This is a genomic window from Pseudoalteromonas sp. R3 (assembly GCF_004014715.1).
In the GTDB taxonomy this organism is placed as follows: Bacteria; Pseudomonadota; Gammaproteobacteria; order Enterobacterales; family Alteromonadaceae; genus Pseudoalteromonas.
The window spans coordinates 2,364,533-2,422,203 of record NZ_CP034835.1 but is presented as its reverse complement, the minus strand read 5'-3'; the positions used below and the strand labels follow the sequence as shown (position 1 = coordinate 2,422,203).

44 protein-coding genes, 5 tRNA genes and 1 pseudogene (1 of these 50 cut by a window edge) are annotated in these 57,671 nt (G+C 46.5%); 22 read left to right on the top strand and 28 right to left on the bottom strand.

Features of this window, described 5'->3' with window-relative positions:
* Positions 1-281, top strand: the end of a protein-coding gene (locus ELR70_RS25085; RefSeq protein WP_206613304.1) for a Gldg family protein. It extends 982 nt beyond the left edge of the window; 281 of the gene's 1,263 nt are visible here — the last part of the coding sequence; its start codon lies beyond the left edge, outside the window; it ends in the stop codon at positions 279-281.
* Positions 282-1,196 carry a DUF4340 domain-containing protein gene (locus ELR70_RS15530; RefSeq protein WP_054017665.1) on the top strand — a complete coding sequence of 305 codons (915 nt, stop codon included), beginning with the start codon at positions 282-284 and terminating at the stop codon, positions 1,194-1,196. It begins immediately after the preceding gene.
* A gap of 69 nt (positions 1,197-1,265) precedes the next feature.
* On the opposite strand, the gene ELR70_RS15525 is transcribed toward ELR70_RS15530, so the two are convergent.
* Together ELR70_RS15525 and ELR70_RS15520 are read right to left on the bottom strand one after the other, a co-directional pair.
* Positions 1,266-4,439: a multidrug efflux RND transporter permease subunit gene (locus ELR70_RS15525; RefSeq protein ID WP_054017664.1), complete on the bottom strand. Its 3,174-nt coding sequence runs from the start codon at positions 4,437-4,439 to the stop codon at positions 1,266-1,268.
* Between the two features lie 4 nt (positions 4,440-4,443).
* Positions 4,444-5,619 carry an efflux RND transporter periplasmic adaptor subunit gene (locus ELR70_RS15520; RefSeq protein ID WP_054017663.1) on the bottom strand — a complete coding sequence of 392 codons (1,176 nt, stop codon included), beginning with the start codon at positions 5,617-5,619 and terminating at the stop codon, positions 4,444-4,446.
* Positions 5,620-6,080: 461 nt separating this feature from the next.
* On the opposite strand from ELR70_RS15520, the gene ELR70_RS15515 reads away from it, so the two are divergent.
* Positions 6,081-6,695 (top strand): TetR/AcrR family transcriptional regulator, encoded by a 615-nt coding sequence (locus ELR70_RS15515; protein WP_054017662.1) that lies wholly within the window; start codon positions 6,081-6,083, stop codon positions 6,693-6,695.
* Positions 6,696-6,710: 15 nt separating this feature from the next.
* On the opposite strand, the gene ELR70_RS15510 is transcribed toward ELR70_RS15515, so the two are convergent.
* From ELR70_RS15510 to ELR70_RS15500, 3 genes are all read right to left on the bottom strand, one after another.
* Entirely contained in the window at positions 6,711-8,555 is a 1,845-nt protein-coding gene (locus tag ELR70_RS15510) for an ABC transporter ATP-binding protein (protein ID WP_054017661.1), read from the bottom strand.
* Between the two features lie 213 nt (positions 8,556-8,768).
* On the bottom strand, positions 8,769-9,230 hold the full coding sequence (locus tag ELR70_RS15505; protein ID WP_054017660.1) for a DUF3010 family protein: 462 nt from the start codon (positions 9,228-9,230) through the stop codon (positions 8,769-8,771).
* A 75-nt stretch (positions 9,231-9,305) separates the two neighbouring features.
* A complete protein-coding gene (locus ELR70_RS15500; protein WP_054017659.1) occupies positions 9,306-10,310 on the bottom strand; it encodes an endonuclease/exonuclease/phosphatase family protein in 1,005 nt (334 codons plus the stop codon).
* Between the two features lie 235 nt (positions 10,311-10,545).
* On the opposite strand from ELR70_RS15500, the gene thrS reads away from it, so the two are divergent.
* The 4 genes from thrS to rplT all read left to right on the top strand — a co-directional run bounded on the left by thrS (position 10,546) and on the right by rplT (position 13,870).
* A complete protein-coding gene (gene thrS / locus ELR70_RS15495) occupies positions 10,546-12,456 on the top strand; it encodes a threonine--tRNA ligase (RefSeq protein WP_054017658.1) in 1,911 nt (636 codons plus the stop codon).
* Positions 12,457-12,526: 70 nt separating this feature from the next.
* On the top strand, positions 12,527-13,090 hold the full coding sequence (gene infC / locus ELR70_RS15490; RefSeq protein ID WP_082353403.1) for a translation initiation factor IF-3: 564 nt from the start codon (positions 12,527-12,529) through the stop codon (positions 13,088-13,090).
* A 204-nt stretch (positions 13,091-13,294) separates the two neighbouring features.
* Positions 13,295-13,495 (top strand): 50S ribosomal protein L35, encoded by a 201-nt coding sequence (gene rpmI / locus ELR70_RS15485; protein WP_010387195.1) that lies wholly within the window; start codon positions 13,295-13,297, stop codon positions 13,493-13,495.
* Positions 13,496-13,510: 15 nt separating this feature from the next.
* Entirely contained in the window at positions 13,511-13,870 is a 360-nt protein-coding gene (rplT, locus tag ELR70_RS15480; protein ID WP_010387194.1) for a 50S ribosomal protein L20, read from the top strand.
* 79 nt (positions 13,871-13,949) lie between these two features.
* On the opposite strand, the gene ELR70_RS15475 is transcribed toward rplT, so the two are convergent.
* Positions 13,950-14,780, bottom strand: coding sequence for an SDR family oxidoreductase (locus ELR70_RS15475; RefSeq protein ID WP_054017657.1), 831 nt, complete (start codon positions 14,778-14,780; stop codon positions 13,950-13,952).
* Between the two features lie 141 nt (positions 14,781-14,921).
* On the opposite strand from ELR70_RS15475, the gene ELR70_RS15470 reads away from it, so the two are divergent.
* The 4 genes from ELR70_RS15470 to ELR70_RS15455 all read left to right on the top strand — a co-directional run bounded on the left by ELR70_RS15470 (position 14,922) and on the right by ELR70_RS15455 (position 19,536).
* Positions 14,922-16,712, top strand: coding sequence for a M14 family metallopeptidase (locus ELR70_RS15470; protein WP_054017656.1), 1,791 nt, complete (start codon positions 14,922-14,924; stop codon positions 16,710-16,712).
* Positions 16,713-17,354 (top strand): MBL fold metallo-hydrolase, encoded by a 642-nt coding sequence (locus ELR70_RS15465; protein WP_054017655.1) that lies wholly within the window; start codon positions 16,713-16,715, stop codon positions 17,352-17,354.
* A gap of 54 nt (positions 17,355-17,408) precedes the next feature.
* Entirely contained in the window at positions 17,409-17,867 is a 459-nt protein-coding gene (locus ELR70_RS15460) for an Lrp/AsnC family transcriptional regulator (protein WP_046004338.1), read from the top strand.
* A gap of 112 nt (positions 17,868-17,979) precedes the next feature.
* Entirely contained in the window at positions 17,980-19,536 is a 1,557-nt protein-coding gene (locus ELR70_RS15455) for a SulP family inorganic anion transporter (protein ID WP_054017654.1), read from the top strand.
* A 50-nt stretch (positions 19,537-19,586) separates the two neighbouring features.
* Here ELR70_RS15455 and ELR70_RS15450 read toward each other — a convergent pair whose 3' ends face one another.
* From ELR70_RS15450 to ELR70_RS15430, 5 genes are all read right to left on the bottom strand, one after another.
* A complete protein-coding gene (locus ELR70_RS15450) occupies positions 19,587-22,001 on the bottom strand; it encodes an ABC transporter permease (protein WP_054017653.1) in 2,415 nt (804 codons plus the stop codon).
* Entirely contained in the window at positions 21,994-22,710 is a 717-nt protein-coding gene (locus ELR70_RS15445) for an ABC transporter ATP-binding protein (protein ID WP_054017652.1), read from the bottom strand. Before ELR70_RS15445 ends, ELR70_RS15450 begins: the two co-directional genes overlap by 8 nt.
* A gap of 12 nt (positions 22,711-22,722) precedes the next feature.
* A complete protein-coding gene (locus ELR70_RS15440; RefSeq protein ID WP_054017651.1) occupies positions 22,723-23,994 on the bottom strand; it encodes an HlyD family efflux transporter periplasmic adaptor subunit in 1,272 nt (423 codons plus the stop codon).
* Positions 23,995-24,191: 197 nt separating this feature from the next.
* On the bottom strand, positions 24,192-25,817 hold the full coding sequence (locus ELR70_RS15435) for a PD40 domain-containing protein (protein WP_164881454.1): 1,626 nt from the start codon (positions 25,815-25,817) through the stop codon (positions 24,192-24,194).
* Between the two features lie 161 nt (positions 25,818-25,978).
* Complete coding sequence (locus ELR70_RS15430; RefSeq protein ID WP_164881453.1) at positions 25,979-26,269, bottom strand: winged helix-turn-helix domain-containing protein; 291 nt, start codon at positions 26,267-26,269, stop codon at positions 25,979-25,981.
* A gap of 291 nt (positions 26,270-26,560) precedes the next feature.
* On the opposite strand from ELR70_RS15430, the gene ELR70_RS15425 reads away from it, so the two are divergent.
* The gene (locus tag ELR70_RS15425; protein WP_082353399.1) at positions 26,561-27,313 is read left to right on the top strand and encodes a type 1 glutamine amidotransferase domain-containing protein; all 753 of its coding nucleotides are present in this window, start codon (positions 26,561-26,563) and stop codon (positions 27,311-27,313) included.
* A 207-nt stretch (positions 27,314-27,520) separates the two neighbouring features.
* On the opposite strand, the gene ELR70_RS15420 is transcribed toward ELR70_RS15425, so the two are convergent.
* The 10 genes from ELR70_RS15420 to ELR70_RS15375 all read right to left on the bottom strand — a co-directional run bounded on the left by ELR70_RS15420 (position 27,521) and on the right by ELR70_RS15375 (position 36,039).
* A complete protein-coding gene (locus tag ELR70_RS15420; protein WP_054017648.1) occupies positions 27,521-27,982 on the bottom strand; it encodes a DUF2846 domain-containing protein in 462 nt (153 codons plus the stop codon).
* 249 nt (positions 27,983-28,231) lie between these two features.
* A complete protein-coding gene (locus ELR70_RS15415) occupies positions 28,232-30,448 on the bottom strand; it encodes an ATP-binding protein (RefSeq protein ID WP_054017647.1) in 2,217 nt (738 codons plus the stop codon).
* Positions 30,420-31,616 (bottom strand): extracellular solute-binding protein, encoded by a 1,197-nt coding sequence (locus ELR70_RS15410; RefSeq protein WP_054017646.1) that lies wholly within the window; start codon positions 31,614-31,616, stop codon positions 30,420-30,422. The genes ELR70_RS15415 and ELR70_RS15410 overlap by 29 nt, the downstream gene beginning before the upstream one ends.
* A 734-nt stretch (positions 31,617-32,350) precedes the next feature.
* A tRNA-OTHER gene (locus ELR70_RS15405) sits at positions 32,351-32,436 on the bottom strand.
* Between the two features lie 33 nt (positions 32,437-32,469).
* Positions 32,470-32,555, bottom strand: a tRNA-OTHER gene (locus ELR70_RS15400).
* Positions 32,556-33,302: 747 nt separating this feature from the next.
* A tRNA-Val gene (locus ELR70_RS15395) sits at positions 33,303-33,379 on the bottom strand.
* A 33-nt stretch (positions 33,380-33,412) separates the two neighbouring features.
* Positions 33,413-33,489, bottom strand: a tRNA-Val gene (locus tag ELR70_RS15390).
* Between the two features lie 33 nt (positions 33,490-33,522).
* Positions 33,523-33,599: transfer RNA gene (locus ELR70_RS15385), tRNA-Val, on the bottom strand.
* Between the two features lie 126 nt (positions 33,600-33,725).
* Positions 33,726-34,712, bottom strand: a complete 987-nt coding sequence (locus ELR70_RS15380) for a DUF3080 family protein (protein WP_054014996.1) — start codon at positions 34,710-34,712, stop codon at positions 33,726-33,728.
* A complete protein-coding gene (locus ELR70_RS15375; RefSeq protein WP_054014997.1) occupies positions 34,684-36,039 on the bottom strand; it encodes an MATE family efflux transporter in 1,356 nt (451 codons plus the stop codon). The genes ELR70_RS15380 and ELR70_RS15375 overlap by 29 nt, the downstream gene beginning before the upstream one ends.
* Before the next feature lie 138 nt (positions 36,040-36,177).
* On the opposite strand from ELR70_RS15375, the gene ELR70_RS15370 reads away from it, so the two are divergent.
* On the top strand, positions 36,178-36,819 hold the full coding sequence (locus ELR70_RS15370; RefSeq protein ID WP_054015278.1) for a riboflavin synthase: 642 nt from the start codon (positions 36,178-36,180) through the stop codon (positions 36,817-36,819).
* A gap of 227 nt (positions 36,820-37,046) precedes the next feature.
* Here ELR70_RS15370 and ELR70_RS15365 read toward each other — a convergent pair whose 3' ends face one another.
* Both ELR70_RS15365 and ELR70_RS15360 read right to left on the bottom strand, forming a co-directional pair.
* On the bottom strand, positions 37,047-37,250 hold the full coding sequence (locus ELR70_RS15365; protein WP_054014998.1) for a CPXCG motif-containing cysteine-rich protein: 204 nt from the start codon (positions 37,248-37,250) through the stop codon (positions 37,047-37,049).
* Positions 37,251-37,328: 78 nt separating this feature from the next.
* Positions 37,329-38,183: a fructosamine kinase family protein gene (locus tag ELR70_RS15360; protein ID WP_054014999.1), complete on the bottom strand. Its 855-nt coding sequence runs from the start codon at positions 38,181-38,183 to the stop codon at positions 37,329-37,331.
* A gap of 135 nt (positions 38,184-38,318) precedes the next feature.
* On the opposite strand from ELR70_RS15360, the gene ELR70_RS15355 reads away from it, so the two are divergent.
* Positions 38,319-39,011 (top strand): hypothetical protein, encoded by a 693-nt coding sequence (locus tag ELR70_RS15355; protein ID WP_054015000.1) that lies wholly within the window; start codon positions 38,319-38,321, stop codon positions 39,009-39,011.
* Between the two features lie 92 nt (positions 39,012-39,103).
* Here the strand turns inward: ELR70_RS15355 and ELR70_RS15350 are convergent, their stop codons facing one another.
* A complete protein-coding gene (locus ELR70_RS15350) occupies positions 39,104-39,463 on the bottom strand; it encodes a DUF3718 domain-containing protein (protein WP_054015001.1) in 360 nt (119 codons plus the stop codon).
* Positions 39,464-40,101: 638 nt separating this feature from the next.
* Between ELR70_RS15350 and ELR70_RS15345 the strand changes: the two are divergent.
* The 4 genes and pseudogenes from ELR70_RS15345 (at position 40,102) to ELR70_RS15330 (ending at position 44,798) form a co-directional block, all read left to right on the top strand.
* Positions 40,102-41,483 (top strand): annotated as a pseudogene (locus ELR70_RS15345) (amidohydrolase).
* A gap of 10 nt (positions 41,484-41,493) precedes the next feature.
* Positions 41,494-42,735, top strand: a complete 1,242-nt coding sequence (locus ELR70_RS15340; protein WP_054015003.1) for an amidohydrolase family protein — start codon at positions 41,494-41,496, stop codon at positions 42,733-42,735.
* Positions 42,736-42,898: 163 nt separating this feature from the next.
* The gene (locus ELR70_RS15335) at positions 42,899-43,969 is read left to right on the top strand and encodes a histidine kinase (protein WP_054015004.1); all 1,071 of its coding nucleotides are present in this window, start codon (positions 42,899-42,901) and stop codon (positions 43,967-43,969) included.
* A 4-nt stretch (positions 43,970-43,973) separates the two neighbouring features.
* The gene (locus ELR70_RS15330) at positions 43,974-44,798 is read left to right on the top strand and encodes a LytTR family DNA-binding domain-containing protein (RefSeq protein ID WP_054015005.1); all 825 of its coding nucleotides are present in this window, start codon (positions 43,974-43,976) and stop codon (positions 44,796-44,798) included.
* Positions 44,799-44,873: 75 nt separating this feature from the next.
* Here ELR70_RS15330 and pyk read toward each other — a convergent pair whose 3' ends face one another.
* On the bottom strand, positions 44,874-46,307 hold the full coding sequence (gene pyk / locus ELR70_RS15325; RefSeq protein WP_054015006.1) for a pyruvate kinase: 1,434 nt from the start codon (positions 46,305-46,307) through the stop codon (positions 44,874-44,876).
* A gap of 319 nt (positions 46,308-46,626) precedes the next feature.
* Between pyk and gndA the strand changes: the two genes are divergently transcribed.
* Positions 46,627-48,000, top strand: a complete 1,374-nt coding sequence (gene gndA, locus ELR70_RS15320) for an NADP-dependent phosphogluconate dehydrogenase (RefSeq protein WP_054015007.1) — start codon at positions 46,627-46,629, stop codon at positions 47,998-48,000.
* Between the two features lie 66 nt (positions 48,001-48,066).
* Here the strand turns inward: gndA and ansA are convergent, their stop codons facing one another.
* Positions 48,067-49,077, bottom strand: coding sequence for an asparaginase (ansA, locus tag ELR70_RS15315; RefSeq protein WP_054015008.1), 1,011 nt, complete (start codon positions 49,075-49,077; stop codon positions 48,067-48,069).
* An 89-nt stretch (positions 49,078-49,166) separates the two neighbouring features.
* A complete protein-coding gene (gene sppA / locus ELR70_RS15310; RefSeq protein ID WP_054015279.1) occupies positions 49,167-51,041 on the bottom strand; it encodes a signal peptide peptidase SppA in 1,875 nt (624 codons plus the stop codon).
* Positions 51,042-51,282: 241 nt separating this feature from the next.
* Here sppA and ELR70_RS15305 point away from each other — a divergent pair, with 241 nt between their 5' ends.
* The 3 genes from ELR70_RS15305 (at position 51,283) to ELR70_RS15295 (ending at position 54,719) form a co-directional block, all read left to right on the top strand.
* Positions 51,283-53,244: an NADPH-dependent 2,4-dienoyl-CoA reductase gene (locus ELR70_RS15305; RefSeq protein ID WP_054015009.1), complete on the top strand. Its 1,962-nt coding sequence runs from the start codon at positions 51,283-51,285 to the stop codon at positions 53,242-53,244.
* Between the two features lie 142 nt (positions 53,245-53,386).
* Positions 53,387-54,088: a DoxX family protein gene (locus tag ELR70_RS15300; protein WP_054015010.1), complete on the top strand. Its 702-nt coding sequence runs from the start codon at positions 53,387-53,389 to the stop codon at positions 54,086-54,088.
* Positions 54,089-54,170: 82 nt separating this feature from the next.
* Positions 54,171-54,719 carry an NAD(P)H nitroreductase gene (locus ELR70_RS15295; RefSeq protein WP_054015011.1) on the top strand — a complete coding sequence of 183 codons (549 nt, stop codon included), beginning with the start codon at positions 54,171-54,173 and terminating at the stop codon, positions 54,717-54,719.
* A gap of 248 nt (positions 54,720-54,967) precedes the next feature.
* Here ELR70_RS15295 and ELR70_RS15290 read toward each other — a convergent pair whose 3' ends face one another.
* The gene (locus ELR70_RS15290; RefSeq protein ID WP_054015012.1) at positions 54,968-57,535 is read right to left on the bottom strand and encodes a TonB-dependent receptor; all 2,568 of its coding nucleotides are present in this window, start codon (positions 57,533-57,535) and stop codon (positions 54,968-54,970) included.
* Between the last annotated feature and the right edge of the window lie 136 nt (positions 57,536-57,671).

The window sequence follows — 57,671 nt, the reverse complement described above, 5'->3', positions numbered from 1 at the left end:
TTGGCAGCACCAATCAGTCTGCCTCGCTTAATAACCTGGCGCTGTTACAAAATACCCTCGACTGGGCTTTGGAAGACGATGGTTTGCTGGGGATCCGGGCACGAGGTCATTTTAACCGGACATTACCGCCGCTTACTGAGAAAACTGCAATGCACATCGAATTGTTTAACTATGGTGCGGTTGCAAGTCTTATCCTGATCATTGCATTGGTGGCTAAAGTGCGTCGCACCAGACGCCTGGCGCGCCACCAGTCTGCTTTTACGCCAGAGGAGGCACGTTAAATGAAAGTGATAATGTGGTTGGGCATTGGCCTGTTGTTGCAAAGTGGCGTGGCAGCGTTGCTATGGTTGAATGATGGCAGCGACAGCGCCGTTACCAGCGCCTGGCAGGTTCAACAAAATGATATTACCCGGTTAGCGCTGAGCACTCAATCTGAGGAGGCTGAGCAAAGTGTTGCCTTGATCAAATCAGGCGATAACTGGACGCTAGAGTCACATCCGGAGCTTGCGGTTGATCAGAGCAAAGTCCAGCGTGTGCTAGCTCAGCTTAGTCGTTTGTCTATGCGTTTTCCTGAAACCACCAGCCAGGCAAGCCATACGCGCTTTAAAGTAGCGCAGGACGACTATGCACTCAAACTGGACCTGGGTGACGCAGGGCAGCTCTATGTTGGTAATACCCCGGCATTTAAGCAAGTATATGTTCGACCGGGAAAGAACGATGAGGTCTACCGGGTGGAGCTAAACCGCTATGATCTGAGCACGGAAATTGATAGCTGGCTGGAAGCTGACTTACTGTCTCTGGATGAGGTCAGTCAGATCCGTGTTGGCGACTTGCAGCTTATTAAACGAGAGGAAAGCTGGACGCTGCGCAAAGCGGGTGAAGAGCTGAGCGACTCATTGGATACCGACAGCCTGAAGGCGGCATTGAGGACGCTTGAGAATTTGCGTGTTGGCGCTGTGAGCCAGGCAAGTTTGGAGGTTGTGGCCCGCTTTGAAGCCGGTGACAACGACATCTTGTCTCGTTATGAGCTGGCCCGGGAGGATGACCAGTATTGGGTTCGCAAAGCGGGTATTGAAGGTTACTGGTTTAAATTGTCCCAAAGCGAATTTGCGGCACTGCAATCTTTAAGCGACCCTGAGCAACTGTTGGTTGCTGATAATCCTCAGCAAGGCGCTTTAGAGCAAACGTCAGACTAACCTTTTTGTCTGCATAAACAAAAGCGCCGGTGCTCTTTGAGTCACCGGCGCTTTTATGCTTTGTGCAGCTTAGGCTAAATCTTCTTTAGTATCTACGCGCTCAGCTTTATGTTGCTGCGCAATTTCTTCGCACAGCTCGTGTTTGGAGCGTTTCTCAGCCACACGTCTTGCGGTTAACCAGTAGAAGAATAGGGGCAGGAAGAATACGGCCAGGAAAGTGGCTGCAAGCATACCACCCATTACCCCGGTGCCGACACTATGACGTGCACCCGCACCTGCACCTGAGCTCAGTACCAGCGGTACTACGCCCAGAATAAAGGCCAGTGAAGTCATAATAATGGGGCGGAATCTCAACCTTGCCGCTTCCAGTGCGGCCGCAGCTGGGCTCCAGCCTTGCTGTGTCTTCATCAGCGCGTACTCAACGATCAGAATGGCATTTTTACTGGCCAGGCCAAGCAAAGTGACCAGACCAATCTGGAAGTAAACGTCGTTGGTTAGACCTGCAACCCAGATTGAGATAAGCGCACCAAAAGTACCAAAGGGTAGTGCCAGCAATACAGAAATAGGCAGTGACCAACGTTCATACAGCGCTGCCAGGATCAAAAATACCATCACAACGGCCAGCCCCAGTGCCAGACCGGTTGTGCCTGAGCTGCGCTTTTCCTGATACGCGGATGCTGTCCACTCAAAAGTCATATCCGGTGGCAAAACTTGCTTAGCGATTCGCTCAAACTCAGCAATGGCCTGGCCAGAGCTGTAACCGGGCGCGGCATTACCCATCAGCTTAACGGCCGACAAGTTATTGTACCTTTGCAGGGTTTCCGGACCCCGGCTGTATTCAATGTCAGTGAACGCCGAGATAGGGACCATTTCACCTCGGTTGTTTTTCACATAAATGCGGCCAACGTCTTCGGGTGACATACGGAACTCAGCTTCGGCTGACAATAGTACCTGCCACGCACGGCCAAACTTATTAAAGTCATTGACATAGTAATTACCCAGGTTAGCGGCAAGTGCGTTGAACGCCGAGTTGATGTTCACGCCCATCGCACGTGCCTGCTCTCTGTCCATATGAACTTTCAGCTGCGGTGCATCTGGTCGCCAAAGCGTCTGAATGCCGGCCAGAACTGGGCTCTTTTGCGCTTCGCCCATTAGCATCTGCATGCCTTGTTTGAGGCGCTCAGGGTCGGTACCTGCTTTATTTTGCAGGTATACCTCAAAGCCGCCGGTGGTACCCAGGCCAAAAATCGCTGGAGGGTTGAAGGCCAGTACCAGCGCTTCGTTGATCCCGGCGGTCTTCATAAACAGCTCACCAACCAGAGATTTAGTATCGATTTCGCGCTCATCCCAGTGTTTCTGGGTAATGAACAGGGTCGCCGCGCTGTTTTTGTAACCACCACCGATAAAGTCAAAACCGGTAAAGGCTACTACGTTTTCATTGGCCGGGTTAGACTGAGCAGCTGCAACCACTTCTTCAACAACTGCAGCGGTGCGTTCAAGTGATGAGCCATCAGGCAGGAACACTGCGGCAATATAAAAGCCTTGATCTTCATCCGGAACCAAAGACCCCGGCGTTTTTTGCCAGATGAAAACGGTTGCGCCAACCATGGAGGCCATGAGTACTAGTCCAAGCAGGCCACGACGGATCATAAAGCTCACGGAGCCGACATACCGGCCAGTGACGCGCTGGAACCAGTTATTGAACCACAAGAAGAAACCTGCAGTTTGTTTGTGCTCATGTTTGAGGATCATTACGCACAACGCGGGTGTCATAGTCAGTGCGACTACACCCGACAGGCTCACCGAAATCGAGATGGTGATGGCGAATTGTCGAAATAACTCACCGGTTAATCCACCCAAAAATGCGATAGGGACGAACACTGAACACAATACCAGTACAATTGCGACCACCGGGCCGCTAACTTCCTGCATTGCCTTAATAGCTGCTTCACGAGCATTCAGGTGTTGTTCGTGCATGATCCGCTCGACGTTTTCCAGCACCACGATAGCATCGTCGACCACGATACCAATAGACAACACCATGCCAAAGAGTGTCAGGGTATTGATGGAGTAACCAAGCATATACAGGCCGGCAAAAGTGCCCAATAATGAAACCGGGACTGCGAGAGTCGGAATTAATGTTGCGCGCCAGTTTTGCAAGAACAGGTATACCACTAAAAATACCAGCACCATGGCTTCAACCAGCGTGATTAGTACTTCGCGAATGGACACCTCTACAAAGCGGGTTGTGTCGTATGGAATACCGTGGTCAAGTCCGACCGGAAATTGCTGACGTAGCTCAGCAATCACAGATTCTACTTCGTTCGCTACATCCAGTGCATTGGCACCAGGTTGCAGGAAAACACCCAGTAATACCGCCTCTTTACCGTTAAAAGTACCGGCAAAGTTGTAATCTTTTGAGCCCAGCTCGACACGCGCAACATCTTTAAGGCGCAGGGTTGAGCCATCCGGGTTGGCGCGGATAATAATCGCCTCAAATTCTTCAGGCGTAGACAAACGACCTTTGGCAGTCACACTGTACACCAGCTCCTGCGGATGGCTGCTGGTTGGCGTGGCGCCGATGGTTCCTGCTGCATACTGTGAGTTTTGTTCACGGATGGCTGCGGTGATCTCTTCGACCGTCACACCCAGCTGACTCATTAAATCAGGGCGGATCCACACTCGCATGGCGTAATCTTTGGCACCAAAAATTTGTACGCTGGTGGTACCGGGAATACGCTTAATGCGGTCAAGAATATTCATAGTCACATAGTTCGACGTCCACAGACTGGAACGCGTACCGTCAGGCGAATAAAACGCATGAACCTGTAAGAAACTGGAGGAGCCTTTCGCCACCACGACGCCCTGGCGGCGAGTTTCTTCCGGCAAACGCGCTTCAACCTGTTTGACGCGATTGTTGACGTCGACCGCGGCCTGATCAATATCGGTGCCAATTTCGAAGGTGACAGTGATAGTGGTTGTGCCGGAGCTGGTACTGGTTGACTCCATATACATCATGCCTTCAACCCCAGTGATGGCATTTTCTATTGGTGCTGCAACCGTTTGTTCCAATACATCGGCAGACGCGCCCGGGTAAAAGGCGGTTACCTGAACCTGAGGAGGGGCAATCTCTGGATACTGTGCAATAGGCAGGGTGCGCATTGCTGCCAGACCTGCCAGTACAATGACAATGGAGATCACAAATGCAAATATCGGGCGATCGATAAAATACTTAGAGAACATACAATTATTCTCCTTCACCGCTCACTGAGACTGGCATTCCCGGGAAGAAGATCCGCGCCATGCCTTCAACGATCACGGGTTGGCCGGGTGTCAGGCCTTGTCGTATCACCCACATATTTTTACCATCTAAATTCACCCATTCACCCACTTCAACAGGGGCGGGCAAAGCAACGGTCATACCTTGTTCATTCTCGGTTGCGATATAGACAAACTTACCTGTGCCGTTATCCAACACCGCACGCTGTGGCAACACAATAGCATTGTTACGCACCGCGCCTGACAGACGAACGCGGACAAACTGACCCGGGCGCAGTTCACCGTCGGGGTTATTGATGCGTGCTTGGAGCTCACTGGTACCCGTAAAACGGTTGACTCGCACATCCGAGAAGTCAACTTTGCCGGAGTGTGCATAGACAGAGCCATCCTGCAGTACTATGGTGGCGTTGAACTCGTTGTTTTTGGGCAGGCTGAGGGTGCCATTTTCGACATCCTGGCGCATTGCCAATTGCTCTCGCTCAGAAAAGCCGAAGCGTGCGCGCATCATGCCGGTGTCGGTCAGTTCACTCAGGAGTACAGTCGGACCTGAGACATAGCTACCTTGGGAGACAAATTCCCGGCCCATGATACCCGAAACGGGTGCTTTAACCTGAGCATATTCCAGGTCCAGCTGCGCTTCACTGAGCGCTACTTTGGCTGAGTCCAGATTTGCGATGGCAATTTCGTACGCTGATACGGCATTATCGAAATCCCGCTTCGACACTGAGCGTTCGTCTTTCAGGCGCTCAAGCCGGTCTTTTTCACGCTTTGCCTGCGCTACATTGGCTTTGGCTGCGTTGAGTTCAGCTGCGGCTTTTTCAAGCTCCAGTTGCAATGGACGAAGCTCAATGGTAAATAAAGAGCGCCCGGCTTTAACATACTGACCTTCCTCAAAATTTCGGGACTCAATAAGCCCCGACACGCGGGCCCGGATCTCCACTTCTTTATCGCCAGCCAGTGTCGCTGGCAGCTCGATATTAAATGGCACACTTTGGGTTGTGACTTTGTTGATGCTTACCTGTGCGGGCGGCATAGAGGGGCCACCCTGGCCTTGTGGCGCCTCGGAGCAGGCGGAAATAATGAGTGCAGACAATACCGTTGTTGCCAGGTGTACTACACGACTGCTTTTGTTGGCTGGATACATGTATACTCCAAATCCTGATTAAAATTTTTTATTCCTGAAAAGAGACGAATTAAACTCTCATTTATTGGGTTTACTTTTGCATTTATTCGCTGACGTGTTCACAAACCAATCAAGTAAGTGTAGCACTGCTTTTATAATTGCGTGTGCCGATTTAATTACTGTAGATCCGGCCCTGAAACCAGTGAACAGACTGTCTTACGGCGCGCTGTCTACACCAAAACAGCGCAAACCGGGTCAGCATTAAAGCACCGGCTGCTGCTTATCCAACAGGATTTTCAGTCAGTTGTACTGTGCTGGGATGAGTCGACAATGTTGCAAGTATACGCAAGTGTATACCTAATTTTTTATTGGGTAAACGGTGTGGTGTACTTTTTTAAGAATTTAGTACACGAAAGCGTTTACTTTCACACTGGGCCTTTTTAAGTTAAACTGCTGTTAATTTCACACAGATGTTCGAGTCGATGACCCAGCTTACTGAAAAACAACAAGCAATATTAAGCGCAGCGGTAGAAGAGTTTGCTCAGCGGGGACTGCAGGCCACCACTATGGAGGCAATTTGCGGTGCAGCAGGGGTATCCAAACGTACATTGTACAAGCATTATGCAACAAAAGAAGCCTTGTTTGATGCGGTGGTTGTTTCGTTAATTGAAAGAATACAGCCGATTACCACCATTCAGTTTATCCCAAACTATGATTTTGAAATTCAGCTGCGTCACCTTGCCGACAGCGCTGTTTCTTTGTTAGCGGACGTAGACTATATCAAGTTGTCACGCATCGTTATGATCGAGTCCATGCGCTGTCAGGCCCAGGCTGACAGGCTTAATAGTAAGTTTAGCCAGTGCGAAGCTGCAATGAGCCTGTGGTTTGAAGAGGCTTACAGAGCTGGATGTCTGGGAACTTTCTCTGCGCCATTTGCTGCAGCGTTTTTTTGGGGGGCGTTGAAAAGGCTGACGTTTTGGGATCAGGCTATCCGCTGGCAGGCCCCCCTTTCGGAAGCAGATCTTGATGCTTTTGTGGATCAGGCCTGCCAGTTGTTTTGTGGGGGCATAAAATACGCAACGCAACAACCGACCTGAGCCACATGGCTGCGACTATTCAACACCAATAAAACCGCCCGTTTGATGTGTCCACAATTTCGCATAAATACCATCTTGTTTCAGTAGGGCATCGTGTGTGCCTTGTTCGACAATCTGACCCTGATCCATCACTATCAGCCGGTCCATTTGTGCAATGGTCGATAAGCGGTGTGCAATAGCAATCACGGTTTTACCTGTCATCAGACTGTCTAAACTATCCTGAATCGCCGCTTCAACTTCAGAGTCCAGTGCCGCGGTTGCCTCATCCAAAATCAGAATAGGGGCATTCTTTAGTAATACTCGTGCTATGGCAATACGCTGGCGTTGTCCGCCTGAAAGCTTAACACCGCGCTCACCCACCTGGGCATCCAGTCCGGTATTCCCCTGGCTGTCTTCAAGCCCTTCGATAAACTGACTCGCTTCGGCCTGATTAATGGCATCCAGCAGCTCGGCTTCACTGGCGTCGGGCCTGCCGTACAGTACATTATCACGGACACTACGGTGAAGCAGCGCAGTGTCTTGTGTGACCATGGCAATGCGTGCACGCAAACTTTCCTGGTTAACCTGAGCAATATTTTGCCCGTCAATTTCAATGCCGCCTTGCTGAACATCGTAAAAACGCAGTAACAGATTAACCAGGGTTGATTTACCTGCGCCAGAGCGGCCAACAATGCCGATTTTTTCGCCAGGGGAGATGGTCAGGTTGAGTCCCTGAATAACAGCTTGCTGATCGGCGTGTTTTTGCCGTTTGTAGGCAAAATGCAGGTCGGTAAATTTTATTTCGCCTTTGGTGACTTTTAATGCCGGCGCATTGGGCAGATCCTGCACGTCTAACGGCCTGGCTAAGGTATTTTTACCGTCAATGGCCGTGCCGATGTTTTCAAACAGGCTGGACACTTCCCACATGATCCACTGCGACATGCCGTTAAGGCGCAAAGCCAGAGCAATCGTGATTGCAATCGCACCACTGGTGATGGCGCTGAGTGACCAAAGGTAAAGTGAACCAGCCGCGACACTGAACACCAAAAGAAAGTTAAGCGTCTGGATGCTGACGTTTAACTGGGTTGCCAGTCGCATCTGGGCATAGACAGGTTGGATAAACAGGTCCATGCTTTCCCGGGCGTAGACTTCTTCGCGTTTATTATATGAGAACAGCTTCACGGTGGTGATATTCGTGTAGCTGTCGACCACGCGACCAGTCATCTGAGAGCGGGCATCGGCTTGTTTACTGGCAATCTGTTTGAGTCGGGGGACAAAATAAAACTGCATACCTATGTACAAGACCAGCCAAATCAGCAGTGGGATCATCAGTCTCATGTCATTGTCGCTCACCAGCGCAAGCATAGCGCCAAAGTACACAATAACGTAAACCAGTACATCGAGCAGCTTCATCACCGCTTCTCGGATGGCCAGGGCCGTTTGCATAACTTTGGTTGCAATGCGCCCGGCAAATTCATCCTGATAGAAAGAGATACTTTGTTTTAGCAGATAGCGATGCGCCAGCCAGCGAATGGCCATAGGGTAGTTACCCAGCAGGCTTTGATGCAGTATCGCACTGTGGAAAAATACCAGGCAGGGCAGACCGACTAAAGTGATCACGGCCATCACAGTGAGCTCCTGGCGCTTGACTTCAAACAACTCAGCGGGCGTGTAAGCCTGCATCCAGTCAACCAGTGTGCCCATAAAGCCAAACAACATCACCTCGAGCGCAGCCAGGGTGGCAGCCGACAGCGACATCAACAACAGAGGCCATTCCATGCCTTTGGTATAAAACCGGCAAAACGCCAGCAAGCCTTGTGGTGGTTGTGTCGCTGGTCGCGCTGGGAATGGGTCGGTGAATCGTTCGAAAAACTTAAGCATATTGCCTCCTGCATAATGACAGTGCCGGGCTGACCCTGTGTGTTGATGTGGTGTGTTCGTAGGTTTGCTCAGAAAAAGCGCACACGCCTTGCGTACTTATAACGCAGAATATGACTGAAAACCAAGTGACAATTTGGAAAAAGTGAAATAAGAGAAAGTGTTATCGGTGTGTCGCGGGATCAAAAAGCCCGGCCTACGTGCCGGGCAATAGGGTTATTCCGCCTGTTCGGCTTCGTCATGACCATAGGTTTTACGCATAATGTATACGTAGGCGTTATGAAACGCTTGTTCCTGGTACTTTTTTAACCCTGTATCGGCGAAATCGACTGGCACCGGATTACGCTTCAGCTGTTCTTTAACTTCAGTAGAAGACAATAATTTGACGTCTGTGCCTTCGATAAGCTGCATCGCTGTTTCCATTTTAAAGCCGGCCGCGCTGCCCGCGAACTTGCCTTTATGGGCACGTTGACGGATGGCAATAGAGTCAATTTTGTAATCTTCTACCAGCTTGGCAAAATCGAAGTGGAATTTGCGCATCGCGTCTGTGTCCTGGCCAATATTGCCGAGCGTAAAGCGCGTCTGGCGAATATCGCGAATATCAAAAACGTCTTCTTCTTTGCTCAGCAGGCACAGCAGGGCCTCGCTGCCGGTAATCTCTACACCGAGTGTTCTCATTGTTGGTTTCCCATTAACTGGTCAAATAAATCGTTACAGGTAAAGATCATATCACAGCTCGCCAACGCCGAGAACTTATTGCAACATCATTTCTATGGCAATGGCGGCATGATCAGAATAGCGAATGTCTTCTTCATCTCTTTTGGGGTCGAGGTGCGAGGCATAATTGTGATAGGTCAGGCGTCTGACCTTGCTGTGTTCATGGTTTGGGTTGAACTCTTTAGAGGCTAAAATATAATCAAGCGTGTTTCCCGTACCCTGATAATAATGTGTCGGCGGCTTCTGGCCAAAACTAAGTTGATTGTCGGCCAGACAAAAACTGTCGAACAGTCCGACGCTATTAACATCCTGATGTATGGCACTGGTTGGAAACTGCTGAGTCATAAAAGACAGCGCCGGGCTGGCAATATGGTCGTTGAAATCGCCCATCACGAGTGTTGCGGCGCCTTTTTCCCTTTGAGTCTTGAGTGCATCGTAGTAAACAATAGAGGCTTCCAAGGAGCGGGAGATCTGCGACTGCATAGTGCCCACTGTCTGGTGTAATAACGTGAGCAGGGGATCTTCAACAGAAGTATTGCCCAGCATATGAGCCATCGAATGGACGCGTTGAGATTTAAAATGCACCGCATAGACGGTTGTCAGGCCAAAACCGGGTAGCTCAAAACTGCATTTTATGGGCGTGCGATTGAACTTAAACTGGTGCTGGTTATTGAGGTACTCCAGGAGTTCAGGGCAAGGCTCCAGCGGAGTGAAGCTTTTAAAGGGGAACTTACTGGCAATGGCGACAATGGGGTTAAACAGCACATTGGGATAAACCAGGTCGGGTTTGGGCGTATCGACGGTGGCAAAATAGGGCAGCCCTAAATCTTCGCACAAGGTGGCCAGTGTTTCCGGGCTAAATACTTCCTGAAATACAATCACACTGGGGTCCATATGCTGGATTAAACCTGTGATAAACTGAGTTTTGGTCAGCCATTGTGTGTCATTGTAGGATTCATCTAGTTGATAAAAAGAATAGGGGGGCGCAGCAAAGTTCAGCAAATTGAAGGATGCAAACTTGTATGTGTGTTTCTGTGCCATGGTTTTCCTCGTCATTTTACCCAAATCCCTGCTTAATCTTAGTCTTTTCCTTGCAACTCGCCACGTGAGCGTTCACAATGGGCGCTGCGTTTGAAAGTCCCCAGACTCTGTCAGTATATCACTGTTCAATCAATGCTTATTCGTAAAAGCGTTGATGGGCGTCAAATTTAAAAGAATTAACTTAACTAATACATGTGATGCGTTGTAGGTGTCACCACTGTAAATAGGAATTATCATGCCAGTAATTACTCTCCCTGACGGCAGTCAGCGTATTTTTGAAAATCCGGTTACCACTTTAGAAGTTGCTCAGGACATCGGCCCAGGCCTTGCGAAGGCGACCATTGCCGGTCGTGTGAACGGCGTCCGAGTGGATGCATGCGACCTGATTGAACAGGACGCGCAGCTTGAGATCATCACCGCAAAAGATGAAGATGGCTTAGAGATCATTCGTCACTCGTGTGCGCACTTGATTGGCCACGCGGTTAAGCAGCTTTTCCCTGAAGCCAAAATGGCGATCGGTCCGACCATTGACAATGGTTTCTACTATGACATCGACATGGAGCACTCGCTGACTCAGGAAGACCTCGATGCCATCGAAAAGCGCATGCTTGAACTTGCTAAAACTAACTATGACGTTGTTAAAAAGAAAGTAAGCTGGCAAGAAGCACGCGATGCGTTCGAAGCGCGTGGCGAAACCTACAAAATGGAAATCCTGGATGAAAACATCGACAAAGATGACCGTCCAGGCCTTTACCACCACGAAGAATATGTGGACATGTGTCGTGGTCCGCACGTGCCAAACATGAAATTCTGCCAACACTTCAAAATTATGAAAGTGGCTGGCGCATACTGGCGTGGTAATGCAGAAAATAAAATGCTGCAGCGTATCTATGGTACTGCGTGGGCAGATAAGAAGCAGCTTAAGGCTTACCTGAAGCGCCTGGAAGAAGCTGAGAAACGCGATCACCGTAAAATCGGTAAAGCGCTGGATCTGTGGCACTGGCAGGAAGAAGCGCCGGGCATGGTTTTCTGGCATAACGACGGCTGGAGCATCTACCGTGAGCTTGAAGACTTCGTGCGCGAGAAGCTACGTGAATATGCTTACGAAGAAGTTAAAGGCCCGCTGATGATGGACCGTGGTCTGTGGGAAAAATCAGGCCACTGGGACAAGTACGCTGATGCTATGTTCACCACAGAGTCTGAGAAGCGTGAATATGCCATTAAGCCGATGAACTGTCCGGGTCACGTGCAAATCTTCAACCAGGGCCTGAAGTCGTACCGCGACTTACCACTACGTATGGCCGAATTTGGTTGTTGTCACCGTAACGAGCCTTCGGGTGCACTGCACGGTCTGATGCGTGTTCGTGGCTTTACTCAGGATGACGCACATATCTTCTGTACAGAAGAGCAGATCATGGATGAAGTATCAGCTTGTATTAATATGATCTATGATACATATTCAACATTCGGCTTTGAAAAGATTGTCGTAAAACTGTCTACACGCCCTGAAAAGCGTATCGGCGACGACGAAATGTGGGACAAAGCAGAAGAAGCGCTGGCTGATGCACTTAAAGCAAACGACATCGAGTTCGATTATCTGCCAGGCGAGGGCGCGTTTTATGGTCCTAAGATCGAGTTTACTTTGTACGACTGTCTTGAGCGTGCTTGGCAATGTGGCACAGTACAGCTAGACTTTGCTTTACCGGGCCGCTTAGGCGCGACATATGTAGCAGAAAACAATGAACGTAAAACACCAGTGATGATCCACCGTGCTGTGTTGGGTTCACTGGAACGTTTCATTGGTATTCTGACTGAAGAGTATGCGGGTTTATTCCCGACCTGGCTTGCGCCTAAGCAAGTGGTGATCATGAATATCACCGATAAACAGGCGGACTATGTGCAGGAAGTTGTACAAAAACTGAATAAACTTGGAATAAGAGCCGGTGCTGACTTGAGAAATGAAAAGATTGGCTTTAAAATCCGCGAGCATACTTTAAAACGTATCCCGTATCTCCTTGTTGTTGGAGACAAAGAAGTTGAACAACAAGAAGTTGCGGTAAGAACTCGCAAAGGTGAAGACCTGGGCAAGTTCTCTGTTGATGACTTTATTGCTAAGATCAGCGAAGAAATCAAAGACAGACGTTAAATTAACAAACCTGTGCGAAAAGTTTATCAACTAACATAAAACGCTTTTCGCACAATATATTTTTGACTTTTTGGAGGAACGTACCATTAGAGGCGGCAAAAAAGGGCAAACTACTGCTCAGAAAAATCGTATCAATGAAGAAATCACAGCGAAAGAAGTTCGCTTAATTGACGCTGAAGGCGAACAGGCAGGCGTAGTTTCAATTAGAGAAGCACGAACGCTTGCGGAAGAAGCCGGCCTGGACCTGGTTGAGATCAGTCCGAATGCAGAGCCACCAGTCTGTAAAGTAATGGACTATGGTAAGTTCCTTTTTGAAAAAGCAAAAATACAAAAAGAACAAAAGAAAAAGCAAAAACAGATCCAGGTTAAAGAAATCAAATTCCGTCCTGGCACGGACGAAGGCGATTATCAGGTCAAACTGCGTAACCTTCGCAAATTCCTTGAAGCGGGCGACAAAGCGAAAATCACTATTCGTTTCCGTGGCCGTGAAATGGCCCACCAGGAAATTGCCATTGAAATGCTAAATCGTTTGAAGGCTGACCTGGAAGAGGTGGCTCAGGTTGAGTCATTCCCTAACCGGGTTGAAGGCCGTCAAATGATTATGATGATGGCACCTATTGCGAAAAAGTCTTAATTAAGGCATAATACGCGCCGATTTAGCGATCGACAGAATTTAACTCAGGTTCCAAGTGCGTAAGCCACCTGAGTTAACCGGTACCTAAGTAAAGGTCACTTGTGGCTTTTCACCGGAATTAGGGTGCATACCAGGCCAAAAAAGTGATGTCTATCATCCGCCTGATTGCATAATGTTAACGCAATATCATTTGGAGTTATTGCAATGTCTTACAAACTAAAGACACACAGAGGTGCTGCTAAGCGCTTCAAAAAGACTGCTTCTGGCGGTTTCAAGCGTAAACAGTCGCATCTTCGTCACATTCTGACTAAGAAATCTTCTAAGCGTAAGCTTCACCTACGTAATAAGACTATGGTTCATAAGAATGACCTGGGTCTTATCAATCGTATGTTACCATTCGCTTAATAGAGGATATCAGAAATGGCAAGAGTTAAACGCGGTGTTATCGCACGTGCACGTCACAAAAAAGTATTAAAGCAAGCTAAAGGTTACTATGGAGCACGTTCACGTGTTTATCGCGTAGCTTTCCAGGCAGTAACTAAAGCAGGTCAATACGCTTACCGTGACCGTCGCGCTAAGAAACGTACTTTCCGTCAACTATGGATTGCACGTATCAACGCTGCTGCACGTCAAAACGGCCTTTCTTACAGCCGTTTCATCAATGGCCTTAAAAAGTCATCTGTTGAAATCGATCGTAAGATCCTAGCTGATATCGCAGTATACGACCAAGTAGCTTTCGCAGCACTAGTTGCTAAAGCAAAAGAAGGTCTTGCGGCTTAATTCTCTTAAGCTAAGCGATTGAAAGAAAAGGAGCCACTGGCTCCTTTTTTTGATCCAGTCACTACTGTATGCAGTGATATTATCTATTTTTTAGCAAAACCTTATCCAACCAGGCTGAGCTGAGCAGGCGTTTTAGGTATCCCATCAGATACGTCGGGAAGGTCACATAATATCTTGGCTTTGCGCGTTTAGCGGTGAGGGCATGCAAGAGTTTGTCATAAACGGCTTCTGGCCCCAGCGTAAATTTTTGCGGTGCAGACTGAGCGTTCAGGCGAGTTAGTTGTGCTTCGTATTCGGTTTTGTGCGCGCTGCTTGCAATCTCAATGTGCTGCTCAAAGGCGACGCGTGCATTACGGCGAAATTCAGATACGATAGGGCCGGGCTCTATCAGGCTTATTTGAACATTGGAGCCACTTAGCTCCATCCGCAGTGTATCTGTCAGCCCTTCCAGCGCAAACTTGCTGGCGTTATAGGCCCCCCGGTACGGCAGAGCTACCAAACCCAGCACCGATGAGTTTTGAATGATGCGGCTGTCACCGCCGTGGGCTCTCATATGTGCAACAGCCAGGCGTGTCAGTGTATGCCAGCCAAATAAATTTGTTTCGAACTGATTGCGCAGTACGTCAGTAGGCAGATCCTCGACTGCGCCAGGCTGACCGTATGCCCCATTATTAAATAGCGCGTCTAACTGACCATTGCACAGCGCTATGGCTTCATTGAATCCCTCTTTGATAGAAGAATCATCAGCCAAGTCTAAAAGGATACAAGGGATCCCGCGGTCTTTAAAGCGCTCTAAGTGTTGAGGATTGCGCACCGATGCAACGACACGAAATCCAGCACTATGAAGTGCCTGGGCGCAATAAAAGCCGATCCCCGTTGAGCATCCGGTAATTAAAATCGATTTTGTCATGTGTTTATCCATGTTTTTTCGCTGAGCCAAAAGTCAGCTCGCGATTAACTGTGAATTTTTGTAGAATCACCGCACATTGTAAGTTGTTAATTTAAATATTGATATAATCATCATATCGATAGATAGAAATAAAGATTGTTTATGAATTTAGGCATTGTTTTGCTAAGTGCAACAGTAAATCTGAATAGTCATTTACCACCGCTTCAAGACTGGCAAGGAAAGAGTGTTGGTCTTATGCAAGAGCAAGGACCTCTTACCACAGATTTCGAACTGAGCAAGGGCATAGAAAGTCCTGATTATGCAAAAACGATGGCATTTGTAGACCGTTTGGTTGCCGCAAATCCAACCCAGTTTAAGGCGGTAACTATCGGCCAGAGTGATGCTGGTCGAGACATAAAAATGCTGGTCGCCTCACAGGTTAATCAGTTCACTCCCGCGATGTTAAAAAATAATAATAAACCGACATTACTCATTCAGGCGGGGATCCATGCTGGTGAAATAGATGGCAAAGATGCCATGTTTATGTTGTTGAGAGATATTGCCACAGGTAAACGTCGCGATATTCTGAACAAAGTCAACATTCTGTTTATTCCGATCCTTAACGTGGATGGGCATGAAAGGCGTAGTGTCTACAACCGCATTAATCAGCGCGGGCCGAAGGAAATGGGTTACCGTACTAACGGGCTGAATTTAAACTTAAATCGTGACTATACCAAGCTAGACACGCCAGGCGTACGGGCTATCATGAATGTCATTAATCAGTATCAACCCGCCATGTACCTAGATTTACATGTTACGGATGGTGCCGATTATCAGTATGACATCACCTACGGGTTTAACCCGAGCTTTGCCAGTGAATCTCCTGCGGTTGCAAAGGTGTTGGAGCAACACTTTACACCTATGATTGATGAAAAGTTGCGTCAACAAGGTCACGAGCCGGGACCTTTGGTGTTTGTGATGGATAAGCGAGATTTCAAGAAAGGTCTTGCTGGCTGGGTAGCCAGCCCTCGTTTTTCTAATGGCTGGGCTGACATTAAGGCTTTACCCAGCATTTTACTAGAGAATCACTCCCTCAAACCTTACAAACAGCGTGTGCTGGGCACCTATGTATTTGTTGATGGCGTGATTGATGCGTTGACAGAACATCAGCAGGCATTGGCTAAAGCTGTTGAGACAGAGAAACACTTTGTGCCTGATGAGTTGGTCGTAGAGCGAGGTTATAGCGAAAAGCCGGACTTGATCACCTTTAAAGGTATTAGCTATAAACGCTTTGAAAGTGCTCTATCCGGTCAAATGGAGGCAAAATACCTGGGGGAGCCTGAGTTTTATGAGCAGTTACCCGTATACTGGCAGAAAGTAGAAAAGCGCAAAGTAAAAGTGCCAAGTGCATTTTATATCCCACCAGCGTATACAGGTACAGTCGAAAAGCTCAAACTGCACGGTATTGCTGTTGAGCAGTTGAATACAGATGTACTGGCAGACGAGCTGGTGCAATTTTCTATAAAGTCATACGAATTTGCTAAATCGCCATTTGAAGGCCGCTTTCGTGTCAGCGCCCAGTTTGAACAGCAAGCCGTATCATCGTCTCTAAGTCTGTCTGGGTGGTACAAAGTGTCTACACAGCAGGCCGGTGGAGAGTTGGCAACGCATTTATTGCACCCAGAAGCGCCAGATTCATTGTTTGCCTGGGGCGACTTTCCAGGCTTATTTCAGCGTACTGAGTACGTTGAAAATTATGCACTTGAACCCTTTGCTCGGAAAATGTTAAAAGACAATCCAGCAATGGCGCTGGCGTTTGATAAAAAAATCAGTGAGGATAAGGCCTTTGCAGGCGATCCAAAAGCGAGAATGGAGTGGCTCTACAAGCGTACACCTTATTATGACCAAGCATACCTCAAGTATCCGATCCTCATGTCCTTTAAGGAAAAGTAGATGCAGGTAATTACCATACCCGTAACACCATTTATGCAAAATTGCCGTATCATTTGTTGTCCAACCACAGGTAAGTGTGCAGTGGTTGACCCGGGAGGCGATGTTGATAAACTATTGTCTGTCATAGAGGAACGCACTCTCAATGTTGAAATGATTTTGCTTACCCATGGCCATCTGGATCATGTGGGTGCCAGTGAAACACTATCAAACGCATTGGGGGTTGAAATTGTCGGACCACAGCGCGATGATAAGTTTTGGTTTGACGCGTTACCTATGCAGGCGCAGATGTTTGGTTTTGCACCACAGGCGGCGTTTTTTCCTGTACGTTGGCTTGAGCACGGTGAATGTGTTGAACTTGGCCAGCTAAAACTAGAAGTTCGCCATTGCCCGGGGCACACACCGGGTCATGTCGTGTTTTATGAGCCGCAAAGTTCATCTGTTTTGGTTGGAGATGTTTTATTTAAAGGGTCTGTAGGTAGAACGGACTTCCCGAAAGGGGATGCCGCGCTATTAAAACAGTCAATAGAAACTCAGTTATTCACATTGCCAGAGGCGACGCGGGTAATGAGTGGCCACGGGGAAGACACTTCGATTGGCTATGAACAGCGCCATAATCCTTTTATGAGCGGACGGTTTGGCTGATAACAGAATCTATCAGCACTGTATTCATTTAACTAATTAAAAATTAAGAAAAATATGTCATTAAATCAGGTTGATCGTCAAATACTAGCGCTGCTACAGCAAGATGCAAGTTTATCTACGGCAGAGATTGCCGACAAGGTCGGATTGTCGCAGTCACCTTGCTGGCGCCGAATTGCCAAGCTGGAGCAGGATGGATACATCAAAGGTAAAGTTGCTTTGCTCGATGAGAAACAGCTTGGTTTTGATATGCTCGTTTATGCTCATGTAAAGTTATCAAATCATGGTCGTAATAACCTTTCTGAGTTTGAAAAACTGATCATGAGTTACGATGAAGTCACAGAGTGCTATACCATGGCAGGAACTATGGATTTTATGCTGCGCATTATTTCTCGAGGTATAGAGGGATATGAGCAGTTTGTCAGAGATAATCTGCTTAACCTTGAATATGTTCAGGAAGTACATTCAAACGTCACCATGACGTGTGTGAAGCGAACCACAGCCCTGCCAATCTGATTGTCATACATCAGACCTGAAACTCAACTATAATGTATCTCATTTGTTAAAAGCGCTGGATTTTGCTAGGATCCAGCGCTTTTCTGTCGTAGTAATAATCTTGGGGATTTAAATGTTTAATCTAATAGGCAAAGCGCCCAGCTCTGCTAAGAACGACATACTGTCAGGATTGACCGTCGCTCTGGCGTTGGTACCTGAAGCTGTCGCATTTGCGTTTGTCGCACATGTCGATCCATTAGTTGGCTTGTACGCTGCATTCATCGTGGGTTTAATCACCTCTATTTTTGGTGGTCGTCCGGGCATGATTTCTGGTGCAACCGGTGCGCTGGCGGTTGTTATGGTCAGCCTGGTGATTGAACACGGCGTCGAATACCTGTTTGCGACTGTGCTGCTTATGGGGGTACTGCAAATCCTAGCAGGTGTGTTTAAGCTTGGTAAATTTATTCGCATGGTACCGCACCCCGTAATGCTGGGTTTTGTGAATGGTCTGGCCATCGTTATCTTTTTGGCCCAGCTTGGTCAATTTAAGATTATGGATGAGTCTGGCACATTACAATGGATGCAAGGGCAACAGCTCTACATTATGGCTGGTCTGGTTGCGCTGACGATGGCAATCATCCACTTTCTGCCAAAACTAACAACCGCAGTGCCTTCAAGCCTGGCGGCAATATTGGTGGTGACAGGCCTGGTGATTGGCCTTGATTTGGATACACGAAACGTACTGGATTATCTCAAAGATATGAGCGGTAACGTGAATGCAACCATTGCCGGTGGTTTCCCTGAGTTTCATATTCCTCAGGTTCCCTGGACCTGGGAAACTTTTACGATTATTTTCCCGTATGCGCTTATCCTAGCGGCAATTGGTCTGATTGAGTCACTTTTAACACTGACCCTGATTGATGAGATCACGGAAACACGTGGCCATTCAAATAAAGAGTGTATAGGTCAGGGCGCTGCCAATATGACCTGTGGTGTGTTCGGTGCTATGGGCGGATGTGCGATGATTGGTCAGTCTATGATCAACATTAATTCAGGTGGTCGCAGTCGTCTTTCTGGTATTACTGCTGCTGTCTTATTGCTCGCCTTTATTCTGTTTGCGGCAAGTTTAATTGAAATGATCCCATTGGCTGCGTTAGTCGGTGTGATGTTTATGGTTGTACTGGGGACGTTTGAATGGTCAAGCTTCCGCCTGATGAAGCGCATACCAAAGAGTGATGCGTTTGTAATTGTTCTTGTTTCTGGCGTCACTGTAGTGACCGATCTGGCTATTGCAGTATGTGTTGGTGTGATTGTGTCGGCACTTGTGTTCGCCTGGGAACATGCAAAGCATATCTACACCAGCAACTACATTGATGAGCAAGGCTCAAAAGTCTATGAGCTACATGGTCCGCTGTTCTTCGGCTCCGTTAAAAACTTTGCTGAGTTGTTTGATGTGGCGAATGACCCTGCGGATGTGATCATCGAGTTTAAGCACAGCCGTGTTGCTGATCACAGTGCCATCGAAGCGATTGACGCATTGGCAGAAAAGTATACTAAAGCAGGCAAAAAGTTACACTTACGTCACCTAAGCCAGGATTGTCAGCAGTTGCTGGCAAAAGCGGCAGATCTGGTGGAAGTGAATGTGATAGAAGATCCAAAATATAAAGTTGCGTCAGATAAATTAGCGTAACCTGATTTAAAGAAGCCCCTTACGAGGGGCTTCTCATTTCTTTGGTCGGCCTAATCACGCTTCAGTGTCTCGACGGGACGACTTCGCACAGCATTAAAAGCCACCATCTGGACTGTGATTCCTGCCAGTGCCAAACAGACAAACGAGCAGATGGCAAATACATCAACGGGTAACTCAATTCGGTAGACATATTGATTGAGCCAATCGGTGAGCAGGATAAACGCTATGGGCAATGCGATAAGGGTTGCAAGCAGCACCAAAACACCAAAGCGTAATTGGAACAGCCCATAAATTTGCCAGTTTTGTGCGCCCATAATCTGGCGTATTGCTATTTCCTTCAGGCTTTGTAACAGGGTAAACGAAGCCACTGCGTACAACCCGGTAACAGACATGACCATTGCGATGAGTGTAAATAGCTTCAGCAATTGCAGGTGCTGTGCCTGGTTATGATATTGCGCGTCGAATAAGCTTGCCAGCCATTCATACTTAAATGCTTTGCTGCTGTCCAGTGCAAGCCAAGTCTGCTCCAGCTGCTGCAGCACATCTGGATTAAACCCAGCTTTCAGTCTGATTGCCATCCATCTAAGTGCCAGATCTTCGGGTTTTTCAGACAAAACATAAACCATAGGCGGAACATGCTGACTCGCATCAACGTAATGCGTATCTTCGACCACACCGATAATCTGATGACGATGCAATCCTTCGTTAACACTGCCGAGTGTCAGATAGCGACCTATTACGTTATTGGGGTCAACATTCAATCTGGCCGCCAATGTTGCATTGATTATAAGATTCCCGCGAGTATTCGCTGTATTCTGTTCATCTTCAAAGTATGGATCTCCGGGTGACTGGCGCGTAAAAACCCGACCACTCAGAAGCTTAATACCCATTGTCCTGAAGTAGTCATAACTAACCGGATTATTACCGACCCATATCTCATTATCGGGTGCTTCATGAGTTCGCACAATCGCTGATGTGCGCGTCGCTTTGGTAGGGATCGTGTGTGACATACTCAGGGAAACGACATCGTCATATCTTGATACCTGACGCTTGAAATCCTGATAAACGGTAGCACCGCGGTTGATGATGAGGACATTTTCTCTGTCATAGCCTTGCGCCATTGTACTAAGATGATCCATCTGTTGACTCACCACTATGCTGGCGATCAGCAACAGCGTGGCTATGGTAAATTGTATGGTCATGAGTATACGCCGAAAGAGTATCCCTCCTTTACCTGCATCTATCACTCCCTTCAGTACTAAAGCCGCGTTCATGCGGCTGAGAAATAGAGCAGGATAGCCTCCCGCAAGAAGTGTAACGCAAAGCAAGGTGAGTATCAGCGTAAGAATAAGTTCAAAGGAAAGGGAAAGCGAGATTTGCGCCCCCATCAATTGATTAAATGCATCCAAAAGCATCGCGGTTAAAGCGAGTGCCGCTCCCAGAGCCAACAGCGTTATGAATAAAGACTCAATCAGATAATGCAAGGCGAGCTGATTTGGACTTGCTCCCAGTGCTTTTTTTACTCCTACTTCTCTGGCACGTCGCAATGAAGCCGCGGTAGCTAAATTAGTGAAATTGATACAGGCCAAAACTAATAACATAAAAGATATCAGCACAAAGGTGTCTACCATTTCACGACTGCCCGGTGGGATCAGGCTGCGAGTCGCAGTTGCGTTTAGATAGACATCCAGTAAGGGTTCGAACATAACCCGGTACTGCTTGTAAGACGATAACCCTTCAACGCGTTGCTGATAATAGTCACTGACATTTGCTGTCAGTGACGGTATTGCAGTTGCTTGGGTGATTTTTGCAAATGTAATCGTCGCGTTGAAATTCCACAATGTTTGCCAGCGTTCATTTGGCAGCTGCTGAAAATAGTTCTGGATTGGCAAAATTATCTCGCGCGGAATGGTGGATGGGTCACCTGAGTACTTTATTACCGCGGATACCTGATAGGATTTACCGTTAATGTTAAGCTGTTCACCAATAACCTGAGTGTTGCGTGAAAAATACTTCAGCGCCTGTGCTTCATGCAATACCACTTTATCTGGTGCAAGGAGTGCCGTATGAACATCTCCCTCAATCAGGGTGTAGTCAAAAAATGAGAAAAAGTTCTCGTCGACGAATAGCGCACGTTCAGCAAATACACCAGACTCATTCCTGATAGATATCGTACTGACTGAAATGCGAGTTGCTTCCGTAACCTGAGCAAAGTTACTGGTAAGCTCTTCGGCAAGCCGCAGTGGTGTGAGTGTTTGAGGGCGGTTGTCATCTCTGATCAGATTAATTCGGTAAATATTATTTGCATCTGTGAAGTGTGAATTAAAGCTATGCTGATGTGCGACATACAGTTGTATCAACATAAAACAGGTTAGGCCGATGATTAAGCTGAGTAGCTGGATGAACGTAGTGCGTTTGCTGCGCAGCATATTACGCCATGTCATGGTGAATAGAAGGTTAATCACTTAATGCCTCCTGTTTACTCCATGTGCGGTGAGTAGCAACCGGACTGTCTTGGTGTATTTTGCCATCCATAAGTCGAATAACCCGAGTGCCGTATTGAACTTGTTCCTGCGCATGCGTCACCATTATGATGGTTGTTCCCATCATGTTGAGCTGGCGAAGTATCTCCATGACTTGTGTTGAGTTTTGGGAGTCCAGGTTACCTGTCGGTTCATCGGCCAGGATCAAATCTGGTTGAGTGACTATCGCACGTGCAATCGCAACCCGTTGTTGTTGCCCTCCTGAGAGCTTTGCTGGTAAGTGAGTGCGACGATGAGCAATATCCAGGCGATGAAGAGCCTCTTCAACCCGAGCGGCTCGTTGTGCTTTATTGAGCTGCTGATAGTGCAGTGGCAGTGCGATATTTTGCTCTACGTTGAGTTCGTCTATCAGATTAAAATTCTGAAAAATAAATCCAATGTGTTTTTTCCTCAATTGTGCCTTTGTTAATGAAGATGCAGTGGCAAGCTCAGTGTCATTAAACACAAAGCTGCCTTCATCGATGTCATCCAGCATGCCCAGAATATTGAGCAAAGATGACTTACCACAGCCTGACGGCCCCAAAATAGAGATAAATTCGCCTTGGCTGACCGACAAGGAGAGCTTGTCCAGGGCGACGGTTTCGATATGTTCCGCAATAAATGAGCGGCTGACATTATTTAGTTTGATCATGATTGTTCTACCTTATGGGATAAGAGAAAGGTGCTCTGCGTCGGCAAAGCGGTTGTATGAAGACGTGATCAGTCGCTCATTGACGCTGATCCCTGAGACGACCTCCACTTGAGTGGGGTTCCGGCGTCCAAGGGTGATTTTGCGCTTGTGTGCACTGCGCCCATCTTCACTCACTACAAACGCCCAGGCTCCAGCTGTGGACTGTATAAATGCACCATTATCAACGACCAGCTGAGCTGTCTCGGAGCTCAGGTTTAACTCCAGTGGCAAACTCTGTCCTAGTCTCAATGTGGGCAGTCCGTTGGGGTTTTGGACATGAAAGTCCACTTTAAATCGGCCATTTTCTATACCCGGGTAAATTCTGGCCATGGTGAGCGTAATTGTTGTTTGCCCGAGTTTCATCGCGGCGGTGTGCGCCATTGAGATCTGGTCTATATAGAATTCATCAATGTGGGCACTGATTTTGAATTTGTCTATCACATCGACTTGACCAAGTCGCTCACCAGGCGCTTTAGATTCACCAACCCGGGCGTTCATAAATGTCAGTTGCCCATCGCGAGGGGCACGGATAGTAAGCTTGTCCAGACTGGATTGCGATATCTTGAGGTTAGATTGTAAGGTAGCAATACTTTGAGAAAGCTGGGTGAGCTGTTGCTGTTGTAATAATGCTTCTTTTTGCTGGCTTTGTTTTACCGTTTCACGGTATGTCACTTGGTAATTAAGCTCATCTCTGAGTATCTCTACTGTTCGTTGTGGCACTAAGGCTTGTTCATATAGCTTTTGTTGACGCGCCAAATCTTTTTCCAGTTTGAGAATGGTAAAATCGAGCTCGATGATGTCACGTGCCAGCGCAAGTTGGTTTTGCTCAACGGCCAGACGCGTGTTGCGCATGTCGTTAATCTGCTCTGATACTTCTGCTTCGCGAGCCAACACCCTAAGCTGCAGATCTGTATTGCTGAGCTTGAGTAGTGCCTGACCTTGACGAACCTGCTCACCCTCCTGGACATATAATGCGTCTACACGTCCGCCATCAATGGCATCTATAAAGATGGTGTCTCGCGGCTCGACAACACCGCGTAACGGCAGGTAGTGGGTAAAGTTGGCGCGATGTGCGGTACTGAATTCAAGTGTGCTCTGACTGATGTCATAGGTTTTCCCTGACGTCTGAAAGTGGCTACTGAACACCTGAATACTTGTGGCTGATACCGCAGTGAAAGCAATGACAAGCGAAGTAATAACGACGCGTCGTCTACTCAATAATTTGGGTTGGATGGGTTTATCCATGTTGTCTCCTGATCCTGTGAATGAAAACGCAGGTCAGTATTGCTAAATCGAAAAGAGGATTCAGGAACAAACAGGGAAAAGGTATGATGGCTTACGGAAAAGTAATGACCACAACAAGTGGTCACAACTAAAAGCAATAAAATTAACAGCTTAGATTGAGGTGAGATACAGAGACTGTATCACCTTGAGAAAATGCTTTACTGTACATCAAGTGTTCTCATGACATCTGCTGTAGTACGTTGCAGGCGGGTATAGATTATCCCATGTGTCGAAAGGTGATAATCTGCATTATCAATCTGTTGTGGCCAGGTGATTTTATCCGTGGATGTCATAGGCAAGTGTGTATGACTTTGGTCGTCCTTCAGACAATGTAAGCCATTGATTCCACGTTGCAGAGTAAGCCGCCGGTTAGGCAGGTGCGTTGTACAATACAGTGGTAACGCAGAGGTCTCTTCACTTGATACTGTGTGCATGAATACCTGACCTGTTTTACGGTGTATCAGGTAAAAAGCGTCATCGTGTTTGCTGTAGATCCCACCCATAAACTCGGGGAAAATAAGTTCGGATTCATGCGTTGTCAGATCGAAACGTATCAGCTGCCAGCGATTGTTTCTGGTAGTGGAAAATAGCAATTGATTGTCAGAATGCCAACTGACGCCTCTGACCGCCATATCGGTGCCTAGCAGAGGGGTCGTTTCCTGTGTTGTGATATTTGTGAGGAGAAGCTGATTGTCAGCCAGACTGAGCAATTGACTTCCATCGGGAGAGAATGCGAGCTGGTAAAATCGATGAGGAGTTTTGCCTGAGGTCAATGGGACAGGCTCCGCCAGCGGCTGCGTGATATCACCCAGATACACTTGTGCGTGTGTTGAGCGCTTTGACACAAAGGCATAATGTGATGACGTGTTTGCTATTGTCGGCAGGTAGTCCATGACCGACGAGTTTGCCAGGGGTTGTGTTTGATTGTCTGTACTGCGCTGCAAATAGATATCTCGGTCCAGGAGGTAAGACACGAAGGTAAAGTCTGTGCCATTGTTTATTCTGACTGGATGTTTTACGCGCGCCGTATTGCTAACCACGGTTGCCAATTTATCGCCATGCACAGTACTTTGCCATAACTCATAAGCCGGATGTGGGGCAGGGTGGATCAAACTTTGACTGTCATGATGCCAGATGGCTGAGCGCATCAGATAGTCAAGTTGTGCGGTTTGGGTGAGCTTTGACGAGGATAGCTCGAGCGTGTAAATACGTGTCTTTGGACCAAATTCACTGTTTAGCATTACCAACGAGCGACCGTCCGGTGACAGGTCAAATGCATAATTGCCACGGCCATTTGTTATAGGTTGATTCAAGATCGACTTTTGTTCCTGGGCCAAATCAATCTGGAATACTTGATAGCCGAATTCTTCAGACGTGCGGTCATTAAAATAGAGTTTTTTCCCGTCTATTGAAAAAGCCAGAGCAGGCCTGCTTTCATTTCCACATGTACTGAGTTTCTGCCACTGTGATTGTGTGAGCAAATTCGCCACAGGAGCCAGATAAATGGCACATGTTTGCGGTGTATGCATAACAAAAGCGAGCTGTTCACCATCAGGTGACCAGCTTGGCCGACTGAACCGCGCAAGCGGGATTGATAGCTGCTGTTGGGCATGTGTGCTGACATTTTCGACGATAAGCGCATTCAACTGCTTCGTTTTTTTGACATAAGCAAGAGATTTGAGATCTGGCGACATGCTGGGGTATAGCTCCTCACCCTGCGCGCGCGTATACGGTTTGACTTGCTTGTTTATACTCAGCTCTGGCGAAGAATAAGGGTTGTACAAAAACACCCCTGCTATTAAAGAGGCTGCAGACAAGGCAACAACAGATAAAATGGGCCGTCGAATTCGGGCTCCGTTGGAAGGAGATTGGTGTTTAATTGTATTTGCACTTTGGGAACTTAGTGTTTGTATGGGTACCTGATCTGTTCCGTGAAATGCGGTGATCATGCGATACCCTTGCGCGGCACGGTCAAAATGAAATTGGGGGATTTGGGATCGTCGCCCAATGCTTTACGCACCTTGACCAGGGTACGGCTAATGGCGTTATCAGTTACCAATGTGCCTTGCCATACCGCATCCATTAACTCATCTTTGCTTATTACTCTCTGCTGATTGCACGCCAGGTAGTAGAGCAGATCGTACACTTTAGGTGCCAGCGTCACTGAGACGCCATCACGGATCAGTAATTGGTTATGGGTATCTATGATCAGGTTTTCAAATCTCAGGTATCTCAAAATAGGCTCCTGCCTGGTACTCAATGGTATTATTTTTATCTTTTGTACACGTCAACATATGAGTTGGATATGTCAGATAGTACGCTAGTTTATAGGTCGACGTAAATCCGGGCACTTTAACTCATCTCAATGATGTAGTTTTAAGTTGTTAAAATATATAGAAATAAAACCGTGGTCACAGTGAGGTCACTGTCCCGTCCTGATAATTCCTGAATAAATCAGCGTTGCTTCATGTGTCATTGAATATGAATCGATAAGGTGAGCAGAAATTAATTCCAAATAAGGACTTTTATGATGTGTACATTCTATCGTGTTCATTTTCAGATATTAGCTAAAAAGCTTGTTTTGTTGGCTCTGATTATGGCTGCTTCCATGCCTGTTTTATCTGCTGATGCGCGCAAAGGTAAAGTTTTGTTTGTTATCTCCGGGGATAAGCATGGCTTTTGGTTACCTGAAGTTGTGGGTCCATACCAGGTGCTATACGACGCCGGGTACGAGATTGAGCTTGCCAGCAGTACCGGCAAGCCAGGATACCCCAGAGGGCGACTGACAGAGGCACAAAGACGTTGGCTGGATAATTCGCTTCTAAAGCAGCAATTAAAAGAACCAAGTGGCATAGAGACACGCGATAGTCGTGACTATCTTGCGGTATACTACGCAGGTGGGGCTGGGCCAATGTTTGATTTGACGGCACATGCCTCAACAAAGAAGCTTACTGAGGCTATCTATAAAGCGGGTGGTATTATTGCTGCGGATTGCCACGGAACCGTCGCCTTGCTGAACTTACAGGATGAAAGTGGTCACCGGCTGATCTTAAACAAGCGTATTACCGGCAAAGCGAATAGCGAAGAAGGGTGGTTTGCTCGCACACATTATCCATTTTTGGTTGAAGATGAGGCAATCAGGCTTGGTGCGAATTTTATTGCTGCAAAAAAAGGTGAAGTGAATGTTGTGGTAGATGGTCAGTTTGTAACCGGACAGAATCCGGCGTCAGCAATACCTATGGCTAAGGCGTTATTGGCCGCATTAGGGCAATTGAAGTGATTGTCTCACTTTTAGGAAAGTACACTAAGGCAGTTAAAATTTACTCTTTCATCACTAGGGTCAGGACTGTCAGTTGTAACTAGTAAAAGCGGCGGATGAGGTAAAGTGAATGTGATGGAAGATACAAGACATAAAATTGCGTCAGACTAATTCACATAACTTTATATACAGAAGCCCCTTTGAGGGGCTTCTGTATATTTGGCTGTATTATTTCTTACTACACTTGCCCGGTTTTGCAAGTTTCAGGGGAGTGATATCCTCTTGCCCTTCTCCTTCGCTAACCTGTTTAAGGTTGGCACCACCGACAAAAACGCCTAGTTTGATATATTGTTCGATATAGTAATTCTTGCCTGATTCAGTATCAATGATTAGGTCATTTGGTGAAAACTCAGATTCAGTTGTAATCTTAGTGCCTTTTCCTGCTTCAACCTGCTTATAGAAGAATACATTAGGTGCAGATTCACCCACGCACTCGTCATTGACCCAAATGTCCTTTTTTAACGCTCCACCTATAGAAGAATCTCGGTAGATGTACAAACCAGCATAACCATCTTTCGGCGCTTCGTATTGTTTCGCTCGACTAGATGCTTCTTCTGACTCTAGCGGCACACTGGCACACCCGGAAAACAGTGAAACCAATACAGCTGTGAACGCAATTTTTTTATACATAGTAACTCCATTAAATGTACTAAATTAAAAAGTAAAATGCTGATTTATTGTGTTTTTCAGTATGTAGCAAATTACGAAACAAATTCTCGGTTATTTCTATTCTAGGGTCAATATAAATATTCCAATAACTCTCTGTCTTCGACTCCTGAGCCTGGCTGTAGTTTGTTAGCTGTAAACAGATGAAAATAGTACTTGCTACTGAGAACAAAAAGCTGAACCGAAGGAGGGCTGTTGAACGCTCAAATGGATTTACTTGTCTGTTAGTGTTTGGGTCGCAGAGCCTGTAGGGTCAGATGGTGCTTGTAACTGCCTGTCCATAACCCGGGCAATGGTATCGAACAGCGCCTGCATATCAATTGGTTTGGCGACGAAATCATCGAATCCAAGTGACAGATAGCGGCTAACATCCTCAGGGAGCACATTGGCTGTGATGGCAATGAGCGGTTTATGGTAGCCGGTATTCTTCACTTGCTGGCAAACTTCTATACCATCCATCACCGGCATCTGAATATCGACAAAGAAAAGGTCGGGTGGTGTCTCATTAAAACAATTCATCGCCAACTGACCATTGTTTGCCATGGTGAGGTTAGCGTGGGTTTTTTTCATCATCGCAGCAAATATTTGTTGATTAATCAGGTTATCCTCAGCCAGCAGGACATTGATACCGCGTAAGTCGGGTATTTGCGGCTGAGCTTTATTGGGTGAGTGTTGTGCTGTCAGCTTGGTACATACCAGCGGCAAACTAACTGTAAACTGGCTACCTTCACCCGTAACACTGCTGACAGCAACTTCCCCTTGCATCAGCTCCACTAGCTGTTTGACAATTGCCAGTCCCAACCCCGAACCGCCATATTTGCGCGTGGTTGAGCTATCAGCCTGCTGAAAGTGCTTAAACAGGCTGGCGACCTGAGTAGGCGTCATGCCAATGCCCGTATCACAGACCTCAATCAAAAGTTGCTCTTTGTCGCCCTGCACGTTCAGCTTAACCTGACCTTGTTCGGTAAACTTGATGGCATTTGACAACAAGTTGCGCAATATTTGTTTAAGCCGCAGGGGATCGGCAAGCCTGACTGATAGTTGTGGTTTTAGCTCCGTGGTTAGTTCTAGCTGGACTTGTTTATCACGTGCAAGGTGTTGATATTCCTGAATCACCTCCCTGCATAGCTTTAATATGTCTACTGCAAGTACTTCAAGGTTAAGCTTACCAGCCTCCATTTTTGAAAAGTCGAGTATGTCATTAACCAGAGCAAGTAGGGTCTGCGAGGAGGTATAGCCTTGCTCGACGAGCGAGTGCTCTTCTTGATCATGATGGTGCTGCCTTAGTAGCTGGAACACTCCCAGAATCGCGTTCATGGGCGTGCGGATCTCATGGCTCATAGTGGCTAGAAACTGCGCTTTAGCCAATTCAGATTGCTCTGCGCGTACCTTCTCTTGCTTAAGCTGCGTCACTTGGGTATTGACGGTACTCACTAGCTCATTCAGCGTCTTTTGTAGTGTTTTGAGCTCTTCGTATTCCAGATCCGCATTATTTTGTTGATAATTACCTGAAGTCAGCGATGTGCAGTATTTTTCAAGCTGTTTCATGGGGCTTGTTACCTTACGGCTCACGTAGGCCAGGTACCAAAAGAGGATGATTAATACACCCAGTGCAAGTAGTGCGCTTCTGATAATGGCGTAGAGGATCTCCCGAGTATATGCGCTGTGCTGGTGAGAAAGTGAGAGAGATAAGTTTAATCCGTCACTACTGCGTTCATAAATAGGATGTGTTGCGCTAAAGCCTCCTTCAAATTCCTGGCCTTCACGAAACCACATTTGTTGATCTGAAAAAACACTCAAAGATTCATAATCTGCCAACTCAATGGCAAGCTCTCTTACGTCAAGTTCGAAAAAGAGCACACTGGTATAGCGAAAGGGGTCTATTAAAGAAGGCAATGTTTGGCGCAGTGGTACGGCAATGAACAAGGTTCCCCCGTTTGTATCGGTAACTCCAAGCTCTTTATTGCTGATCAGTAGTTTACGTACCATCAACTCACGTGCATTTTCGTTGATCACTGAGTTGGCATGCTCAATCACAGAAGGCGTGGCCCAGTGTAGGGTATAAAGCGGGTAACCTTCGACTATGTAGGGCGAACCGTCGCTGATCATTACGCTTTTTACCAAGGGAGATGTGTAGACCAGATCGCGCATTTCTTTGAGCGCGTATTGCGTGTATAAAAGATTGAGCGGCAATTCTGCCAGGATCCGGTGATCACTGTAATGAGCAACCTGAAAAGTAAATTCGGCGAGTCTGTTCTTAATGTCTAAAGACAGACTCGTTACTCTTTGTGCAACCGTGTCTGCGGCGATTTTATTAGCTTGGGTCCAGGCACTGTAAGCAAAGTGAGCGAGGGCAATGGTCAGCAGGGCTAAAACCATTGTACCGACTTTAAGCTGTAATTCACTGACCAGGCTTTTTTTCTTGCTCATAGCTAATCGACTTCTCGACAATATGTTGCATAAAGTGGGCGGCCTGATGTTCATCAAGTACGCCAGCCAGATGGCGTGTTAAACCCTTTAACATCGCCTCCCAGACAAAGGCCATCTGTGCTTCGTTAGGCATAGGCTGAGCGTACTCTAAGGTAGAGATGAGCGCCTCTACTTGTGTAATACCTTGTATCTTAAGCATTTCAAGTGCGCGCCTGTCGACAGGTAGTGCATTAATGGAAGACCATAAATTAGTTTGTACAGGCAGAGATTGCAAAAACTCAGACAGTGTTCTGAGCTCGGCTCTTTTGCTCCCGGATAAGGCGTTGTCGGGAAACGCCATAACGTGAGATGAAAAGTACGAACGCATCGGTTCACCGCGTAGACGGGGTAATTGCGCAACACCCAATTTATCACTGAAATGTTCAGAGAAACGTTGGAACATCCAGGAGCCATTGATGGTGTAGGCAACTTCACCGGCTAAAAATTGATTTACGGTACAATCGTAGTCGCACTCTACATCCAGCCAGGCCTCTTCTTTTAGAGACTTATACCAGCGCAGGGCGTTAACCATAGCGGGTGTATCTAAGTGAGCGTTGCCATTTAAAATCACTGATGTTCCGAAAGTGCCTAAAAACGCTCGATACCAGTACATTTCGTAATAGTTCCAGTTGATTTTAAGCATCTGCTTCTGTTGTTGCTCGCGAAGCTGCTGCCAGTTTTGGGCAGGGTCGCTGACAAGTGCTCGGTTGTAATACAGCATCAGGTGGTTACCAAACACAATCGGTACACCTAGCGTAATGCCATTGGCTTTGATGTTCATGCGGACCTGGTCAATTAAGTGCGTTGAAAGCCAATCATCAGGTACTTCGGACAAGTTTAGCGCTGTCAGGCCCATATAGTCTGCTGGGACTATGATACCGTCGGGTAGGGCGTTATTACTGGCCCTCAACAGTAGCTCAGACTTTAAAGAGTTGTTCTCGAATTCAACGACCTTAACTTTAATACCGGTTTTCCTGGTGAACTCCTTAAACAGGGGGTTGAAGTCGTAGTTCTCAAGACCAATGGCAATAGTCAATGATTGAGGAAGTGGCTGCTTAGCTTGCGCCATACAGCTGCACAGGCCTGTTATCAACATGGACAAGAACGTGGTGGATAACCTGCCAAGCATGACCTTCCTTAGAGTGGGATTCGCTAACTAGTTATAGCAAAATATCAGGGCAGAGCAAACCTGTGCGATGTACTCTCACATAAACATGACTCGTACTAACGGTGAAATGCGCAATTTTACAGGCTGTTGAGGCGTAGATAATATGAGGTCTTTAAGAATTGTGATGGGAGGTTAATAACGGGTGCAGTTACGACCGAGTGGATTAGTGGTGCGAAACCGTGCTTTAGCGCGACTTTTGCGCAAGGTGAAATGAGCAAATTTATAGGCTGATGAATTGAAAATAGCGAGCGAAGGTTAGTAATGATAGAGAGTGGTGGTGCTCTAACCAACTGAGCTAGGGTATTACTGAGATATGAGATTTAACTTATAAAGTGATTTGGTACGACCGAGTGGATTCGAACCACCGACCATTGGACCGGGTCATAGAGAGTGGTGGTGCTCTAACCAACTGAGCTACTGACTTATTGAGATAAGGCTTTTAACTTATAAAATGATTTGGTACGACCGAGTGGATTTGAACCACCGACCACTGGACCGGGTCATAGAGAGTGGTGGTGCTCTAACCAACTGAGCTACTGACTTATTGATATAAGGCTTTTAACTTATAAAATGATTTGGTACGACCGAGTGGATCCGAAGTATTGACTATTGGACCGGGTCATAGAGAGTGGTGGTGCTCTAACCAAATGAGCTACTGACTTATTGAGATAAGGCTTTTAACTTATAAAATGATTTGGTACGACCGAGTGGATTCGAACCACCGACCACTGGACCGGGTCATAGAGAGTGGTAGTGCTCTAACCAATTGAGCTACGGTTGTACTGAGATTTGAGTTTTAACTTATTAAATAAGTTGGTACGACCGAGTGGATTTGAGCCACCGACCATTGGACCGGGTCATAGAGAGTGGTGGTGCTCTAACCAACTGAGCTACGGTCGTACTGAGATTTGAGTTTTAACTTATTAAATAAGTTGGTACGACCGAGTGGATTTGAGCCACCGACCATTGGACCGGGTCATAGAGAGTGGTGGTGCTCTAACCAACTGAGCTACTGACTTATTGAGATAAGGGATTTAACTTATAAAATGATTTGGTACGACCGAGTGGATTCGAACCACCGACCATTGGACCGGGTCATAGAGAGTGGTGGTGCTCTAACCAACTGAGCTAGGGTATTACTGAGATATGAGATTTAACTTATCAAATAAGTTGGTACGACCGAGTGGATTTGAGCCACCGACCATTGGACCGGGTCATAGAGAGTGGTGGTGCTCTAACCAACTGAGCTACTGACTTATTGAGATAAGGGATTTAACTTATAAAGTGATTTGGTACGACCGAGTGGATTTGAGCCACCGACCATTGGACCGGGTCATAGAGAGTGGTGGTGCTCTAACCAACTGAGCTAGGGTATTACTGAGATATGAGATTTAACTTATAAAGTGATTTGGTACGACCGAGTGGATTTGAGCCACCGACCATTGGACCGCGTCATAGAGAGTGGTGGTGCTCTAACCAACTGAGCTACTGACTTATTGAGATAAGGGATTTAACTTATAAAATGATTTGGTACGACCGAGTGGATTCGAACCACCGACCATTGGACCGGGTCATAGAGAGTGGTGGTGCTCTAACCAACTGAGCTACTGACTTATTGAGATAAGGGATTTAACTTATAAAATGATTTGGTACGACCGAGTGGATTCGAACCACCGACCCCCACCATGTCAAGGTGGTGCTCTAACCAACTGAGCTACGGTCGTACTGGAATATGCATTTTAACTTATCAAATAAGTTGGTACGACCGAGTGGATTCGAACCACCGACCCCCACCATGTCAAGGTGGTGCTCTAACCAACTGAGCTACGGTCGTACTGAGATTTGAGTTTTAACTTATTAAATAAGTTGGTACGACCGAGTGGATTCGAACCACCGACCCCCACCATGTCAAGGTGGTGCTCTAACCAACTGAGCTACGGTCGTACAATGTTGAACTGTTATGACTGTTTTGTTGCATTAAGTCACTTGCCAACGGCCGCTAATATATAGTGAGCGTTCAGTGGGATCAAGTAAATTTGCTAAATTAATGTTTGTTTGCACTTTTTTCGTTCATACCGGTGCAACTTTACACACTTTGTAAAAGCGCTGCCACCACTGTGCGTGCTGTCGACTTGACGTTTTCAGTTCATCCATCAGCACGTCGGCATGATTTGGGTAGGGAGGATAGGGTATCGCCGCCGAAATTTTTGTCACAGAGTCACTTAATTCCTGTAGCTGGTTAGTCAGTTGAGCCTGATAAGGTTGCAATGTTGAAATTGAAAACTTATTGAATACATTGTGCAATATTTCGGCTTTACGTTGGTTTTTCCCCTCAGGACATACGGCTGCTTGGAGCTCTACTTGTGATAACCATTGCGTTAACGCTCGGTTCCAGCTAATTTGTTTGCGTGCACTGGTGAGCAAAGTCTGAACATAGTGATTGTTGTTTAATTTCCTGAGGGCAGGCGTGACACGCTCCGGATCAATCTTTTCTGGCGTTGACAGGGAGATCGCGATTGATGCCAAAGTGGCCAGGCCTTCGTTGGCTTGAATTTCATTATCAGTACCGCGCTTATCGATTTCGGTAAATGTCAGCCTGGTAAATTGAGTCAGTTCAGCCTCTGCCGACAGCATAAAAGCGAAATACTGACTCAAAGCCGTGCGTTTGTTTGCAGCGGCTTGCGCTAGGATCTGTTTAACTTCAGGGTCGCTGGTTCTGCTGTCCTCTATACATTGATCGGCAAGCTGAATGAAGCGCAGTTGATATTTAAAGACCTCGCTGGGCACGGCTAACTTGCCAAGCTGGTTATTGTGCGTGGCAACGTCCTGTGCCAGCGCGCAGTGTCCCAGATCCGCAAGCTGCAAAACAGAAAGCTTAAAAGACGCTTGTGGCCTGGAGGCTTTGTATGGCACCAGAGGGTCAGGCTTTTCAACTTTTAAAGGCGACAAGCCCAGCACATGGGCCAGTCTGTCCGCATATTCCTGGTTGATATCGCTGGCCACAGGAGTGCAGGCAGTTAAGACTGCACTAAACAGGATCAGGACGTAACGTATCAAGGCGTTTCCTCACAAAATACAGAAGTAATATCGCAGCGCAGGTTAAGCCAACGATAATACCAACCCAAAACCCTCTTGCGCCCATAGCCGGTACGAGTAAATCCGTCTTTGCGAGCACAAAGCCAAGGCTGAACCCAATCAACCAGTAAGAGACAAACGTGACTATGGTGATAGGGCTGGTGTACTTTAAGCCTCGCAATACGCCATTGGCGGCAACCTGCAAAGCGTCTGGCAATTGATAAATACAGGCCAGCACGATTATCCCGGAAGCGAGTACTGCAACCTCGGTGTTTTGAGTATATACCCAGGCAATTTCGTTGCGGATCACAAAAGTGAAGGTGGCAACTATAATAGAGACCACGACGGCACATACAAAGCTGGTGTAGACCGAGTTCACCAGTCGCGAGTAGTGCCCTTCACCCGATAAGGTGCCAATGCGTATCGCAATTGCCATGGACAAGCTCAGCGGCAGCATAAACAGAATAGTCGTGACACTGGCTGCTATCTGGTGCCCGGACACCGCGATTGCCCCCAGGTCTGCAATAAACAGAGGAATGCAGGCGAACAAGGTCACTTCGAAGAAAGTAGCAAGGCAAATGGGCAGACCCAGTTTAACTATCTGGAATTGAGTAGCAGCATGAGGGCGTGCAAACCCCTTAATTAACCAACGACCGTCCAGATATTTGTTGTAAAAACTATAGATGAGCTGGGCGACGGCCATGACCCAAAACACCAGCGTCGTTGCCAGGCCACATCCCGCACTACCCAGGGCTGGCATGCCAAGTTTGCCGTAAATAAAGACATAGTTAGCAAAGACATTGACCGCGAGGCCGAGCAAACTAATGTACAAAGCAGCTTTGGTATTGCCAACGCCTTCAGTCACATTGCGATAGACCGAAAACAATAAAAAGGCAGGCAGGCCCCATTTTACAAAATCAATATATTGCTGTGCCAGTGTGGTGATGGCACTGGCGGCACCTATCCGTGCAAAGACCAAAGGCGTGAAAGCACTGGCGATAAAGCCCAAAGAAGAGAGTAGCAATGCCAGATAAATACCTTGCTGGAAATAGGTTTTGATACCGTCACGTTGTTTGGCGCCGTCGCAATATGCCACCATACTGGTGATCGCAAGTAAAATCCCCTGCAATGAAAAAATCATCGGATTCCAGGTGCCGGTTGCAATAGACAATGCGGCAAGGTCCTCAGCACTCACTTGTCCTGCCATCATAGTGTCGACAACGGACATGAGCACAAGGGTTATCTGGGCAAAGAAGACGGGGGTGGCAAGGCGCACCAGGCGCTTAGCTTCCCATAAAGCGAATTTCATACTGAGTCTGGGTTTCCTAAAACGTTAATCTTAAATAACTTCCTAAAAACTTACCACTTTTATCCGATGAAAGGGCTGTTTAATCTGTTAACTGTTTGCGATACACTGCGCGCCACTATTTTCGAAAATCTGAGCGTTATGTTTACCGGAATTGTACAGACTCAAGCAACGGTGGTCAGTGCCGTTTTACGTGAAGGGGTCATGAGGTTAGTGTTATCAGTTGATAGCCGGTACCTGGAAAAATTGACTCATGGTGCAAGCATTGCAATTAATGGTTGTTGCCTGACAGTTACTGACTTTGAAGTGAGAGGGGCTGATGTCGTTGGTCAGGTATCCTTTGATGTGATTGATGAAACGCTCAAGCTGACCAACCTCAGTGGTTTGCAGCAGGGCGCCCGGGTTAATTTTGAACGTTCTGTGACCTTTGGCACCGAGTTGGGTGGACACATTGTATCTGGGCATGTGCATTGCCAGGGGGCAGTTGAACAAATCATTCAGGATGCAGACAACTGCCGGATCAAGCTTACCATCCCCGAACAGTGGAAAAAATATATTCTCTATAAGGGGTTTATTTGCGTTAATGGTGCAAGCTTAACCGTTGGCAAACTTGAAGAAGAGGGCTTTTGGCTTCACCTTATTCCAGAAACTTTGACGCTGACCAATATAGGCGGGGCGCGTGTTGGCGATGCGTTGAACATTGAAGTTGATCAGCAAACATATACCACCGTTAACACGGTTGAGCACTATCTGCGTAAAAACAGAGGAAACTTCTCTTTGTAATATGTCCTCACCTGGTTAATGTGAAAGAGGCTGATGAGAACATGGCATCTGCTTTTTGTTATTGCAAGGTACCCATGTGCACATCTAAAAAGCAACACAGTAAGGTTCGATACCTAGCGGTACAGTTGCTCAAAGAGAATATGCGATTCACCGACACGTCAATATAATCAGAAGAGCAGGTTAAGCACTCACATTGATTGCTTTGAAGCAGGCACAGTCAGTGCCTGTTAAAACACTTGTTCGTCGTCTGAGTCTACCCTCAGTTCAAGCTTGTTGATCGCATAGTCGATATGCATGTTTAAGTGAATAGGGTTGCAACAGGCTGCGCAATCTTCGTAGTAGTCCTGATCGCCCTCGCTGGCGTCGATACTAACAAAGATGTGGTGGCCGCAATGCGGGCAACTAATACGTTGGTCATACAGCTGCTTCATGAGTTTACTCCAACGAGTTTTCCATTTTTAGCATTAATAACTATAGCAGCATTGTGGATTATTACAGTAAAGTTGCACTTATTTGTATAGGGTTTCTATGTGGCTGGCCGCTTGTTTCAGGTAATCCCCTGCAAACATATTGGCATGGCACAAAAGAGGGTAAAGTTGATAGACGCGTCTACTTTCTTCGTGTCCATCCAGGCGCGGGTATACACTGTCGTACCCCTCGTAAAACGCCGCAGGTAAGGGAGCAAAAAGCTCACTGGATGCAAGATCAACTTCTCTGTCGCCGTAATAACAGGAAGGACAAAACAAGCAGGGCTTTCCCTGAGAAAAAGCAATATTACCGCGCCAAAAATGGCCGTGTAACAAAGAAGGGGCGACCTGATGAGGGAGCATGGGTTTTATCTCCTCAACAAACTTGTCTATATCTACAAGCTTGATGCCTTTCTCAGCCAATAGTTGTAACTGCCAAGCTATTCGCTCTTCCGCGAAAAACACTTCCCACTTTTTGTGCCATTGGTTTGGTTGCGCCAGATCAAAAAAGTAGTTGTCTTCCTCGAGACCGTACATTTGCTGTTCGTGGCGCGCATGTAATTTCGCTAAAGTCGTACCACAGGTAAACCAATCTTCCATCTCTCCCGAGGTTTCCAACCACTCGAGCACTAAAAAGCAGAACTCAATGCTTGAGCCAATTGTAATCGTATCTGCTATTAAAAAATCACTGTCTCGAATAAGTGTGTCGTGGTTTTTAGCCTCACACTCAAAACGCTCGAGGGCTTGTATGTGGTCGACTTTGACTAAGTAGCAGTGATGATCATTCTCTATCTTGAATAATCGAGCTTGTGCGTTGCAGGGCAACTGCGTTTTACGGGTAAACTCGAAATGTTCATGAATTGCTTCACTGATATACTGATTTACGAGATTCCACATAGTACCTTCACAGTTTGATCACTACACATATCCTAAACTATGGTCGATTTTTGCTATAACACAAATACTTGTAGACAGATTTAAATTCACTACAATATGCGGCCGAACAAAATACTCAGATCACAAGAGGCAATAATGAGTAAAAGTCTAGTGACGAATATTCTGGCCGCCGCAGTCGTACTTATTGGCTGGTTGATGAAAGTCGATGTACTGTTAACTATGGGACTGTTTGCACTATCCGGTGCAGTGACAAACTGGCTTGCAATTCACATGTTATTTGAAAAGGTGCCTGGTTTGTATGGATCGGGAGTTATCACTATTAAATTCAGAGAATTCAAAACAGCAATCCGTAAACTCATACTCGAAGAGTTTTTTAATGACGATAAGCTTCGTAGCTTTGCTCAAAAGAACGAAATTCAATTGGATCTTAAGCCTGTGATCACCCAAACGGATTTATCCCCTGCGTTCAATAAGCTGGTACAGGTTATTGAGGCCTCACAGTTTGGCGCTATGCTCGCAATGGTTGGTGGTAAAGAAGCTATTGAACCGATGAAAGACAGCTTTACGGATAAAATGAAAGAAGCCTTATTTGAGATCAGTGAAGGTCCGGAATTTCAGCAGCAGTTGTCAGGAATGCTGACCAGCGGGCAGTCGGTCGAGGCAATAAAAGTAGCCATTGAACATGCCGTAGAAGAGCGTCTGGCTGAACTGACACCTGCTATGGTAAAGAGTATCGTTCAGGACATGATCCATACCCACCTTGGGTGGCTCGTGGTTTGGGGTGGAGTATTCGGAGGTCTGTTTGGTTTATTAGCAACTTTAATATGACAGAACGAGTATAAAAGCGCTGAAAAGACTAATACCAGCGCATTGAGGCATCTTTTAATCAGATGCCGCAATGCGCTGGTGGTCACTCGGACTTACTTAGAACCATACACGGCAATGGTTTTGTGCTGTTCAGACATCGCGATATCACGAATTGAGGTATCTGTGGTGGAGTCAATATTGAGCAGCTGTGCAGACTTGTGGAGGTTAAATTTTTTCGCAAACTGAGCTACACTCAGATCGTTACAGGTCAGTTTGTCTGTAACAACCTTACGACTTATGTGGTGTGCGTTCAGCTCATTGAGTAACGTCAGGCGGTGGTTTGCTCCAACGGCAATACACAGTTGGGTGGCAATACTGTTGTCAGTTCCAACAAATTCAACTCCTCCAGCGTTAGCTGATAAACTGGTTGCCAGAAGCAGTGGTGACAGGATTAGGGTCGCGGCAAATTTCATGATGTTCTCCAGATTTATGTCAAGCTCACAACAAGTATTGATGCGAATAATGCAAAATGCTGTAACGGGACAATATCCGAATGTAAGTAACTATGTCTGAATTAAAAAGGCCAAGTAACAAGCTGATTTTAATGGTATAGTTGTTCTCGGCGTAAATGGAGATGTGGCGTTTCCTGGAAAACTTTTTTTCGATTAACCATTTCTCTTTGTTTCATTATAGTGCTGTTTTCGTTTGATTGAACTTAGATTAATACCTGTGTCAAAGCTGTGTCTATGCTTCTCTGATTGTGTCTGTATTGCTGGATAATTTGGTTTTTTAATCCAGTGTCGTACAGTCAAGATATCTACAAGCCACGAACAGTATTGGCACAATTTCATGGTGCAGTTGGTGTTTACTCGTGTTGTTGAGCGAAACAAGACTGGGCAATAGTCTACGAACAGGCTAGGCAAGTGGTGATTGCTTTGATTGAACGAGTGAATCTAAAGTTCAGATAAATCTATATTACAGGGAGAAAACTCGAAATGTGCAGGTGGCCGAGCTATATTGTGAACTGTCGAAACTAAGTTGCAATTTTACGTCAATTGTTAGCCAATAGCCTGCGGGGTGATCAATCACGCAGAACAATAAGAGAAAAATGATGCAAAAATTCAAGCCAACGGCGATTGTACTTGCATTAAGTACAGTTCTTCTTGGGTGCCAAGACAAAGGCCCTCAAAAAGAAAAAGTCACCATTGATAAAAATCCATACCCAAGTACCTACCAGCCGCTGAGCAAGGGCTCTACACTTATCACCAATGCAACGGTTTTGACCGGAACGGGTGAACGTCTCGAAGCAACTGATGTTTTACTTAAAGATGGTAAAATCAGTCAGGTAGGTCAGGATCTGTCTGCTCAGGCAGACGTGACGATAGATGCGCAGGGTAAGTGGGTTACACCTGGGATCATTGACGTGCACTCGCATTTGGGCGCTTATCCTAGTCCTTCTGTTGAATCACACGCGGATGGTAATGAAATAACAAAACCAAATACCGCTCAGGTTTGGGTAGAACATTCAGTTTGGCCACAAGATCCTGGTTTTAATCGTGCCCGTGAAGGGGGATCACAACCTTACAGATCCTACCCGGTTCTGCAAACTTGTTTGGTGGTCGCAGTGTGACATTGAAAAATGTGCCTTCACCAACAATGCAGGGTATGAAATTTCCAGATGCGCCATATGGCCTGAAAATGGCTTGTGGTGAAAACCCGAAACGGGTATATGGTGGCAAGGGCGTTGCGCCTTATACGCGTATGGGTAATATGGCCGGCTACCGAGCTGCCTGGGCAGAAGCGAGTGAGTACAAGCAGGCATGGGAGCAATATGAAGCAGCTTATGCCGCAGGTCTGAATCCGGATGCGCCAAAGCGTGATATTCGTCTTGACACGCTTCGTGGTGTGCTCGACGGTGAAATCTTGATCCATAACCACTGCTATAAAGCAGAAGAAATGGCGATGATGATCGACTTGTCCAAAGAGTTTGGTTATCACTCTGGCACTTTCCATCACGGTATCGAGGCCTATAAAGTAGCTGATCTTCTGGCTGAGAACGGAAACTGTGCTGCATTGTGGCCGGACTGGTGGGGCTTTAAGATGGAAGCCTATGACATGGTACCGGAAAACGTAGCAATCGTGGATGCTGTAAAGAATTCTTGTGCGGTTGTGCATTCAGACTCAGACACGACCATCCAGCGTTTGAACCATGAAGCGGCTAAAATCATGAATACAGCAAACCAGGCTGGTTTCTCACTGAAAGAGCAAGATGCGATTAAGTGGATCACTTATAATGCAGCTAAATCACTGGGTATTGAGGAGATAACTGGCTCAGTAAAGCAAGGTAAGCAAGCAGACATAGTGATCTGGGATCGAAACCCGTTCAGTGTTTACTCTAAAGCTGAAACTGTTTATATCGATGGTGCCAAAGTATATGACCGCCACGATGAAAAGTATCAGGCTGTAAGTGATTTTATGCTGGGTCAGCGCTAAGGAGTAAATGATGAAAAAGTTTAATGTTTCTTTATTGACTGGCGCACTGATGGCCTCTTCGGCTGTGTTCGCCCAGACGACAGCCATTACCAATGCAACAGTTCATACAATGACTGAAGCTGGTGTGCTTGAAGGGGCAACGGTTGTTATCGAGAATGGCACTATCACGGCAATCAATCCAAGCAACGTATCAGCCGATAAGACAATCGATGCTCAGGGTAGAGTATTGACGCCTGGTTTCATTGGCTCGATGAACCAGCTGGGTTTAGTTGAAGTCAGCGCGGTTGCCGGCTCACGAGATGGTGACGACGACAAAGCTGGTATTGATTTTGATGCCAGCCCTGCATTTAACCCAAGGTCGTCACTTATTCCTTATGGTCGCAAAGGTGGTATTACGCAGAATGTTGTGATCCCACATGGCGGTAAAAGTATTTTTGAGGGACTTGCGTTTGTTGTTGACCTTTCGGGTGAGTTTAACAGTGTACTTAAAACCAACACTGCGTTAGTCATCGATATGGATGCCAGCGGCAGCGGTTCTCGTGCAATGAAGTACAAGACTCTGACTGAAAAGCTGGAAGCGCAGCAAGAAAAGCTAGCGAAAGGCAAAAAAGACGACAAGAAAGACGCTAAAAAGCCAAGTCGCGAAGAACAGGTACTGAGTGCAGTACTTAAAGGTGAAATCCCTGTTGTTATTGAAGTTGAAAGGGCGTCGGATATCCTTGAAGTCCTCAAGGTTAAGGAACAGTTCGATCTGAAACTGGTATTATGGGGCGTCAATGATGCTGTACTGGTCAAAGATGAAATCGCCAAAGCAAAGGTGCCGGTGGTGATCAGTGCTGTTTCAAACTTACCGACTAGCTTCAGCTCCTTGCATGCCGACCTTACTAATGCTGGTAAGCTTGAGCGCGCTGGTGTTAAGGTACTACTATCAGGATTTGCCTTCGAAGGGGCGCATAATTTGTATCAATTACGGTTTGATGCAGGTATTGCGGTTGCCCACGGCATGAGCTATGAAGGTGCATTGAAAGCGGTAACCAGCAACATTGCAGAGACGTTCGGCCTTGATGGCGGTAAGATTGCCTCTGGTCAGCGTGCTGATTTAGTATTATGGAGTGCTGATCCATTTGAGTTTAGTACAACCTTAGACAAACTCTGGATTAATGGAGAAGAGGTAACTACCGAATCTCGCCACGATAAACTCAGAGAGCGCTATACTAACGACTCCGATATGCCAAGAGCGTACACTAAGTAAGCGTTAAATAGAGAAAGGCCCGTCAGGGCCTTTTTTTATTATTTTGGCAACGTAATTTCGCTCATCAATTTGCGTTTAATCGTTAGAAAAGCAAGACCGCTGGCGCTGTTGAACAAGGCCGCCATAGGATATAATTTGGCTAAGTCTTAAGAGGTTATAGCGTTTGAAGTGGCAAGCTCTGGTCGATAATCGACAGCGATTTTTCTGGGTTTTACAAATTGCAGGCTGGATAGGCTATGCACTAGTAAACTATATCGGTTCAAAAGTATTCGAAATGCGCGATATTTACGTATTTGTGATCGTGTTGAATGCTTACGCCGGTTGTTTAATGACGGTGCCATTGCGCTATTTGTATCGCAAGGTATGGAATGCTAAACCTCTACTGCTCATTTTTGTCGTTTTTAGCGCTTCGTATCTTACAGGCACATTGTGGTCTGTTGTTCAAAAGTTCAACATGTGGGAAATATACCGACACGGTTATCGCCCTGAAGAATGGTATTATTATCTGCAGCAAGGGCTGGATTCAGTTTATATTATTCTATGCTGGAGTGGCCTCTATTTCGGTATTAAATACTATCAGTTGCTTCAAAGCGAGCGGCAGAAAGCACTCAAAGCAAATACGATGGCACATGAAGCACAGCTGAAGATGCTGCGTTATCAGCTCAACCCTCACTTTCTTTTCAACACCTTGAACGCAATTTCGACTTTGATTTTGGTTGAAGAAAACAAAGATGCGAATCAAATGGTGTCCAGGCTGAGTGATTTCTTACGTTACACGCTAAACACGGATCCAATCAAAAAGGTGCCACTGGAGCAAGAGTTACATGCACTGAAACTCTACCTGAATATTGAAAAAGTACGTTTTGATGAACGTCTGGAAGTTGAGTTTGATATTACTGAGGATGCTAAACAGGCTTTGGTTCCTAGTTTGATTTTGCAGCCTTTAATTGAAAACTCGATTAAATATGCTATTGCGCATATGGCTAACGGTGGCAAAATTGAGATTAGGGCTCAGGTCTTTGCCAATGAGCTATTGTTAGAGGTAGGGGATAACGGACCCGGTGCCTCAATCGAAAATGGCCAGCTAAGCAATGCACAAGGAGTTGGCATCGCGAACACCCAGGACCGACTAAGAACCTTGTACGAAAACAACTATTCATTTGTGCTTGCGCACAACACACCTTCAGGATTGAAGGTGAATATACGAGTTCCTTTTGAAAAGGCTGAGAAGTAAAGTAATGAGCAAAATCAGAACACTAATTGTAGATGATGAGTCCCTAGCCAGAAAAGGCCTGGCGGTGCGCTTAAAACAAATAGAAGAGATAGAGGTTATCGAGTTGTGTAGCTCAGGAGAGCAGGCGCTTGAGTTATGCGCAAATCAGCAGATAGATCTTGTCTTTTTAGACATTCAAATGCCAACCATGAATGGTTTTGAAGTAGCCAGGGCGCTTAGTGAAAGTGTGAAGCCGCTGCCTGCCATCGTGTTTGTCACTGCTTTTGATCATTATGCAGTAAAAGCCTTTGAAATTCATGCTTTAGATTACATCCTAAAGCCCGTAGATGACAACAGACTAAAACAGGCGGTTGAAAAAGTGCATAGCTATTTGAAAACACAACAAGACAATGCTCACAAGAAAAAGCTCGCCAGCTTCGTTGCCGGTATTACTGGTAATAATTGCGAAGAAATCCTGCGTAAACTGGCTACAGGCGACACCATTGAAGACAAGAAGTATCCAGAGTCAATTGCAGTAAAAGAGCAAGGAGAGATCATTCGTGTATCTGCTGCATCGATTCAGTGGATCGATGCAGCCGGAGATTACATGTGCTTACACTGTTCTGACGGTCAGACACACATTCTTCGCAAAACAATGAAAGAGCTTGAGCAAGAATTGGATCCTAAGCTGTTTGTGCGTGTGCATCGTTCTGCCATCGTTAATACTAAGCAAATAAGTAAGTTGGTTACACAAAGTAGCGGAGAGTACTTATTGGTATTGGAGAATGGTCAGGAGCTTAAAGTAAGCCGCAGTTACAGAGACAAAGTAAAAGCTGCTTTAGCAAGTTAATGCATTTTAAGCAGCTCTATTATTGAGTGCTGAAAGGTAAATCCGGGCAGAAATGCTACCCGGAAATATCATTTCTTAGACGGTGACAATCTTCATTGTATTGGTCGCACCAATAGTTTCCATAACGTCGCCGTGAGTCAGGATCACCGTATCGCCTTGTTCCAGCGCACCTGTTTCTACCAGTGTATTTAGCGCATCGCGAACGGTTGATTCTTCACTGCATTTAGTAGAGTCAAAATAAACCGGATAAACGCCTCGATAAAGCGCTGTCTGGCCTAATGTTCTGGCATGTCTTGATAATGAGTAAATTGGCAAGCCAGAACTAATTCTTGACATTAATTTCGCTGTATTCCCTGATTCTGTCAGTGCCACTATGGCTTTCACTGAAGTCAGATGGTTAGCCGCATACATTGCAGATAGAGCCAGAGTCTCCGAAGTGTCGGTAAACATACTGTCTAAGCGGTGTTTTGAAATATGGGTTTGTGGCTGCGATTCAGCACCGAGGCAAACGCGTGCCATTGTTGCAACGGTTTCTTCCGGATAATCGCCTGCTGCTGTCTCAGCAGACAACATTACAGCATCAGTTCCATCGAGTACGGCATTCGCAACGTCCATAACCTCTGCGCGGGTCGGCATCGGATTGTCTATCATAGACTCCATCATCTGTGTTGCTGTGATGACTGTTCTGTTTAAAGAGCGCGCTCGACTAATGATTTGTTTTTGTTTACCAACCAATGCGGCATCACCGATCTCAACACCCAAGTCACCACGAGCAACCATTACGGCATCAGAAGCCAATACAATATCGTCAATCGCTTCAACAGACTCAACGGCTTCTGCACGTTCAATTTTAGCGAGTAACTGTGCATCTGAACCTGCCTTTTCTGCAAGAGCGCGCACATAGCGCATGTCTTCACCACTGCGAGGGAAAGAAACCGCGATGTAATCAACGCCTATTTCTGTAGCGGTCAGTAAATCCTGCTTATCTTTTTCCGTGAATGCGGGAGCTGTTAATCCACCACCCAGTCGATTAATACCTTTGTTGTTCGACAGAACACCACCTACGGTGACAGTACAATGTACTTTATTGCCCACTACTGAGTCGACAGTTAGTTGAATAAGCCCGTCGTTTAACAATAGCAAATCGCCCGATTTAACATCATTTGGTAGCTCTTTGTAGTCGATACCGACCGACTCGATGGTACCTTCACCTTTTTCGAGTTCTGCGTCTAGCGTAAATTTAGCGCCAACAGCCAGTTCTACTTTGCCGTCTTTGAACGTTGATACGCGAATTTTTGGTCCTTGCAAATCTGCCAGAATTGATACGTGTTTATTTAGTTTTTTTGCTATGTCTCTGACCGCCTGAGCCCGGTCTTTGTGGTCTTGTGCAACTCCGTGGGAAAAGTTTAAGCGGACAACGTTTGCGCCTGCACGAATGATTTTTTCTAAGTTATTATCTCTGTCCGTAGCTGGCCCAAGTGTTGCTACAATTTTTGTGCGTCTAAGCATCAGGTTCTCCTGTTGGCTTGTCTCGGTGACTTTTCTGGTTAACTTGCTGGGTTTTAAGAAAGAAATATCTTATAGCCCTTTTTAACATGCAAATTAAATTATATCATCTATATGAACTGATTATGACACCGGTGTCAGGTGTCGTCAATCATGACTTTTTGTCAATGGCTAGCCGCACTTATTTGGTTTTGTCTGATTTTCAAACAGTTGTGTGGATCGGTTAGGTAAGTTGTGCACTGCTGTATATCCTACTCAGCTGGGGTATAATTAAGGTGCGTTACCGATATAGTATAGAATTTGTTACCGAGGAGGAAACTTAATGCAAGTTGCATTAGTTGGTTTGGGTGTGATGGGGAAAAACCTCGCGCTAAATTTAGTAGAACAGGGTATGACGCTAGTCGCCTATGATAAAAACCCGGATGCAGGTGCCGAGCTATTGAGTTGCGCACAGTCATTGGGTATTGCCGAGCGCCTTCACATAGTTTCCGATCTTGCTGACATGGTAAAACGGTTGGACACACCTAGATCTGTTTTGCTGTTAGTACCGGCTGGTGAGCTGGTGGATAAGGTGTGTCAGGATTTAATCGAAGCAGGCGTTGAAAAGGGCGACATCATTGTTGATTGTGGTAACAGCAACTACAAAGATGGTATTGCTCGTAAACTTAAATACCAAAATAAATTTGAGTTTGCCACGATGGGGATTTCCGGTGGTGCGGAAGGTGCTCGGCATGGTCCTGCCATGATGGCCAGCGGTTCAGAAGGCGGTTGGGAACGTTTGATCCCTTGGTTTGAAAAAGTGGCCGCCACACATAACGGCGAATCTTGCTTCGCGCGTGTTGGTCAGTCTGCTAGCGGTCATTTTGTAAAAATGGTTCACAACGGGATTGAGTATGCATTGATGCAATTGATTGCGGAGATGTATCAGTTGTTGCGGATCGGCACAGGTCGAACGCCAGCCCAAGTCGCTGAGGTATTTAAAGAGTGGTCTGAAGGACAGCTCAATAGTTATCTTCTGGCAATATCCAGCCATATCCTTAGCCTGGAGAGCGAAAAAAATGAACCGGTGGTCGACCTGATTGATAATAAAGTAGGTGCGAAGGGTACTGGTCTTTGGACAGCACAAAATGCGTTGGAGCTTGGAATTGCGGTGCCTTCTTTGGTTGCAGCTGTGCAGGCACGACACTTGACTAACACCATAGATACACCTGCAGCGAAAGAAATGACCTATGCTAATCGTGATACAAACAACGTTGAGTTGGATCTATGCGAGCTAAGAGACGCATTCTATTTCGCCAGCCTGCTGTGCTACCGCCAGGGCCTGGCACTTATCAAAGGTGCATCCAGGTCGCATCAGTGGAAAGTAGATTTAGATAAGACGCTTCAAACATGGCGTGCAGGTTGTATCATCCGAGCAGATTACCTGGATGACATTGCCAAAGGGGTTGAATACATTGATACCCTGGAAGGGCCTGCAAACGCCCTGCGCAAAGTGGCTGGGCAAGCTATTCAAAGTGGCCTTGCATTCCCTGTGCTCACTTCAACGCAAACCTACATTGCGACATTGAGCACACCTAGTAATGGTCACTTAGTGCAAGCACAGCGAGACTACTTTGGTGAGCATGGTATTAAAACGCACAGTGGAGAATCATGCCATTTGACCGACCTGACTGAGATAGCAGCTAAAGTGAGATAACGGTAGAACTTCTAAAAGCCCGGAGGTTTAATAGACGTCCGGGCTTTTTTGTAACGATAAACTTGCTTATCGGGTCAATTCACCACGCAGGTTGTCCTGCATAAGGTGGCGAACCGTTTCCAACTCAAGATCCTGACTGAATAGATAGTGTAATTTTGTCAAACAGGCTTCAAGTGTCATATCGTAGCCACTAATCACGCCACAGTTAAGCAGAGCATTGCCAGTTGCATAGCCACCCATGTTGACCTGGCCCTGAATACACTGGGTTAAATTCACAATAACAACGCCTTTATCTGACGCCGCTTTCAGCGCATTGAGAATATCTTCTTGCTGTGGTGCGTTACCGACGCCAAAACTGAGCAGGATAAGTGCTTTAACATCACATTGCAGAACATTAGCTACCATAGTACTGCTAATCCCCGGGTAAAGATGCAATACACCTATTGGTTGTGACGCTATAGAAGTAACCCGCAAGGCTTGATCTACGTACGGACTTAACTGACCTTCTATCAACTGAATATTAATACCAGCTTGTGCGAGCGGTGCCATATTCGGTGACGCAAAAGCGTCAAACCCATCAGCATGTGCTTTGATGGCTCGGTTACCACGAAATAATTTATTATTGAAAAACAGGCTCACCTCAGCAATGGGATAGTTCGCAGCAAGGTACATCGCGTTAAGCAGATTAACCTGGCCGTCAGAGCGAAGCTGAGACAGGGGGATCTGAGAGCCCGTTATGATCACAGGTTTAGTCAGATTCTCAAACATAAATGACAATGCTGACGCAGTATATGCCATGGTATCTGTGCCATGAAGCACCACGAACCCGTCATACTCTTCGTACTTACTTTTTATGTCATCGGCTATCAGTTGCCAGTGTAGTGGAGACATGTCCGACGAATCTATAAGCGGGCAGTATTCATGAATGTCGAACAGGGGCATTTCTTCTCGGGTAAACTCGGCATTACTTTTGACCGTTTCAGTCAAATAGCCCGCAACAGGAACATAGCCCCGGCTGGATTGCTTCATACCAATTGTACCGCCTGTGTAGGCAATATAGATTTTTTTTCTTTTCATTCTGCTACCTAAAAAAAAGCCCGGAATTCAGTCCGGGCTAATTATATCAACTGCAGCATCACAATGCAGTCAAATCGAAGAGACATTCTCTATTCTGCGACAACACAGGCCGTACACAGGGTATAGATGTTGTTTGGGTCATTAAACTGTGAGATTAAGTTGGCATTATGCCTGACCTGATTTAGAAGCTGGCTCAGGCCCTGGTTCGCTATAGAGCTTAGCTGAGTCACTGGATCGTCAGAAGACGTAGTCAACAGTGATTGGACTGCAGCAGAGCCAAAAATATCCTGAAGCAGCTGTTCTTTTTCAGACAAAGTTTGCTCAACAGTGAATACGTCATAATGCTCCAGATTCGCCATTTGAGCAGCTGCCTCTATTGCCTCTTGTTTGGTGCCCAGTTTATCAACTAACCCAAATTCCTGTGCCTGAGTGGCGAGCCACACTCTGCCCTGAGCAACATTATCAACATCAGAGACCGGAAGGTTTCGCGAATCAGCAATGACAGAAATAAACTTGTTGTAAGCATCTTCAACGCCCATCTGTAATACATGTGCAAATTTAGGGTCCAGGCCTCGTGCTAAAGAGGAAGACTTTAGCTCAGTGGTGGCGACACCATCAGAGTAAATCCCAAGCTCCTTAAGAGAGTTTTCAAAAGTTAGAATGGTCCCGAATACACCAATCGAGCCGGTAATCGTGCTAGGAGATGCCCAGATTTCATTGGCTGAAGCAGCAATCCAATATCCACCGGACGCTGCGACTGACCCCATAGAGGCAATGACGGGTTTGCCTGCGGCTTTAATGGCCAGCACTTCATTACGAATGATTTCAGATGCAAACATGCTCCCGCCGCCAGAATCGATTCTTAACACCACAGCTTTTACTTTTTCGTCCAGCCTTGCTTGGCGCAGGAGTGCAGCAGTTGAGTCTCCACCAATCATGCCAGCCTTGCGTTTACCATCAACGATGTTGCCTTTGGCTACGACTACTGCCACCTTATCTGTAAATGGATTTACACCAAAGCCATCAGATGCCACTGCATTATAATAGTCTTCAAATGCGACTTGTTTGAACCGCTTACCATTGTCCTGGGTCCCAACCAGCTCGATGAGCTTTTGATTAAACTCCTGATCGGTTTCAAGTTTATCAACCCAGCCATACTTAACGGCAAACTGTGCAGAGTCACCGGTCACAGAGGCCATTTTATCAACAAACTGAGTTAATGTTTCGTCAAAGTTTGCAGTATCAAATCCGCGCTTATTCGCTACATCTTGCTTGTACTGTGCCCACAGGGCATTCAGCCACATTTGGTTGGCTTCTTTTGCTGCTTCAGACATATCATTACGAATAAAAGGTTCTACCGCTGATTTATAAGTGCCAACGCGGAAGATATGCTGAGTGACTTTGAGCTTTTCAAGAGCATCTTTAAAGTACATAGGATAGGAGCCATAGCCACTGATATTAATACCCCCATAAGGGTGGATGGAAACTTCATCAGCATGGGCTGCCAGATAATACTGAGACTGACTAAAGTATGGGCTATGTGCAAACACTTTTTTATTAGCGGCTTTAAATCCCTCTATAGCGCTTGCAATATCGCGTAACTTATCAAGGTGCGCGTAATGCATATGGCGTAAATCTAAATAGAGTGCCTTAATACGAGCATCATTGGCGGCAATATTAATAGTATCAACGACGTCATCAACCAACATCTCTTTTGGCATGTCTTGCTTACCAAAAATGTCTCCCATTGCTGCGTCTACCGGGTCCACATAAGTGAGCTGCTCAACCAGTTTTCCTGACAGGTTAAGACGCAATACACTGTTTTGTGCAATCTGTGGCTCTTTCTCCGTTGGGAGTGCAGCTAAGACAGCCGCGATAATGAGGAAAAAGAACAAAAAATTGAGAACCAGGCGGCGAGAAAAGTTCAGCGCGTGCCAGATACCGAGAAAAAATTTACCGATCAATTTCAAAGCCGTACCTCTGAATGTCTAAGTGGAATGTACTCAATATTAATCATAACTTAGTTGCTCTTCAGTCGTTAGAACAAAAACGTAACTAAGTATTATTTTGCTGATGACAGGGTGAAAAATAGCCAAACTTTACTCCCTGTATGCGATTTCAAAGAAATTAGTCGCGGTTTTTGCTTGCGAAAAAATATAAAATCGTTAATGTTCACAGGTAAGACCAGTTACATTGGGGCACGCAATGTTAGAACAAAAACTACAATTGAAGAATACAGATTTGCGAAATCGCTTGGTCATGGGCTCTATGCACACAGGCCTGGAAGAGGGATGGCATAACAGGAAGCGCTTAAAAGCCTTTTACGAGGAGCGAGCAAAGGGCGGTGTTGGCTTGATTATAACCGGAGGTTACAGCCCGAATTTGCGTGGCAAACTCACTCCAATTTCTTCTTCGTTTAACAGTCGCTATGACATTATCAAGCACCGTGCATACACCAGCGCTGTGCATGAGCATGGTGGTAAGATTTGCCTTCAGTTGTTACACGCAGGGCGATATGCTTACCATCCATTTAATGTTGCACCCAGCGAGATTAAAGCGCCGATTAATCCTTACACACCCAAATCTATGTCGCTGAGCATGATCCGCAATACAATTAAAGATTTTGCAAAATCCGCGAAGATGGCTGAAAAAGCTGGGTATGATGGCGTTGAAATCATGGGTTCTGAAGGCTATCTGATCAACGAATTTATGGCCGATCATACAAACAAGCGCCAGGATTTATACGGTGGCACGCTGGAAAATCGAATGCGTTTAGCCGTTGAGATAGTTCGTGCGGTGCGGGAAAAAGTCTCGGCCAAATTCATCATCGTATTTCGTTTGTCTGTGATGGATTTGATCCCCAATGGTTCCACAGCCGAAGAAGTCACAGCGCAGGCCAAAGCACTGGAAGAAGCCGGCGTCGATATTCTCAATACCGGCATTGGCTGGCACGAAGCGCGTGTTCCAACGATTGCCAGTATGGTACCTGCCGGTGCGTTTCGTGAAGCGTCAAAACGCCTTAAAGACGTCGTAGATATCCCGGTTGTTGCAGTTAATCGGATCAATACCCCTGATCTTGCAAATGATATTCTCAATCAGGGAGAGGCGGACCTGATTTCAATGGCGCGTCCTTTACTCGCCGATCCTGAGTTTTTCAACAAGTATGCACAAAACCAGAGCGAGCAAATTAATATTTGTATCGGCTGTAATCAGGGCTGTCTGGACCATGTTTTTAAAGGCAAACGGGCTACCTGTCTTGTCAATCCACAGGCAGGTTACGAGCTGGATTATCCTCTGGAGCGCACGAACAGCCCTAAACAGGTGTTGGTCGTGGGGGCGGGACCAGCAGGATTGTCTGCTAGCTGCTATCTGGCTAAAAAAGGTCATAAAGTAACTCTGATTGACAAGAATGAGCATGCAGGAGGTCAGTTTAATCTGGCCATGCGGATACCTGGTAAAGAAGACTTCAAGTACACTCTGAACTACTTCCTGAAAGAAGTTGAGCGTTTGGGTGTCGAGTTAAAACTTGGCTGCGAGTATGAGTCATCCATGGCGCAGTCATACGATGACATCGTATTTGCAACTGGGGTCAGCCCTCGACAATCCAGAATTACCTGTAGCGATGGTAAGCGTGTTTTTGCTTACGATGAGGTGATCCGCAAAGAAGTTGAGCTTGGTGATAAAATCGCGATTCTTGGTGCCGGTGGAATTGGCTTTGATATGGTCGCTTTTTTGGCTGAACAGGCAGACCAAAGCATAGAAGAATTCAAAGCGCAGTGGGGAATTGAATGCCAACCGTCAGACAGTGCGACAGGTAAGAAGCTCTATATGCTTAAGCGTAGCGAAGGTCGCTTTGGTAATAACTTAGGCAAAACGACGGGGTGGATCCACCGCGCGGTAGCCAAGCACCATAACGTCGAACAGATTGCCGAGTGCGAGTATATTTCATTCGATAATAAAGGCCTGCTCGTCAAACAAGGTGGTAAAGAGCGCGTTCTGGACGTAGACACTGTGGTTGCCTGTATTGGCCAGACATCGAACGATGCGTTGTTTGACAAAGACACTATGCCTGCGAATCAGCATGTCATCGGCGGCGCTAAGCTGGCGGCGGCTATTGATGCCAAAAGAGCTATCTATGAAGCCTTACAGGTAGCAAGAAAAATATAATCCATACTCTTTGCACAACAAAACACGGGTGGACCTTTGTATGGCACCCGTGTTTTGTGGCATTTAAAAAGCATGTCTGGTGCAATAAAAAACGGTGATTTAAGGTCTACACTCATAACATTAGTTATAACAGACTTTAAATATGCTCAAATCATTCTACCTTCTTTATCGCTCTCTTTTGGACAAAGTGTCTTTTCTTGATGGCCTGGCGCCTCTGATGCTTAGATTTATCCTGGCACCTGTCATGATCATTGCTGGATTCAGTAAACTGAATCTGACCAATACGGAGCTTGCCTGGTGGCAGCGTTTGCTTGCCGATGAAAATGTCGTTGCCTGGTTTGGTAACGCGCAGTGGGGACTTGGTTTACCAGCCCCGGATTTACTGGCTTTTTTGGCGGGGTGGACGGAATTTCTTGGTGGCTGGCTACTATTGATAGGCCTGGCTACTCGTCTGGTGTCTGTGCCACTTGCCGTGACTATGTTCATCGCTGCTACTCAAGTGCACTGGCATAACGGCTGGTTTTCGGTGGCACCAAGCAACCCGGATACCAGCGCAGCCCAGGTATTTGCCTGGCTTGGAAGTGATGCAGCTGAGCAGAGTTTGGAGGCCAGTAAAGAGGTCGCAGAGCGGCTGTCCCGCATCAAAGAAATTGTTGAGGCCAATGGATTACCAGAATACCTTTACGAGTACGGAAATCCGGTGATCCTGAACAATGGCATTGAGTTCGCTGCGATTTACTTTGCTATGCTGATAAGCCTGATATTTACAGGCGGCGGGCGTTTTTTCAGCCTGGATTACTGGCTTCGTAAGCATCTGGAGCCCAATAAGAATTATTTGCCGTAAATGGTTTTTAGCAACTGCTACTAAACTTTTAGACCTTTGTCGCGTTAGAATAATGAGCGAACAGAATTATTAGGAATTACAAATGGATGCCATTGAATTATTATTAACGCGACAATCAGACAGCAACTTGTCCTTTCCGGGACCTAGTGCAGAGCAACTTGAGGTGATAAAAAAAGCAGCGCTTAAGGTGCCTGATCACGGAGGTTTAAAGCCATGGCGCTTTATTTTAGTAGAGGAGCAGGGCAGAGAGAAGCTGGGTGAGATATTCTATCAGGCTGCAGTAGAGGAACAGCAAGAGCAACGCATTATCGACCGTGCCAAAGCACTACCTGAACGTGCCCCTATGTTGATCATCGCCGTTTCCCCCTATGTAGAGCACCCCAAAGTACCCAGGATCGAGCAAATTGAAAGCGCAGCTTGTAGTGTGTTTGCTATGCAGCAAGCGGCTTTTGCTCAGGGTCTGTCTGGTGTCTGGAGAACCGGTTATTTTGCTCAAAGTGCATCCGTTAAGCGCCAGCTTGGCCTGAGTGAGCAGGATGAGATTGTTGGTTATCTGTATCTTGGCACTCCGACAGTTCAATGTACTAAGCCTGTCAGACATCAGCCGGAAGACTTTTTCACTCAGCTATAGTTAAATCGCCCCAGTATAGCGAAGCGACATAGTGTCAGGTTGGGGCGGTTCCTCCAGATAATCACATCCTGCTTGTACCAGGTCGCTTTCAGGCTCACTCATTGCACAGGTGAAAGTATCGAGGCGAAATATCTTGAAGATGGGTAGGTCGTCTGGAAAAGAAAATGCCGCCAGATGGCGGCATTGGGCTCAGATAGGAACTGTTTGTCTTTGGCTATTAGCGTGTAAGATAAACAGAGCCTACAAACTTAGAAATATCCACGGATCCCTAACTTGAAGTTACGCCCTGGCAGTGGTGCCTGCTCTTTGATAAACGAGCTGTGTACAAAGCCCAGTTCATCCGTGATGTTGTCGACATTCACATAACCAACCAAGTCGACACCCGACAAGCTGAAGTCATAGCTAAAGCTGGCATTGAGTAGAGTATAGCTGTCGGTCTTAGTTTCTGATTGCGCTAATTTGTCTTGTGTCATGTAATGTGTGGCGCTTAGCTCGGCTGAGAAATCTTCCAATTCAAAACGGTAGCTTGTACCCAGCTTGTTAGCCGGAATACGTGGCAAGTATTCGCCAGAATCAAGCTCTGCTCTCAGGTGATCACCATAGACCTTAATACGGTTACGCGCGTCAATCTGATAATGGGCATCAAACTCAAACCCATACAGCTCTGCATCGGCGCTTTCAAACTGGTACACAGGCAAAGCACCCTCATGGTGATGATCAGCGAGCTCTATACCGTGTTCGCCTGTGTACATGTAACCTGTGTTACGCTGGTAATAGTAGTTCGAAACGTCATTGTAGAAAAAGTTTACTGTGTAACCAAAATCGCCAATAAAGCGTCTAAAGCTGATATCCAGGTTCGTCGATCTTTCCTGTTCGATGTTTTCTGGCTCAAAGTGTACTTCATCGCCTTCAATGTGGTAACCAAGACCCAGCTCGTATGTAGAAGTGGCAATATGCAGGCCGTTTGACAGCAGCTCGGCAGTCAGAGGTGCTCGCTCCGATCGAGACAGGTTAACGGCAACATTGTGGCCTTCAGTATAATCATATACCGCACCAATTGAGGCACTGAAGTTTGTGGTATCCAGTGTATAGTTGATGATTTCGGCAACATGCTCATCTTCGTGACCCTCATGCTCATCGTGGTCATCATGATCATGTTCGTCGTGCTCATCGTGACCTGATGCAAAGTTGCTCGACAGCGCAAAGTCTTCAACACGTGCACCTAGCTCTAACGTCACATCACCAAAACGACGTTCTTCAAGCACGTAAAGGGCATGTGTTTTTGTGTTAGTCGCCGGGGTAAACGCTTCCGCGCCTTCAGCGGCGTAGTCACTGTCAGAGAAGTGATAACCGATAATGCCGTGCCACTCGCCCAATCTGTGCTCGATATTCGTTCTCAGCTCAGTTGTTTCGTTGCTGAAGCGCGTGCCTACAGCACCATGCTCAATTTCGGCATGTTCATAATCGGTAAAGCCTGCGCGCACCTGAATAGACTCGATCCAGTTATTATGCAGCGCGTAGTTAAACAGGACTTGCCATCTGTCTTGTTTAACACGCGCGAAAACTGCTTCTTCTTCTGCGCCATGTGCATGATCGTGCTCGTCTTCGCTATGGTCATCATGGTCGTCATGAGCATGTTCGTCGTGGTCATCATGGTCGTGCTCGTCGCCATGGTCGTGATGTTCATGAGAGTGGGCAGGGATCCCATAGTCTGTTTCAATGCGACCGTAAGATAAGCCAACCGTTAGGTGATCGCCAACGAAGCTGGTACCAATATTAAATTGCTTGGAGTCGATGAAGGTATTAGCTACACGCTCTGCGTATTCAGTCTCGCCATGTGACTCTTCACCATGTTCTTCTTCTGCATGCTCGTCGTGACCATGTTCCTCATGCTCGTCGTGACCATGTTCCTCATGCTCATCATGATGCGCTTCATCGTGGTCATGATCTTCATGCTCTTCGCCCGGCAAAGCAAAACGCGGTGTTTCATAGTCACCGCCTTTGCGCGTTACGCCGTCAAAGTGGAAGTTGAAACCGTTGTTACCGGCTTCAAATAACGCGGCCACTGTATTGGTGTTTGAATTAGTGTCGTGGCTGAATTCAGCTGCGCCCTGAACTCCCTCGATCACATCAGTGGGGATGCGGTTATCAACCACATTAACGACACCTCCAATGGCGCCTGAGCCATAAAGCAAAGTAGCAGGGCCACGTAGTACTTCAATTTGCTGTGCTGCCAGAGAGTCATTGGTGTTGGCGTGATCAGGTCCAACGCGTGATGCATCACTGCTGTCCAGACCGTTTTGGGTGATCTTTACGCGCGGACCGTCTAAACCACGAATGATCGGGCTAGAGGAAACTGGTCCAAAATAGCTGGCGTTAATACCTGGCAGTTGTTTTAGCGTTTCACCAAGCGTAGGCTTGGCACTGTTTTTCAGCTCATCACCACCAAGTACGGCCACAGGTGATGCCATTTCGATGTTGCTCTTGTGCAGCGCAGAGGCATACACAACAACGCTCTCAACCGAGCTGGGTGCCAGCTTCACGGTAACGTATGGAGAGTCTGCAGAGACGTCAATACGCTCATTGATAAAGTTGTCTTTGCTGACATGCAGCTGTGAATCCTGATCGACATTAATGCTAAACTGACCGTTGATATCGGTTTTAACGGACTGCGACTTACCGTGCAAATGTACGGTGGCATTCGGAACAGGTTGATTGTTGGTATCCAGCACTTTACCTTTCAGTTGTGCTGCAGAGGCTTGAGAGGAAAAAATTGCGCTGGTAATGGCAAATGTGATTAAAGACTGCTTAAACATAACACTCATTCTGGATTGTTTATACTTGCAATAATATAACACTGCATTATTGCGGTTTCAATGATGTTATACTATCTCTTTAAGTTTGCATTATTTTGACGGCTTCATATAGTTAAAGTAATAGGTTCAGGTACAC

Coding starts and splice junctions, on each gene's coding strand:
- ELR70_RS15295 (WP_054015011.1), top strand. CDS start 54,171: ATGGATGCCATTGAATTATTATTAACGCGACAATCAGACAGCAACTTG.
- ELR70_RS15515 (WP_054017662.1), top strand. CDS start 6,081: ATGACCCAGCTTACTGAAAAACAACAAGCAATATTAAGCGCAGCGGTA.
- pyk (WP_054015006.1), bottom strand. CDS start 46,307: ATGCTTAGACGCACAAAAATTGTAGCAACACTTGGGCCAGCTACGGAC.
- ELR70_RS15425 (WP_082353399.1), top strand. CDS start 26,561: ATGATGTGTACATTCTATCGTGTTCATTTTCAGATATTAGCTAAAAAG.
- gndA (WP_054015007.1), top strand. CDS start 46,627: ATGCAAGTTGCATTAGTTGGTTTGGGTGTGATGGGGAAAAACCTCGCG.
- ELR70_RS15465 (WP_054017655.1), top strand. CDS start 16,713: ATGCAGGTAATTACCATACCCGTAACACCATTTATGCAAAATTGCCGT.
- ELR70_RS15365 (WP_054014998.1), bottom strand. CDS start 37,250: ATGAAGCAGCTGTATGACCAACGTATTAGTTGCCCGCATTGCGGCCAC.
- ELR70_RS15350 (WP_054015001.1), bottom strand. CDS start 39,463: ATGAAATTTGCCGCGACCCTAATCCTGTCACCACTGCTTCTGGCAACC.
- ELR70_RS15500 (WP_054017659.1), bottom strand. CDS start 10,310: ATGGCACAGAAACACACATACAAGTTTGCATCCTTCAATTTGCTGAAC.
- ELR70_RS15375 (WP_054014997.1), bottom strand. CDS start 36,039: ATGAAATTCGCTTTATGGGAAGCTAAGCGCCTGGTGCGCCTTGCCACC.
- ELR70_RS15300 (WP_054015010.1), top strand. CDS start 53,387: ATGCTCAAATCATTCTACCTTCTTTATCGCTCTCTTTTGGACAAAGTG.
- ELR70_RS15330 (WP_054015005.1), top strand. CDS start 43,974: ATGAGCAAAATCAGAACACTAATTGTAGATGATGAGTCCCTAGCCAGA.
- ELR70_RS15370 (WP_054015278.1), top strand. CDS start 36,178: ATGTTTACCGGAATTGTACAGACTCAAGCAACGGTGGTCAGTGCCGTT.
- thrS (WP_054017658.1), top strand. CDS start 10,546: ATGCCAGTAATTACTCTCCCTGACGGCAGTCAGCGTATTTTTGAAAAT.
- ansA (WP_054015008.1), bottom strand. CDS start 49,077: ATGAAAAGAAAAAAAATCTATATTGCCTACACAGGCGGTACAATTGGT.
- ELR70_RS15510 (WP_054017661.1), bottom strand. CDS start 8,555: ATGCTTAAGTTTTTCGAACGATTCACCGACCCATTCCCAGCGCGACCA.
- ELR70_RS15415 (WP_054017647.1), bottom strand. CDS start 30,448: ATGAGCAAGAAAAAAAGCCTGGTCAGTGAATTACAGCTTAAAGTCGGT.
- ELR70_RS15355 (WP_054015000.1), top strand. CDS start 38,319: ATGAGTAAAAGTCTAGTGACGAATATTCTGGCCGCCGCAGTCGTACTT.
- ELR70_RS15470 (WP_054017656.1), top strand. CDS start 14,922: ATGAATTTAGGCATTGTTTTGCTAAGTGCAACAGTAAATCTGAATAGT.
- ELR70_RS15360 (WP_054014999.1), bottom strand. CDS start 38,183: ATGTGGAATCTCGTAAATCAGTATATCAGTGAAGCAATTCATGAACAT.
- ELR70_RS15440 (WP_054017651.1), bottom strand. CDS start 23,994: ATGGATAAACCCATCCAACCCAAATTATTGAGTAGACGACGCGTCGTT.
- ELR70_RS15475 (WP_054017657.1), bottom strand. CDS start 14,780: ATGACAAAATCGATTTTAATTACCGGATGCTCAACGGGGATCGGCTTT.
- ELR70_RS15460 (WP_046004338.1), top strand. CDS start 17,409: ATGTCATTAAATCAGGTTGATCGTCAAATACTAGCGCTGCTACAGCAA.
- ELR70_RS15530 (WP_054017665.1), top strand. CDS start 282: ATGAAAGTGATAATGTGGTTGGGCATTGGCCTGTTGTTGCAAAGTGGC.
- ELR70_RS15290 (WP_054015012.1), bottom strand. CDS start 57,535: ATGTTTAAGCAGTCTTTAATCACATTTGCCATTACCAGCGCAATTTTT.
- ELR70_RS15520 (WP_054017663.1), bottom strand. CDS start 5,619: ATGTATCCAGCCAACAAAAGCAGTCGTGTAGTACACCTGGCAACAACG.
- ELR70_RS15420 (WP_054017648.1), bottom strand. CDS start 27,982: ATGTATAAAAAAATTGCGTTCACAGCTGTATTGGTTTCACTGTTTTCC.
- ELR70_RS15340 (WP_054015003.1), top strand. CDS start 41,494: ATGAAAAAGTTTAATGTTTCTTTATTGACTGGCGCACTGATGGCCTCT.
- rpmI (WP_010387195.1), top strand. CDS start 13,295: ATGTCTTACAAACTAAAGACACACAGAGGTGCTGCTAAGCGCTTCAAA.
- ELR70_RS15410 (WP_054017646.1), bottom strand. CDS start 31,616: ATGCTTGGCAGGTTATCCACCACGTTCTTGTCCATGTTGATAACAGGC.
- ELR70_RS15445 (WP_054017652.1), bottom strand. CDS start 22,710: ATGATCAAACTAAATAATGTCAGCCGCTCATTTATTGCGGAACATATC.
- ELR70_RS15505 (WP_054017660.1), bottom strand. CDS start 9,230: ATGAGAACACTCGGTGTAGAGATTACCGGCAGCGAGGCCCTGCTGTGC.
- ELR70_RS15525 (WP_054017664.1), bottom strand. CDS start 4,439: ATGTTCTCTAAGTATTTTATCGATCGCCCGATATTTGCATTTGTGATC.
- ELR70_RS15455 (WP_054017654.1), top strand. CDS start 17,980: ATGTTTAATCTAATAGGCAAAGCGCCCAGCTCTGCTAAGAACGACATA.
- ELR70_RS15305 (WP_054015009.1), top strand. CDS start 51,283: ATGTTAGAACAAAAACTACAATTGAAGAATACAGATTTGCGAAATCGC.
- rplT (WP_010387194.1), top strand. CDS start 13,511: ATGGCAAGAGTTAAACGCGGTGTTATCGCACGTGCACGTCACAAAAAA.